30 protein-coding genes (1 of these 30 cut by a window edge) are annotated in these 57,671 nt (G+C 40.8%); 22 read left to right on the top strand and 8 right to left on the bottom strand.

Features of this window, described 5'->3' with window-relative positions; genetic code table 11:
* Positions 1-897 precede the first annotated feature (897 nt).
* The 17 genes from QE417_RS01090 to QE417_RS01170 all read left to right on the top strand — a co-directional run bounded on the left by QE417_RS01090 (position 898) and on the right by QE417_RS01170 (position 32,766).
* Positions 898-3,729, top strand: a complete 2,832-nt coding sequence (locus tag QE417_RS01090; protein WP_311946964.1) for a SusC/RagA family TonB-linked outer membrane protein — start codon at positions 898-900, stop codon at positions 3,727-3,729.
* 6 nt (positions 3,730-3,735) lie between these two features.
* The gene (locus QE417_RS01095) at positions 3,736-5,307 is read left to right on the top strand and encodes a RagB/SusD family nutrient uptake outer membrane protein (RefSeq protein ID WP_311946966.1); all 1,572 of its coding nucleotides are present in this window, start codon (positions 3,736-3,738) and stop codon (positions 5,305-5,307) included.
* A 1-nt stretch (position 5,308) separates the two neighbouring features.
* Entirely contained in the window at positions 5,309-6,520 is a 1,212-nt protein-coding gene (locus tag QE417_RS01100; RefSeq protein ID WP_311946968.1) for a fasciclin domain-containing protein, read from the top strand.
* Positions 6,517-7,611 (top strand): DUF5007 domain-containing protein, encoded by a 1,095-nt coding sequence (locus QE417_RS01105; RefSeq protein WP_311946970.1) that lies wholly within the window; start codon positions 6,517-6,519, stop codon positions 7,609-7,611. Before QE417_RS01100 ends, QE417_RS01105 begins: the two co-directional genes overlap by 4 nt.
* Positions 7,612-7,660: 49 nt before the next feature.
* Positions 7,661-10,810 carry a SusC/RagA family TonB-linked outer membrane protein gene (locus QE417_RS01110; protein ID WP_311946972.1) on the top strand — a complete coding sequence of 1,050 codons (3,150 nt, stop codon included), beginning with the start codon at positions 7,661-7,663 and terminating at the stop codon, positions 10,808-10,810.
* A gap of 10 nt (positions 10,811-10,820) precedes the next feature.
* Complete coding sequence (locus tag QE417_RS01115) at positions 10,821-12,389, top strand: RagB/SusD family nutrient uptake outer membrane protein (RefSeq protein ID WP_311946974.1); 1,569 nt, start codon at positions 10,821-10,823, stop codon at positions 12,387-12,389.
* A 16-nt stretch (positions 12,390-12,405) separates the two neighbouring features.
* On the top strand, positions 12,406-13,113 hold the full coding sequence (locus QE417_RS01120) for a hypothetical protein (RefSeq protein ID WP_311946976.1): 708 nt from the start codon (positions 12,406-12,408) through the stop codon (positions 13,111-13,113).
* 8 nt (positions 13,114-13,121) lie between these two features.
* Complete coding sequence (locus QE417_RS01125; protein WP_311946978.1) at positions 13,122-14,771, top strand: DUF5008 domain-containing protein; 1,650 nt, start codon at positions 13,122-13,124, stop codon at positions 14,769-14,771.
* A 23-nt stretch (positions 14,772-14,794) separates the two neighbouring features.
* The gene (locus tag QE417_RS01130) at positions 14,795-16,633 is read left to right on the top strand and encodes a LamG-like jellyroll fold domain-containing protein (RefSeq protein ID WP_311946980.1); all 1,839 of its coding nucleotides are present in this window, start codon (positions 14,795-14,797) and stop codon (positions 16,631-16,633) included.
* Positions 16,634-16,645: 12 nt separating this feature from the next.
* Complete coding sequence (locus QE417_RS01135) at positions 16,646-18,223, top strand: DUF5013 domain-containing protein (protein WP_311946982.1); 1,578 nt, start codon at positions 16,646-16,648, stop codon at positions 18,221-18,223.
* Positions 18,224-18,324: 101 nt separating this feature from the next.
* Complete coding sequence (locus QE417_RS01140) at positions 18,325-19,938, top strand: glycoside hydrolase family 43 protein (protein WP_311946984.1); 1,614 nt, start codon at positions 18,325-18,327, stop codon at positions 19,936-19,938.
* A gap of 740 nt (positions 19,939-20,678) precedes the next feature.
* Positions 20,679-23,159 (top strand): glycoside hydrolase family 95 protein, encoded by a 2,481-nt coding sequence (locus tag QE417_RS01145; protein WP_311946986.1) that lies wholly within the window; start codon positions 20,679-20,681, stop codon positions 23,157-23,159.
* 247 nt (positions 23,160-23,406) lie between these two features.
* On the top strand, positions 23,407-26,133 hold the full coding sequence (locus tag QE417_RS01150; protein ID WP_311946988.1) for a hypothetical protein: 2,727 nt from the start codon (positions 23,407-23,409) through the stop codon (positions 26,131-26,133).
* A gap of 62 nt (positions 26,134-26,195) precedes the next feature.
* Positions 26,196-28,715: a glycoside hydrolase family 31 protein gene (locus tag QE417_RS01155; RefSeq protein ID WP_311946992.1), complete on the top strand. Its 2,520-nt coding sequence runs from the start codon at positions 26,196-26,198 to the stop codon at positions 28,713-28,715.
* A 173-nt stretch (positions 28,716-28,888) separates the two neighbouring features.
* Positions 28,889-29,344, top strand: coding sequence for a glycoside hydrolase family 97 N-terminal domain-containing protein (locus tag QE417_RS01160; protein WP_311946994.1), 456 nt, complete (start codon positions 28,889-28,891; stop codon positions 29,342-29,344).
* Positions 29,341-30,732, top strand: coding sequence for a glycoside hydrolase family 97 protein (locus QE417_RS01165; protein WP_311946996.1), 1,392 nt, complete (start codon positions 29,341-29,343; stop codon positions 30,730-30,732). Before QE417_RS01160 ends, QE417_RS01165 begins: the two co-directional genes overlap by 4 nt.
* A gap of 39 nt (positions 30,733-30,771) precedes the next feature.
* On the top strand, positions 30,772-32,766 hold the full coding sequence (locus QE417_RS01170; protein ID WP_311946998.1) for an alginate lyase family protein: 1,995 nt from the start codon (positions 30,772-30,774) through the stop codon (positions 32,764-32,766).
* A 521-nt stretch (positions 32,767-33,287) separates the two neighbouring features.
* On the opposite strand, the gene QE417_RS01175 is transcribed toward QE417_RS01170, so the two are convergent.
* From QE417_RS01175 to QE417_RS01195, 5 genes are all read right to left on the bottom strand, one after another.
* Positions 33,288-33,653 (bottom strand): L-rhamnose mutarotase, encoded by a 366-nt coding sequence (locus tag QE417_RS01175; protein WP_311947000.1) that lies wholly within the window; start codon positions 33,651-33,653, stop codon positions 33,288-33,290.
* Between the two features lie 120 nt (positions 33,654-33,773).
* Positions 33,774-35,051, bottom strand: coding sequence for an L-fucose:H+ symporter permease (gene fucP, locus QE417_RS01180; protein WP_311947002.1), 1,278 nt, complete (start codon positions 35,049-35,051; stop codon positions 33,774-33,776).
* Positions 35,052-35,114: 63 nt separating this feature from the next.
* On the bottom strand, positions 35,115-36,758 hold the full coding sequence (locus QE417_RS01185; protein WP_311947004.1) for an alpha-L-fucosidase: 1,644 nt from the start codon (positions 36,756-36,758) through the stop codon (positions 35,115-35,117).
* A gap of 107 nt (positions 36,759-36,865) precedes the next feature.
* On the bottom strand, positions 36,866-38,494 hold the full coding sequence (locus QE417_RS01190) for a RagB/SusD family nutrient uptake outer membrane protein (protein ID WP_311947006.1): 1,629 nt from the start codon (positions 38,492-38,494) through the stop codon (positions 36,866-36,868).
* 32 nt (positions 38,495-38,526) lie between these two features.
* Complete coding sequence (locus tag QE417_RS01195; protein WP_311947008.1) at positions 38,527-41,637, bottom strand: SusC/RagA family TonB-linked outer membrane protein; 3,111 nt, start codon at positions 41,635-41,637, stop codon at positions 38,527-38,529.
* Between the two features lie 453 nt (positions 41,638-42,090).
* Here QE417_RS01195 and QE417_RS01200 point away from each other — a divergent pair, with 453 nt between their 5' ends.
* Positions 42,091-42,975: a helix-turn-helix domain-containing protein gene (locus tag QE417_RS01200; RefSeq protein ID WP_311947010.1), complete on the top strand. Its 885-nt coding sequence runs from the start codon at positions 42,091-42,093 to the stop codon at positions 42,973-42,975.
* A gap of 382 nt (positions 42,976-43,357) precedes the next feature.
* On the opposite strand, the gene QE417_RS01205 is transcribed toward QE417_RS01200, so the two are convergent.
* A complete protein-coding gene (locus QE417_RS01205) occupies positions 43,358-45,412 on the bottom strand; it encodes an alpha-L-arabinofuranosidase C-terminal domain-containing protein (RefSeq protein WP_311947012.1) in 2,055 nt (684 codons plus the stop codon).
* Positions 45,413-46,077: 665 nt separating this feature from the next.
* Between QE417_RS01205 and QE417_RS01210 the strand changes: the two genes are divergently transcribed.
* Both QE417_RS01210 and QE417_RS01215 read left to right on the top strand, forming a co-directional pair.
* Positions 46,078-48,537 (top strand): beta-galactosidase, encoded by a 2,460-nt coding sequence (locus QE417_RS01210; RefSeq protein ID WP_311947014.1) that lies wholly within the window; start codon positions 46,078-46,080, stop codon positions 48,535-48,537.
* A gap of 87 nt (positions 48,538-48,624) precedes the next feature.
* Positions 48,625-50,046 carry a family 43 glycosylhydrolase gene (locus QE417_RS01215; protein ID WP_311947015.1) on the top strand — a complete coding sequence of 474 codons (1,422 nt, stop codon included), beginning with the start codon at positions 48,625-48,627 and terminating at the stop codon, positions 50,044-50,046.
* A 278-nt stretch (positions 50,047-50,324) separates the two neighbouring features.
* Here the strand turns inward: QE417_RS01215 and QE417_RS01220 are convergent, their stop codons facing one another.
* Positions 50,325-51,365, bottom strand: coding sequence for a LacI family DNA-binding transcriptional regulator (locus QE417_RS01220; protein ID WP_311947018.1), 1,041 nt, complete (start codon positions 51,363-51,365; stop codon positions 50,325-50,327).
* 274 nt (positions 51,366-51,639) lie between these two features.
* Positions 51,640-53,283, bottom strand: coding sequence for a hypothetical protein (locus tag QE417_RS01225; protein WP_311947020.1), 1,644 nt, complete (start codon positions 53,281-53,283; stop codon positions 51,640-51,642).
* A gap of 488 nt (positions 53,284-53,771) precedes the next feature.
* Here QE417_RS01225 and QE417_RS01230 point away from each other — a divergent pair, with 488 nt between their 5' ends.
* Both QE417_RS01230 and QE417_RS01235 read left to right on the top strand, forming a co-directional pair.
* Entirely contained in the window at positions 53,772-53,903 is a 132-nt protein-coding gene (locus tag QE417_RS01230; RefSeq protein ID WP_311947022.1) for a hypothetical protein, read from the top strand.
* 493 nt (positions 53,904-54,396) lie between these two features.
* Positions 54,397-57,671, top strand: the 5' portion of a protein-coding gene (locus QE417_RS01235; RefSeq protein ID WP_311947024.1) for a two-component regulator propeller domain-containing protein. Its footprint extends 853 nt past the window's final position; the window shows 3,275 of its 4,128 coding nt (coding positions 1-3,275); the start codon lies at positions 54,397-54,399; its stop codon lies off the right edge, out of view.

Below are 57,671 nucleotides of genomic sequence, written 5' to 3' on the forward strand. Positions count from 1 at the left end.
AGATCTGCATTATCACAACGATGACTAATAAAGATTATGTCTGTATTAAAATTTAATTTAGTAGTAATCCCCTTTATGCTTTTAGAAATACAACTGCCAAGCAGGCTTCTTTTCCTCATAGTATTAATAATAGTCACATAATATTTAGAAATGATTCTTAGTGCCCAGTTGCGGATGAACTACTTTGTAAGCAGCAGGGATAAAGTAACGGTACAACTTAATATGGCGCTAAAAACAGCATTTTTTGATGGTCGTAACTTCTAAAGATAGAATCGCTGGTAGCTAATTTCTATATACTCAAGGTTTTTCCAATCGCTCAAATAAATAATGATATTATTATTTCCATAATTTTTTTTCTATCATATTCAGCATTTGAAAAATCACTTTCTTCAAAATTCTAGACGCCTCTTTATTTATCTATCAAAGCGATTACTTAACAAATAAAAATTTTTTTCTTCAAAGCAGAGTATTAAATATTATTAGACGCGTCCTTGTAATAAATAGATTATAAAGCTATGAAATGAGTTGTTGAGTAATTCTATTCTTCGCGCTTTCAACCGTTTATGTTTAAATCTGAAAATTTAAAAGTTTAAACATTCAAGAAGAATTTGTCTGTTGTCCAGCAAATTAATCGATTTTGAAGATTAGATCAATATAAAGCAATTCATTGAACCGGATGCCGAACAATACTTCGGAAACTAACCAGTACAGACCAGTTACATACTAAAATATTTGTAGAACGAGCAGTTCTAAAGTGTTTCCATTGTCAACGAATAAACTATGCGTGTTATTATTTTTTTGTGTATTTTTTTGTTGAGTTTTTTGAATAATGCTAATGCATTTCAAAAGATTCGGTCTGAATCTCGTTCGAATAAAATGCTATCGCAGGATACTTCGATGGTAGATTCAATTAAAAGGAAGTTAACGAAATCAAAAGGTTTGATGGAGGTTTCCATTCCCATAAAGTCCAACTTTCCATCATATAGTTTACAACAACATCTTAAGGGTAATGTTTCAGGATTATTTTCTACTGAGGGAAGTGGGGAGCCTGGAACTTACCAGTACATGTTCGTTCATGGTACATCCACTCCTTTAATTACGCAGGAAGATATATTGAAGACCCAACCCTTGGTGGTAATTGACGGATTGCCAGTTCTATCTTACGAAAGTCCAGTCGCTTATGACATCCAACGTTCTGATTACAGCTTCAACAGAATTGGTCCTGCCATAAATTTTCTCGCTGGGCTTAATCTAGCTGATATTGAGTCGATAGAGGTTTGGAAAGACTTGTCAAAAACGGCAATATACGGGCCTCGAGGAGCGAATGGTGTAGTTTATATAAAGACCATAGCTGGATCGACAACTTCTAATATGAGCTTCAACTCTTATTTCGGTATCGCCGCAAGACCATCTGTTACAACATTAAATGGCGCTTTTGAAGATAGCTTCAGACAGCGTTTTTATACAAGATATGCTTCCCCTGTACAGTTGCAGTCTTATCCTGGCTTTTTACGTGATTCACTAACGACGAAATACTATGGAAAATCATCTTGGGCCGATGCCTATTATAAAGATGCGCTTATATATAATGCTGACGCGATAATGTCGGGAGGGTCGAAGAGAGCTACGTTCAAATTTAACGTGGGAACACAAAAGAGTGCAGGTAATGCAGATGAGACATCTTTAAATAAATATTATACTTCTATTGATCTCAACATTGTACCTAGGACATGGATAATCGTGAGTGCAAATATAAAAGGTACAAGACTGGACCGTAATCGAAACAGATACAACAGAGACCGGCTGGCCGAAGTCGGGTACTTACCAGATCTTACTGAAGCCCCAGCCCCCAATATTGACAGTTACAATGCTTTCATAAATGAGTTCAATAACGGTTTTGATAAGAATTACAACAATATTGTAAATGGCTTTTTAAATGTGGCTATTAAGTTGCCTTTTGAAATTGATTATAATACCCGGTTTGGGGTTAGTTATAATGAAGGTGGGAGAGATCTATTTTACCCCAGTACATTGCTAGATAATTCTAATTACGCATCCAACTATTTTGGCCTAAGTCAGCGACTGGTTTTTGACAACGTATTTAGCTATAGAGTCAATCACAAATCTAAGCATTCATTTGATTTTGCGGTAGGCAATTCCATTCAATGGGATAATGATAGATACAGTTATTCTTACGCTTATAAAGGTGTGAGTGACTATTTAAAAGTTAATCTTTTAAAGTCTGGAAGCTTTAGTTCAAATGGAGCTTTCAGAGACCAGCTGACATTTAAATACCTTGACCAAACTACTGTAAATCTTTTTTCCTTTTTCTCTTCCACAACTTATAAGTTCAAAGATTATTACAGCGCAAGTTTGTTACTTAGGACTGATGGCGCATCGAATATGCAACCGGTTCACCGATGGTTCATTTCACCGGTTGTGTCGGCATCATGGGATATTAAAAACCATAAGTTGGCCAACTTGTCGACAATTTCGGCTTTAACTCTTAAAGCCAGTGTTGGCCGAATTGGCATTGCTCAGTTGACCGACCGGATCGCTTTGGGAACTCAATACTCTTCAGAATCCGGCTGGGCGAATGATCCGAGAATAGCTTCTTATCTAAATACTGCAACCTTGATGAGGTCTTATCTATACGGATATCTGGGCTATGATATTCCATGGAGTTATAATCAGCAAATAAGTGCTGGCACAAGCTTTGGCTTATTTAAAAACAGATTAATCGGAGAAATAAGTTTTTATTCCACAACTACAAAAAATCAACTTATTAATATTCCGGGTGCTGCTGAGTACGGGTATAAGGGATTGTTTCAACCAGGAATGGATATTAACAATAAAGGCGTCGATTTAATGGTTGGCACGGATGTTTTAAAGTCCAGTACTAAAAAAGGGTTAAAATGGAGCTCTTCTGTAAACATAAATTTCAATCGCAACACTTTAAGGTCTTTACCAAATGGCTTGTCTGAAATTATTATAGGTGATAGAAAATTGCAAGTTGGTCAAGCTGTAGATAAGTTTTGGTTACTGAAAAACAAAGGTATTTATAACTCTGATGAAGAAGTTCCGGTGAATCCGTCAACCGGAAAAAAAGTGGCCTATAAAGGAACTGAAATGAAAGCAGGTGATCCCATTTGGGTTGATACAAATGGTGACTTCAATGTTGACGATAAAGATAAAGTTTTAACAGGCAATATGTTACCTGTAGTTTCAGGAGGTTGGAATAACAGTTTGAAATATAAGAAATGGGACTTACAAACCAGTTTCTACTTTAATGTAGGTAGAAAGATTCTGAATCAAAATATCGCTAATCGCTTCAATTTTATCAACCGTGAAGCAGAGAATAGTATCAATTCGGTTAAAGAGTTCACATTTTGGCAGGAACAGGGAAATACGGCGCTTTACCCTATCTATAATGCATGGAGCCCGGTCGTTCCGTACCGGGAAGAGCAGGATCTTTTTTTGGAAAATGCCTCTTTTTTAAAGCTTCGGAGCATAACCCTCGGTCTCGACCTTACAGATAAGCTGTTAGTGTCAAATAAGGCAACGAGATTTAAGTCTTTTTATGTTTTTGTTTCTGCAAGCAATTTGTTCAAAATAACACCATACTCCGGGCGTGATCCGGAACTGGTGAATACAAATGGTATTGATACTGGTTATGGACTTCCATTGCCGTTGATGCTTACAGGTGGTTTAAAAGTTGATTTTAAATAGTTCAAGATGAAACAATTAAGATATATAATTTTCATTAGCCTATTATTTCCGCTGTTTGGATGTGAGAAGGTTTTAGATGTCGAATCTACGCGTGCTATCGGCGAAGTAAACATGTGGAATAGTTTAGAAGATGCGAGAGCTGCGCTATTCGGTGTATATGCACTTAACCGTGCAGCCATGTCGGATAATAATAGACACATCCTCTATGGTGATGTAAGAATGGCTGATTTTGAGCCTACATCCCGTGTTGATATTAAAGCCATTCATAACAATTTGCTAAATGGGGATTACAAGCTTATCAATGATCTTTCCGATTGGCGCCCATTTTACGCTACGATCAATGCAGCTAATCTCTATCTGGAGAGGATTCACGAAGTGTATGAGAAAGACAAACGATTTGTCGAGCAAACTTATAATTTGGATAGGGCACAAGTAAAGGCGTTGCGAGCCTTCTCCTATTTTTATATGTCAAGGGTATGGGGTGATGTTCCACTCATTTTATCCTCTCATGAAGGTAGTTTTACCAATAAACCCCGAGACTCCCAGGATAAGATCTTTGCATTGATAGAACAAGATCTTCTAGAAGCAGAGCCCAAATTACCTTACGCTTACGACGGTTACGACCCCGAGCAAACAGGGGCTTATTATGGTCAAAATATAGCAACTTACTACGGCTACGGTTATTTGGTTAGTAAACAAGCGGTCTGGACGATCCTTGCACATATGTATGCCTGGAGAGGAGATTATGCGAACGCTGCTATTTATGCGCAAAAGATAGTTGATAAGACAACGCGAGTTTCAGGATCTGGCGCAGCATTAGCCGGAACCTTCCGTAATGTAAATGACGGGCTTACAGTAAACGTTCGTTACATCGGATATATGTGGGCCGCTAATCACCCCGCAGTACTGTTTGCGGTAGCCAGAGGAGAACTGGCGACATCCGGTGTAATTGAAGAATTAACCGCAGCTGATCCCATTGTACCTAACCGAGCGATTCCAGCAATATATGTACCTAAAGACAGTTTGTTCTCTATTTATAACGAGGGCACAGATGCCCGGTTCTCCGTTGATAGTGTAACTAAGCTAGTTAGGTCGGCCGACGGCTTTTTCACAGGATTTGATAAACCCTATCCTGTTTTTAGAAAGATATTTGTGCCATGGTTTAGCTTCCCTAACAAACAAGGTATTAATGTTCCCTCAGATCTAGGCGTTTTCGCCAGTCCGATCGTGTTTAGCAGATTTACTGAGATGGGGTTACTGCTGGCAGAATCAAAAGCGGCATTAAATGATAAAGATGGTGCCATATCAATCTTAAATCAGGTCAGGGTAAATAACGGCGTACCAGCCTATGTAAGTGAGAGAGATAACGGTCCCCTCATCGATGCAATCTTTAAAGAAAGACGACGCGAACTTATTGGTGAGGGTTGGAGATGGTATGATTATGTAAGATTTAAGAAAATCAAAAATAACGATCCCAAGTTTAATCAGCTCATTCAAAGCGGTGGCATCTACTGGCCTGTTTCCCGAAGGTTGATCAGTCAAAATCCGATGTTAACACAATATCCTTATTGGAAATAATATGAAGAAATCGAATTTTATTTTAGTAATGCTTGCCATTTTACCTGGTGTATTGCTATCATCTTGTCAAAAGAGTGAATTAAAAGGTGGCTCATCGGAACGGGGAAAGAGCTTTACTGGTAGTACATACGATTATCTCCAAAGTAAACCAGGAATTTTTGATTCATTGTTATTTGTAATTAACAGGTTGAAATTGACCAATGTGTTAAAATCCGATTCATTAACTCTGTTTGCGGTGACAAACACAAGTTTTAAACTGGCTTCGGATGACTTGAATTCACAAAGGCTGCGTACTGGAAAAAGCCCTATTTACTTGAAGGATTACCGTTTAGATCAATTAGATAGCCTAGCATGCCGCTACATACTTAAAGGGAATTTTTCATCCAAAAGGCTATCTGTTCTTAACGGAATTAATGTTTTTGCCTTTAAATATGGATATGAATTGAATGCTAAAGCAACAGCTTCGTCAGCAATGGGACAAGTTGGCGCAGGGCCTTCATCGATAGTCTATAGCAGTAAAAACAGGACGGAATTTAAAGCTAACTGGTCATCAGCTATTGCATATTCTATTGACATACCTACCAAAAATGGTTTGGTACATATCATTGACGATAAGCATTTTTTTGGATTCGGATATTATAGTAAGCAGCCTTCGACCTCATTTCGTGATTCCCCCTTTAGATTGCCAGAAGCCTTCAATGTTGATTCGGAGCCGTTGGAGGCCGAAGACTATGACAACGGTGGAGCAGGGGTAGCCTATAATGATACTAGAAGCCCTGCTAATGAAATCGATGGGAGATATTGGAATGATGGCGGGCAGTATAGGACCTCAGAAGGCGTTGATATTTGGGTACAACCGGCGGCTTATAATCGTGGCATATACTACAGGCAGGGATACAGAATCGGTGCTATGAGGACCGGGGAATGGACAAATTATTCCATCGATGTACCTGAAGACGGAAACTATGAGATCAAACTTCATTACAGCGTTCAGAATAGCACCGGTAACCCTTCTGCATATTGCGACCTACGACTTGATTGGAAAATTCTTACCAAGCGTGTAGCGCTTCCAATCACGGCAGGTAAAATGGATGAACTGAAAGCCGGCACCTTCTTCTTAACAAAGGGAAATCATTATTTGACTTTTTGTACCATGACTTCCGTACCTGATTTAAGTTTTGACGCTTTTGTATTTAAACGTGTAAACCAATGAACCCAATTAATAGAGCCATGATCTTAAGTAAAACGACAGTCTATTGTATTGCCGCAATTGTTGTTTTTCTTTCCTCCTGTAAAAAGTTATATAATTTACCTGAAGACAAACCTTACCTCAGTCCTGATGCGAATTATACATCTGCACCTATACTTAGACCAATTTTGGGGCGCAATACTATTTTCAGTTATTTCAAATCGGATTATTCCAGCTTCCCTATAAGGTTTGAGATCATTGATTTCACAAATCTTGATCGAACTTCTTCTGACAAATTAGGAATAATGCGTAATACCTATATATGGAAGCGAGCCTATACAGGCCAAGAGACCAGTCTTGACGAAATTAATGGAAAACGAGCTATTGAAGAACGTCCACTTTTTCAAGTCAATTCAGCTGGTGAGTTTATAATGTGGGCGTCTGCCACTGATGCAGATTTCCGGAAATCGCTCCCGGATACAGGTTACCGGTTTAATGTGAAAATCAGCAATGGCGGGGGAGAAAAAATACTGGGACCATTATTTCTGGCACCTTTAGCAACAAGACCTTATGAACCGTCATATCATCTAAACGAGATAACCGCAGCTCCAAGAAAGGAAGTTTCAGGTGCCCTTAAACGGTTAATTCCGGCAACATTGGTGAACATGTTCGGCGCAACCACCGGCAACCCATTGGTCCGCGAAACAGGAGCTGGAACCACGGCACTCAAACAAGATGTATGGGTTTATTTCAAACGTAAAGGAGCAGGAAATACACTTACCATTAAATTTTTTGATAAGGATTCCATCGCAATAAATCCTACAAAGTTTAACGGTACTAAATGGGAGAAGCTTGTCCATGGCTTTAATCCTGTTATTACGCCAACTTCTGTAAAATATGAGGTCGCATATCCAATTCCATTGACAAGTATACCTACCCCTTATACTACATCAGACGGATCTCAGGCATTATTGACTTTTAGTTACAATAGGATCGGTTTTAGTGGTCTTAGGGTTATAGCTACGATGACCTTACCATTTAATATCTATCAACCCGGGGATTGGGAAATCATATTCTTCTTCCATAATGAGAATCCCAAGTTTGAAGACGAATAAGAACATCCGACAAAAGATCAATTATTATTTGGTTTACATTTTACTAAAAATGAAAATATTATTTCCCTTAATGATAATCATTTCACTGTTCACAGCTGAGGGCCTTTCCGCCCAAAGTACCATCAACGTCAGAGGTACGGTTAAAGAGAAAGGAACCGATGCCGGACTGCCCGGAGTAAACATCACATTGGTAGGATCTCCTGATAAAGCGCTAGGTGCAACTCCTGCTGATGGTAGTTTTGCATTTACGGTACCAGTAAAATCAATACTAAGATTTAGTAGAGTAGGCTTTGAAACAAAAGAGGTCGGCGCAGCGCGTATGCTTAACATTGTTCTTAACCCCAGCATAAGTTCTTTAAACGATGTGGTAATCCGTGGATTCGTGGCAAAAACACGAGATTTAAGCTCGGGATCTTCGGTAAAGATTTCAGGTGAAGACTTGCAGCAAGTTCCGGTCGCAAATGCTGAACAATTATTACAAGGCAAAGTTGCTGGTTTAAACGTTCAGGTTAATACCGGGGCACCTGGTTTTCGGGGCAGCGTATTACTAAGGGGGTTATCCAACGTAGATGTTAACGCCTCAACTACAGGGAACGATGCCGACGCCTTTCTTACTCCAACTTCTCCGCTGTATGTTATCGATGGCGTTCCGACTGATGTGGATCCTGCCACAGCCGAAAGTTTCAATTCTTTTGGTGGCGCCAGTCCCTTATCGCTAATCCCTCAGGAAGATATTGCAAATATTGAAGTTCTTAAAGATGCACAAGCAACCTCTTTATATGGATCTCGTGGGGCTTACGGTGTTATCCTTATAACAACACGCCGGGGCATGTCCGCTATACCCAGGTTGCGCTACACGACCAACTTCTTTATAAGCACTCCGCCAAAGCTGCGTGCTACAATTGGAGGGAAGGCCGAGCGTGATCTAAAGTTACAACAGATCTTACAATATGGAAGTTTCAGGGATATAAATACCCTATTAAACTCAAATACAGCTTTGGTTGACAGTTTGAGCCCCTATTATAACAATTCTACCAACTGGCAGGACATTTATTATGGGATGACATACAATCAAACACACAATATTGGCGTAGAAGGAGGCGATAAACGCTTCAATTACAAAACGAATTTTGGCTATTATAAGGAAACCGGTATTCAAGTAAATACCGGAGTAAGTCGGTTTACACTTAACAATAATTTTGAATATAAACCAAGCTCTAAAATTTCTCTTTTCGCTCAGGTTAACGGTAGTATGCTGGACCGAAAGAAGGGAAATGGGGTCGGCTTATTGAACACGGGAGTTGCACGAAGCGCCTCCGCCTCGTCTCTCTTACCCGGACCTTCATTATTTTTGGCATCTAACGACGCTCTTGCTAATCTTAATGTAGATAATAGTAATCCGACAAAGAATCTTAAGACCAACCTCGAGTTTAGCTACTTCCCATTCGCGGGATTTACATTTCGCACAACAGGTAGCTATGACATTTTGAATGCAACTGATTACACCTTCACACCGGCGATCGCCAATAATCAACAAGCAGCGATACAGTACTTTAATGATACCCGTAAAACACTCTATAATAGAAATTTAATTTCGTTCACGAAGAGTTTAAAGGGAGGACATGATTTTACCGTTTTTGGCTTCAACGAAGTTTATTTTAAAACTTATCAGGCAAATGATCTCAAGCAGGTCGGTCTATCGTCAGACCATTACTTAGGACCTCTGGGCTTTATAAGCGCTGCTTCCTCGACAAGGGGTGCGGGATTAAGGGCATATAGCAATTTACGGGCAGTATCGTTTGCCGGCAGTTTCTCATATAATTTTCAAAGGAAGTATGTATTTGACGCGACATACCGAATGGATGCCACATCTTTTAGTGGTGTTGATGATCCTTACACCAGAAGTCCTTCAATCGGTATCCGGTGGAATATGGAAAGAGAAAACATATTTAACAGTTGGAAATGGTTAACCTATAGTTCCTTGCGCTTGACCTGGGGTAAAAACATAACACCTACAGGAAATATATTTAGTGTTTATGGAACTTACAACCCCAACGGAACCTATAATGGACAGTCAAGAATAACTATTGACCCTGCTTTACTCCCCAATAAAAATTTGGGTACGGCTGTTGGTACAACTTACAATATGGGCTACGACATTGGCTTGTTCGATAGCAAGATCCAATTGACATTTGAGTCCTATTACCGTGCCGTGGATCGCCAGGCAAGGACCTTAGCGCTTTCGAATATTATAGGGTTTGAAAATGTTTTAAGTAATGAAGTGTCGATTCGCAACTGGGGTAACGAACTTTCTTTGACCCTTCGCCCTCTTTCCAGAAATAGCAAGGTGAACTGGACCTTTACCGTGAATGGAGCGATGAATAGAGACATGTTGACAAGGTTGCCTGGAGATGTGAAACAAATTGTAATCGGAGGTACGGTGTTGCATGTAGGCCGCAACTCCCTGTCAAATTTTATTTATGAAAATAAAGGTGTCTATTCGACTCAAGCAGATATACCTGTTAATCCTGTAACCGGGCTTCCACTGCGACAGGGGCAAGCAGTTGTAAGTAACCGGACATATGGTGGTGGGTATTTTCAGGCCGGAGATCCAATTTTTGTGGACAGAAATGGGGATTATGTTATAAATGATCAGGATGACCGGACCGTAATCGGAAATTCACAACCCATTTATACAGGTGGGTTTGCAACGACAGTAAGTTATAAGAATTTTTCACTATCAATGAACGGGTCATTCACAATTGACCGCGATCTGATGAACACAGCGATCGCTGATAGATTAGCGATGACAGGGGATCCTTTTGGCCTGCAGGCCGTCTTGCCGTTAAGTGGCTTGAATTTTTGGACAAGACCAGGGGACGTTGCCAAATATTCAAATCCTTATAATTATACACGCTCAATTATAATAAATCCTTTCCGGTCTAATCAAAGCCTGTTTCAAGAAGATGGTTCTTACTTCAAAATAAATGCAGTAACAGTGGGATATACACTTCCAAAACAATTAGCTAGTAAGATTAGGCTTAATAATTTCCGAATCTATGTGACCGGAGATAATCTTGCGACCTTTTCTAGATATAGCGGACCCAATCCGGAAAACGTAACTGCGCTTGGTTTCGATAATTCTGGTGGTTACCCTTTAGCAAGAAGGTATACAGTAGGTATGAATTTAGAACTATAACTTCAGAAAAATGAACTTAAAAAAAGTAGGATTTTGTATGATTGTTTTACTTGGGCTGACGGAGACGGGTTGTAAGAAATTTCTGGAGGTTGAATCGATCGAAAGATTCTCCGGGAATCGCTATTGGAAGTCTCCTAAAGACGTTGAGACCTTTACTATCGATATTTATGCAAGATTGTGGGATAAGTTAAGCAATTCTTGCTTTTGGCCAGCTGCCGGGGAATTCCGACTTGGAGAAATAAGATCGAATACCGCAGCTGCCGGTGTGACAAGCTTTCAATCTAATGATCAGAACCGAAGAGTAGTTTATGATTATTTGGCCAAGAATGATATGAAAGCTGTAGTATATGGTATAGCCGCAAATTCTCCCTGGCTTAGCAACGGTTCTTCTCCAAGGACTTTTAATACAGTGCTGGCTTTTAATTTCTCGGTCAATACCAATTGGACAGATTTTTATAAAGTAATTCAGGAAGCCAATATCATGTATGATCAGGTAAGTAAGGGAATTCCTGGGTTAAGCGATGCAGACAAGCAACGCTATATGGCAGAAGCTGTATTTATCAGATGCCTTACCTATTTTATTATGGTAAGAATTTACGGAGATGTGGCTTATTACACAGATGCCAACCATTCGACGCCTTTGGGTAGAGAAAATTTTATAAGTGTGTTGAATAAATGCATTGCAGAACTTGAACCAGTAAAGAATGATCTTCCCTGGAAATATGATGATCCGGCCTTGAATGGGGTACGTGCGAACCGAGCGGGAGCCATTTCACTTCTAATGAACATGTACATGTGGAATGCTGGATTTGATGAGCCCAATAAGACAAACTGTTACGAGAAAACCGTGGCTTTGGGAAGCGAACTTATTCAGAGTAATCAGCATTCCCTGGTTCCGGCTGAACAAATCAGTAGGATATTTCTAGGAGGAACCGACGAGAGTTTGATCGAGTTAAAGGAAAGTTCGTCCTTTACTTCGGGCTCAAACTTATTCTATAAATCAGCATTTCCCGGTGAACCGGTTGTTTTAACCAAGCATGAAGAAAACGGAACCACTACGCATCTGCATTACAAGAAAGCATATATTGATTTTTTATTCGGTACTGTTAACGATAATAGAGCGGATATGATCCAAAATCGAGATCAGGAGAATGGACGGTTTGCTTTATCCAAATTTGAAGGTGCCGTTTCCGTGCTGGGCTTTCCTGATTGGGCTCTTGTTCTATTCAGATATGCTGATGCATTATTACTTCAAGCTGAAGCTCTTTCCAACTTGGGAAGGGACGGAGAGGCGATTCTTATCGTCAATATGATTAGGAATAGGGCTAATGCTCCTGATGTATCCGGTTTAGGCGGGCAAGAACTTAAAGATGAAATATTCAAGGAACGGGGACGCGAACTCCTTGGCGAAGGTTATCATTTCTTTGATTTGGTACGAACAAGACGAATCCTTGATCCTGCATGGACATCTAATCCATTGTCACCAGATCAGTTTAACAGAGGGGGCTGGACATGGCCGATCGACCCTGCATCTAGAGAACGAAACCCATATATGACATTAAATGATTATTGGTTCTAACAATTTATACTTTCAGATGACCTACTTTAAAAGATTATCGTTTCAAGGACGACTCATAGTTTTATTCTCTTGTTTGCTGTTCACAGCTTGCAAAAAAGATCAATATTATTTTGACGGTGGTAAATCAAATCCTGTTTTTCCGGGAACTACGCTGGAATACCTAAAATCAAACCCGAGAAGCTTTGATACCATTGTGAACATAATCAAAATAGCAGGAATGGAGCGTCAGTTTAACGAGGATACCCTCACCTTTTTTGCTCCACAAGACTATGCAGTTGCCGTATTAATTAAGCAAGTCAATTCCACTTTATTCACTTATGGAAAAGATACGGTGAAGACACTTACTGACATCAACGGGGTAATTTGGCGAAGATATTTGTCAAATTATCTTTTTAAAGGCGCTAATAAGCTCAATGATTATCCACAACTGGACATTGGGTCAAAAGCAATCTTTCCGGGACAGAATTACGTAGCCTATAGCGGCGATGTTTTTAATATAGGAGTACAGTATGCAGATGCCGGCGGCGTGAAATATACAGGTTACCGGCAATTGATTCTCTCCTATATTCCGAATGTTACCCAACCTTTGGATAACTGGATAAGTATTCCGATAACCTCCTCAGATGTGCAGCCAAAGCATGCCGTGGTCCATGTTCTAAGCTCGAATTATCCATTTGGAGCTGACCCACAAAATTTAATACAAGATGTGTTGTTAACTAAGTAATTTGATGTATGTCACATTTAAGAATAAAAAGCTGGTTTATAGCCATTGGCTTTTCATGGCTAACAGTAACTGGCTGCAAGGATGATATTAAAGAATTTGAAAATCCATACTCCGGTGGAAAAGCACCCTTAGGGTTAAAGTTTAATTCCGCAAGTTTCATCGAACCAGCGCAAGGTAGGGCTAATGATACCATAACTGTAAGTATTGTTGGGGCGGAACAATATAAGGACAAACTCCAATTTCAATTTAGTGGCGAGGAAGCGGAAATATTATCAATTAAAGGAGACTTTGTAAAGGTTAAAGTTCCGCCTGGCGGAAGTTCTGGGTCAACCTCCGTGCAAATTGGCGATCAGGTTTTCTTTGGGCCCCAGTTTAAAGTATATGGTAAAGTTTCCGATGACCCATACTTCAAGGCAAAAATAGGTGCTAATAACACGATCTACGATGCCTATAAATTGAAGAATGGGAAATATATTATGGTAGGTGAATTTACAGATTTTAATGAAAAGGGAATAGTCTTGCCTATCAGGAAAATTGCTGAGTCGACTTATGAAGGTGAAATTCAAAGGTCCTTGCAACTAGGCACCGGAGTTGTCAGTGGTTACCTAAGCTCTGTTACCTCAAGCCCTAATGATGCAAATATCTTCGTTGCTGGAAATATGTCCGCCTTCGATCTCAAAGGACCGGTTAAAAACATTACCAGACTTACTTCTTTCGGAGCAATTGACCTGAAGCAGGTCGATACTTACTCATCAAAGAATGGGGGGCCAAGTTACCCGAAGCTTATGGTTCCATCTTTTAATGGTGGAACAGAATCACCTATCAAAAGAATTTTTTATTTCAATAATGGCATTATTGCCGTAGGGGGGTTCAGATTTTACATTTCACATAGATATGATGTTGGAAGGAAAATCACCTACACATCTGGTAATACGACCATAACCACCTATAGAGACAGTCTGGTTAGAGATTCCATTCCTGTCAGGCAAGTTATACGTTTAAAACTGGATGGTAGTCTTGATAACACTTATCATTTTTCTGGAAGCACAACATTGGAAGGCGCTAATGGCAATATCTTAGATGCAGTAATGCAACCAGATGGTAAACTGATACTGGTCGGCGCATTTTCAAAATTTGATAATAAAACTACAGGCGGCATTGTCCGACTGAATACTGATGGAACCGTAGATGATTCCTTTCAAGTTGGAAAGGGTGCTTCCGGTTATATAACAAGCATTAACTGGAACGGTGAGACACAGCGATTTGTACTCACTGGCGTTTTCAGTTCATTCAACAATCGTGCGATCCAAAATTTATTACTTCTAAAAGCTGATGGCTCAATTGATGACACGTTTATTTCGGGAAACTTTGATAGCGGATACCCTTCATTTGCACAACAATTATCAAATGGCCTTATAGTAGTGTCTGGTAATTTCAAGAAGTATAACAATGTACGGCGTGGAGGCTTTACGATCCTAACTTCACAAGGCAATTTAGCGCAGGGATATAACTCATTGGGCGAGTTATCAGGAACGATCACCAGAGTGTTAGAGGAAAGAAATAAGGATAGTAAGCGAAGTATCGTACTGCTCGGCTCGTTTAGAAAATTTGATTCACAAGCAGTTCAAAATATTAAGGGGCTAGTGCTTGAGGATTAGTTAAGTATAAAAGCAATTGAATTATGAAAAGGAATTTTACAACAGCCTTGTTAAGACTGTTTAGTTTTGGCATGTTTCTATTATTAGGAAGCTCCTGTCAAAAAGAGTTTGAAAAAAAGGCACCTGTAGTGGTTAATGATACTGCATTTAATAGTCCAAAAGAAAGAAAAGTTTTGCTTCTTATAGTAGATGGACTAAGAGGAGTCGCTTTAAAAGAAATAGGACCACCGAATATCACGAATTTGTTAAAGAAATCTACATATTCATATTATTCATTAAGTGATGAGGCTTATGATGAAAGTACTTCCTGGGCAGATTTGTTTACTGGTGTTTCGTTAAGTAAGCATGGTGTGACGAATGGGACCTTTAGTCATAATAAATTTGACTTATATCCTCCAGTTTTTCGGCGTATCAAGGAAATTAACCCCAATTTTAGAATCGCAACTTTTTCCTACAGCAATAACTTTACTGATAATCTCACCAACCCTTCATCTGTTGATCTCAAAGCGACTTACGCTAGTGATGCAGAAACTCAGGGTGCCTTGTTGCAGGAATTGACAAATGAAAACGCGGGCTTGGTACTTGCAATGTATAAAAATGTTAATGCTGCCGGTAGCACCGGATCTTACGAATCTTCTGATCAAAAGTATAGAAATGAAATTATTCAATTTGATAATTATGTCGGGCAGGCTATTTCCTCTTTAAAGAATAGAAGAAATTATAATAAAGAAAACTGGTTAGTAATTGTTACTTCCAGTCGTGGGGGCAATGCAAGTGTCGTAAATGATAATACCATTTTTTCCAATCCTAAAATGAACACATTCACTTTGATCTACAATGATAAGTACCAATCAAAATTGATCGACAAACCGTTCACCGGCAACGTGTACGAAGGAAGCTTTGTTCGCTTATATTCGCCCACGGGTGCCGTTGGGGCCAATCAGGAAGCTACCGCCATCAGGGCTGAGTTAAGATTTAGCGATGAACTGAAAAGTTCAACGTTAAATCCTTTGAATTTTAACGGTTCCGATTTTACCATCGAAATAAAGGTCCGCAAAAATTTAAATACGATAGGGACACAGGGTGGCACAGGAAGTAGAAATACCTTTAAATATCAATGGCCAATGTTTTTTGGTAAAAAAACCACAAAAAGATTTGGCAGTACAGGTTGGGGATTTGCTTGGGAAAACGACACTTGGAGATTTTCAATATGGAACTCCAGTAGCAGTTTAGTATTGAATTCAACTGTGGCCACTACGCCGATGGACTTAAATTGGCATTCCCTTGTTGCGTCAATTAAAACGGAGGGGGCGCAAAGGTATCTTAGAACCTATTATGATGGTACGCTAATCGGTAAAGTTGAAGTTACAGCGGCTTTCTTAAATGCAATAGACAACTACAATGCGCCGATAACAATGGGGTATATTCCAGAGGATAACAATGACCCATTTGATGGAAATATCTCGGACGTGAAAATATGGAGAACAGCTCTGCCTGATGATATAATAAAACAGTATGCCAGCGATGTGTTCTTAAGTAGTTCCCATCCATTTTACAATTACCTCGCTGGTTATTGGCCGTGCCGGGATGGAGCAGGGGGGAAGTTCAGAAATGAAGCTATAACCGATGGAAATTTTGACTTTAAGATCTTGAAAGGTGGATCACCATTGGTAAAAGGTACTGAATTAGGAAGTGCTACCGTATGGGAGAAGAGCACCTATGTGGTATGTCCAACTCCTATAGCGAACATATCTACAACAGTGCCTAATTCTAAAGATATTACTCCTCAGATCTTATCCTGGCTTGGGATAGCAGTTAAAGATTCGTGGAACCTGGACGGTAGAGTGTTTTTAAATAATTAAGAACCTAATTTTATGAACATATTACATAGACTGTACGTCAGTATAATAATTGTCGCCGGTGCCCTCCTGGTATTAAATATAGCTTTTTTGTCCTCCTGTCAACGGGAAGATTTTGTAGACAAAGTGAGTTCTACCCCAAGCGTGGTTAAATTCGACTATCCGGCACTGCTAAACGCTGTAAGTATTAATAATATAGCAAAAGCTGACGATAAAATCGTTTTTCCTGTTCAGATTTCACTGGAAAATCCGGCGAACTCTACGTTTACCATTGATCTTAATTCTGAACCTCAGGTTGCAGCTTCTCTGCTGGTTGACAATGCCGCGGTGATCAATATGCCAGAATATTCTATGCCTCAATCAGTTGAGGTGAGGTTTGGTACAAAATATGTGACCTTTGATGTATCAGTTTCCTCAACTACTATAGAACGGAATTATGGTAAAAAATTGGTTTTAGCTATAACCCTTTCAAACCCTTCAAAGTCTCAAAAATTGGATGAAAGTAAAAAAACGGTAGCTTTTTCTATAAATACTAGTGATATAGCTCAAATGGATGATTTACATTTTTTATCATTCACATCAGCGGTAAATAACCCAAGCCAGGTAGTGACTTCTTTGACATCCTCGAATTTAAATACCAATGGTGCAAGTTTTGATAATGGTGGTTTCTCGATCAAAGCTCAAGTTGATCTTGGTGGTAAACCGGCAAGAGGGTTTAAAACGTTAATTGGTTACAACCCCGATACGCTTAAAGCATTGGTCGCTAAAGGGCTGCTTCCTGCGGGCACCGCAATTTTGACGAAGGCTGCCTTGGGGTTGCCGGACGTAATATTGGCGGATTATAAAAGTTCTGTCGTAGTTGAAATGCGAATTAATATGGATAGTATATTTGCGAGGTTCCCCTCAAAGGTTGCAGTTGCATTCACGCTATCTAATCCTGAAAAGTATCAGGTAAATGCGGCAAAAAGCACGCTGGTCTATTTAATTGACCCTTTACGCGTATTTTCCGATATTACAAAAGTACTTAAAAATACTTCACAGCCATTTAAGACGAGCTCCATTGACCCGAATCAAGGCAGGTGGGGTGTCCTTTCGGACTGGCTATTTAATTCACAAGCAAATCTTCACCAATCTTACAGCTTAACAAACGAACTAAATGGTTCATATGGTTCGTTTGATAATAATAATAGTACTCAAATTGCATTCGAATCTGGTTATGCCAATTCCGATTCTGGTAAGCCAGGAGGTTCTCCTACGGCTCCTAATATCACCAACGGGAAGATTTATCAGACAGTAGTATTGCCTCCTGGTACTTATAAATTTGATGCAAACGTCCGCGGCGGTGTAACAACCGATAACACTAAAGGAGCATACAGTGTGGCTGCAATAGGTTCAAACATTCCTGACATCGCCGGGCCAACGACCCCCGCGAATTTTATAGGTAGAGTCGCTATAAATGGGGCAGGAAGTAAATCTTTCAACTTTACACTGAATTCTACCACGACAATTTCTTTGGGGTTTGTTGCTGTGCTTTCGGGTAACCAATCTGTGTTTATTTCGGGAGTTACTCTTACGCGTACTCTAAATCCATAGTTGATTCGCAACTGTTTACAACTTAGAGCGTCGCAAATCATATTAATTAAAGCTAATTAAATCCAGTTGAAACTGATGTGCGTTGAATACTCCTAAATTTTATGAAATCTACACTATATCTATTATTGCAAATCTTTGTACTAGTTATTTTTAGATCAGATGTTTTTTGTCAAGAAGCACACAAATGGGGGGGGCAAAAAGATGGAACGTTTTCCAATCCTGTATTACCCGCCGATTATAGTGATCTTGATGCCATCCGTGTTGGTGATGATTTTTATGCAATATCCTCCACTATGCAGTTTTCTCCAGGGATGGTTATCCTACATTCCAAAGATCTGGTAAATTGGGAAATAGCAGGACATGTGGTCAATGATCTCACCAAGGTCAGTCCTAATTTAGACTGGTCGAGCATGAATAGTTATGGAAGAGGTATCTGGGCAGGGTCGATCCGTTATTATAAAAATAAATTTTGGGTCTATTTTGCTAGTCCGGACGACGGATTTTTCATGAGTTCGGCAACTGATCCTAAAGGTCCTTGGGAACCCCTTCATAAAGTTTGGGATGTGTCAGGGTGGGACGATTGTTGTTCTTTTTGTGATGATGATGGACAACTGTACTTTATAGCCACAAATTTTAAACTCGATCCTAACAACAATAAGAAATACAACATTCATCTGTTTAAGATGTCACAGGATGGTAAGACCCTGTTACCGAACACGGATAGTATTATTCATCAATCTCCGGGTAGTGAGGCAAATAAACTTTATAAGATCAATGGCTTATATTATCATTTTTTTAGTGAAGTAAAAGCAGAAGGACGTGTGATGATGATGGAGAGGTCACAAAATATACATGGTCCGTGGGAAATTAGGCAGTTAAATCATGTGAACAAAACTGTTGATAGAGAGCCAAATCAGGGAGGGCTTATACAATTGAAAGATGGGAAATGGTGGTTTTTTACCCATCATGGCTCTGGTGATTGGGAAGGAAGGGCAGCTAGTTTATTACCTGTAACCTGGATCGATGGTTGGCCAATGATCGGTGAGGTTGGAAAAGATGGTATAGGGAACATGGTATGGTCTGCAAAAGCCCCCATAGCTGTAAATAAAGCTTTGAAGATTCAAACGGATGATGATTTTTCAGCTGTTACTCTTCGTCCACAGTGGGAATGGAACTATCAGCCCAGAAGTGACAAGTGGTCATTATCGGCACGAAAAGGATTTCTTCGACTTATGGCTTTTCGGCCTCTAAAGCCAGATGATACCGTTAGAATATTACTACGGGCTGGTAACACGATTACACAACGTAGCATGAGGACAAAATTTAACATTGCTACGGTGAAAATAGATATTAGTGGAATGTATAATGGTCAATTTGCAGGATTAACACACTTCTCCACAAAATCATACTGTATGATTGGAATTAAACAGGATGGTGAAGATAGAAAGTTAGTATACAGCTCAGATAGTCAAAATTTAATAGGTGTAACGATAACTGGAAGCAATGTTTGGCTCAGGTCAAGCTGGGACTATCAGGGCTTGAACCGTTACTTTTATAGTTTGAATGGAAAGGATTTTCTTCCTTTTGGAAATTCGACCCAATTGACCTGGGGAAGTTACAGAGGTGACAGAGTAGGAATTTTCAATTTTAATAGGTTCGCAACCAAAGGCTATATAGATTTAGATTACTTTGATTACCAATACTCCAAACAATGATCGTTTACATGGTCACACCTGGTGATAAAGTTTCTTGATGCTGTTCCGAAAATGTACTTCAGGTTTGGATTTTAACCCGATTTCGATCACTTATAGTAGCTTAGAATTATTTTCAAGGATGATCTCGCGAATCCAGTTTATAGTCATTGTGACTATACTTGAGTTAGGTCAATTTGACACCATAATTTGACCGATCCAGTACGTTGAAAAAGGAATTGTTTTTTTGACATTTACACCGGTATACGTGGCCAGATTGATCAAGAGGATAGAAATATTATAATAAGTAATTACCAATAAACTAAATGTCAGTAACCTAAAAGAGCTACCCGTTCCTTGAGATGAGGTAAATATGGGATGTCAATTTCATGTTTGATTAAAAGTTCTCAGTTTGAGAATGTTTGTAAATGTGCGCTCCTTAATTAGCAAGGATTACTTCGCAGGCCATTTCCCTCAGGATACGTTTAAGAAACAGTAAATGAGAATACATTTTATTGGAAAATATGTAAATCTGCCAAACTATTCCTTCAGGGTAGCCCCAATTAGGTGTTTAAGTTATACGTGGCACTCCAGGAATCAGTTATGAATCACATGTATCGCGCAGTTCAATTACTCTGAGAAAATATGCGAACGATGAGAGAGCGCTTGTGGCATAAAATTATAGAATTCTTGTATCATTTATCCTGCACTTCAAATTTTAAAGATTATCATTTTAACCCATTTAGAATGTATACTTCTCACACATGCTTCTTTATATTAAATATACTTATCAATCAATGACTCGTTTCTTGTTCTGTTTGACTATTTGTTTCTGTTCATTTTTCCAATGTTTTGGACAAAAAAATGATTTACTATGGTATAATACCCCTGCAAAAAAATGGACCGAGGCTTTACCCGTAGGAAATGGGATGTTAGGCGCCATGATTTACGGCGAGCCGTCAAACGAGTTGCTACAGCTTAATGAAGCAACGTTGTGGAGCGGGGGACCCGTAAAACCAAATGTGAATCCAAAAGCGCCTGAATACTTGAGACAAACCCGGGAATTACTCCTGCAAAATGAGAACTATCAAGAAGCAAATACAGAAGTCAGGAAAATGCAGGGAGTTTATTCGCAATCCTACCTGCCGTTGGCAGATCTGAAATTGAAGCAAAATATCGGAGCCCCTCAGTTTGAGGGCTACGTAAGAGATCTCTCCATCGATAAAAGTCTGGCTTCCGTATACTTTAGGGCCAATGGCGTAAACTATAAACGTGAAATTATAGCCACAGCGCCGGGTAAAGCCATTGTGATTCGGTTAAGTGCAAATAAGCCTGGAATGATCAGTTTTATTGCCAGTGTAAGTAGCCGGCTAAACGGCATAACTAGCGCAGACGGGAGTCATGGGATCATGTTTAATGGAAAAGCGCCATCCCAAGTTGATCCTAATTATGTAAATTATAATGCAAAGCCAATTAGCTATGATGATGATGATTGTCGCGGTATGCGGGTTGCGATGCAGGTTAGAGCTGTATTGAATGGTGGAAGTATCAAATCAGATAGTTCAGGAATAAACGTTGAAAAAGCAGACGAAGTATTGCTATTCATTTGTGCTGCTACCAGTTTTAATGGCTTTGATAAGTGCCCTGTAAGTGAGGGGAAGGATGAAAGAATAATCTGCAATGAGAATCTTGCAGCGGCTATTAAGCGCCCTTGGAATATGCTGTATAGTGAACATCTGGCAGATTATTCTCATTATTTCAATCGGGTAAAATTTGCTTTAGGGGCTGTTGAGGATAGTCCGAATGCAAAGCTTCCTACCGATGAGCGCCTTTTAGCATTTAGCAAAGGTGCAACTGACCCGAAATTTGAAACGCTTTTGTACCAATATGGCAGATATCTTCTTATTAGTTCCTCCCGGCCCGGCGGGCCTCCTGCAAATCTGCAGGGTATTTGGAATAATTTGATGAGAGCACCTTGGAGTTCAAACTACACTATTAATATTAACACCCAAATGAATTATTGGCCCGCTGCAATAAGCAATTTGGAAGAAATGGAATACCCCTTATTTGAGTTTATCAATGATATAGCGGTAACTGGCAAAGAAACAGCCATGGATTTTTATAAAATGAAAGGTTGGGTAGCCCATCATAATAGTGACATATGGGCTTTGAGCAATCCGGTAGGTAATTTAGGAAAGGGCGACCCCAAGTGGGCAAACTGGTATATGGCAGCGCCCTGGCTAAGCCGACATTTATTTGAACATTACCGTTTTAGTCAGGACAAAGACTTTTTAAAAAAGGCATATCCGGTGATGAAAGGAGCAGCAGAGTTTTTAGTTGACTATTTGGTAGAAGATAAGAATGGCTATTTGGTTACGGCTCCATCATTTTCTCCGGAAAACGATTATTTCGATGATAAGGGAAAAAAGGCTAACACTTCGATCGCAACAACTATGGACATGTCTATTGTCCGTGACCATTTCCGAAATTGTATAGAAGCATCAGAAGCTTTAAAGATCGATCCTGAATTCAGAAAACTTCTTCAGGCAAAGTCGGAAAGATTGTATCCTCTTCATATTGGCAAAGAGGGTAATTTACAAGAGTGGTACAAAGATTGGAGAGACGTTGATCCACATCACCGTCACGTAAGTCATCTTTTTGGCTTGCATCCTGGCCGTGAGATATCTCCATTGCTTCATGCCGATTTAGCTGCTGCAAGTAGAAGAACCCTCGAACTACGTGGTGATGCAGGGACTGGTTGGAGCCTTGCATGGAAGATTAACTTTTGGGCACGTTTACTTGATGGTGATCATGCTTATAAATTAGTCCGTGATTTGATGCGTGACCTGAGTGTCTCAAAAGGCGGTGGATTGTATCCAAACCTTTTCGACGCTCATCCTCCATTTCAAATTGATGGAAATTTCGGTGCAACCTCTGGAATAACAGAAATGCTGCTGCAAAGCCATCTTGGTGAATTGCATCTCTTGCCAGCGCTTCCGAAGTCCTGGGCAAGCGGGAATATATCCGGGCTTAAAGCCAGAGGCGCTTTTACTGTTGATATGGAATGGAATGCCGGTAAACTAACATCTGCATTGATCAGATCCGGAAATGGTGGTAGTTGTGTGTTAAGAACGACTGTGCCTATTCATATTGATGGTATTAAGCAAAAAGTTACCAGATCGGGCAGATGGTACCTCACAACGTTTTTAACTAAAAAAAGAGGAATTTATAAAATAAGGGTTTGAGGACGGTAAGAACCGGCCTTGCTCTTATGTACAAGATAGCAGTGTCAAAAATGTCTTACTTCAATTGGATTGATCGTCACTTGTTTAAGAGTTGAGGTCATTGGGGTTTTGACTGGTTTTCATCATATGCGTTATGCACATCTGAATCAGCGCTTGACAAACTTACGCTTGATAGAAGGTCGATGAAGTTTTTCATAAATAAATCATTATTTCAATTTGTTAAGGTGTTTAACTAATTCTATTCAGCGTGAAGTTTGCCAATATTTATCAATCGATCTCTCCAGCAACTTTATTCAGATGGCACGCAGCTTTGGTTGGAATTACTTTTTTTCTTGAACTAAATAACGCGGTTGCACAATCTTCAGGCTCAACACCCCCTGGCATTTTTGAAGAGTGGGTGAAAAAGCGGCCGCGGGAAAAAGTTTATATTAATACGGATAGAAATGTTTATTTTAAAGGTGACACCATCTGGTTCAACGCTTATATCGTTTCAGGAACAGGTAATCAGCTTTCCAGTCTTAGTGGTGCTTTATATGTTGAACTTTTAGTGAATTCAGGCAAAATTTCGGAGCTTAAAATTCCGGTTTTTAATGGCCTTGCTAAGGGGTGTATTGCTACTGACCATACAATAGCCGACGGCGATTACAGCATTCGTGCATATACCCGGCTTATGAGAAATGACCCGGCATCTTTTTTTCAAAAGAATGTATATATTGGTGATTCCAAAGTCACCCATATTAGATCTTCCATTCTAAGCTCCTCTCACATGCAGAATGGAGCACATTCGGTCGACCTGAAGTACACAGATACCAATGGAGAACCGATAGTGACCAAGTCGTTTAAATATGACATAATTGTAGGCCCCGATACATTGAAAAGTGGAACATCGTCCACTGATGGTAACGGAAGCCTTAGTTTAAATTTTAAATCTTCTTCCCATTTACCTTATGCAAATATTAAGGTTGAACTAAATAATGAGAGCCTCAATACAGTTGTTGCCATTGACCGAAATTCAGCTTTGGACCTCCAGATCCTCCCTGAAGGCGGGACACTGGTGGAGGGAATACAATCTCGCATGGCTGTTAAATGCTTAGGGCCCGATGGTTATGGGAGGAATGTCATAGGGGAAATTGTCGATAATCTGGGCGTAAAGGTGGCAGATTTCGATACCAAACATTATGGCATGGGACAATTCTTTTTTGTGCCTGAAAAAGATAAGACCTATACTGCTATTGTAGGCGATAAAAGTGCTTTATCCACAAAAGTTAATTTACCTGCCGCTGCTCCTGATGGAGTTACTTTTTCTGCATACACGAATATTCCGGACACGATAACCGTACGGATCCAATCCTCCCCATCAATTTTTAGCTCAAAATATGTTTGGCATTTGGTGGGTATTGCGGGAAATGAATTGGTTTTAAAAAAAGATTTTACGTTGGCTGGCTCACTCTTATCATTTAAAATACCTGGTAATGGCCTGCCACCCGGCGTGCTCCAATTAACGCTTTTTTCAGATAAATATGAGCCCATTGCTGAACGGCTCGTATTTAATTATCCTATAATAAAAGCTTCGTTGACCATCTCGAACCTGAAAGATGTTTTTTTGCCTCGTCAGAAGATAAATATTAATTTGCATAGTGAGGCTGACGCTCATCCTGTTGTCGGTAGCTATTCTGTTTCTGTAACCAATGAGAAGTTCCTTGGAGTGGCGGAAGATGATGAACATACTTTACAGGGTTCATTACTGTTATGTTCTGATGTTAAAGGAAATGTTGAACATCCTAACTATTATTTTCACAACGTGGATGATAAAAAGAAAGCGCAGCTTGACCTGCTATTGCGGACACAGGGATATCGGAGTTTTAATTGGAAAGACCTTAAAGATGAGAAAAAGCCATCTTTTAGTCCGGAAGGCCTTGGAACGGTTTTCAGTGGGTCAGCAAAAACACTTTTTGGAAAGCCTTATCCCGGAGCGGATATAACTATTTTGTCGATAAAGGCGAAGCTTTTTCAGCAAACAAAAACTGATACCTTGGGCAGATTTTCTTTTCCCCCATTTATATTGGCCGACAGTGTGAAAATTACTTTTAAGGCAAGTGCACCTGACAAGAAACGGAGATTAGCAATAGAAATAGATTCGATTCCGGGATTTCATCCGCTGATCAATGAATCTTATAATTATATGTTTAACAATACTTATCAGACGCACCAGTTAGCGGACATTTTTAATTTCAAAAATGAACAGCAAAAATATGGCGGTGGGATTAAGCGGATAGACCTTAAAGAGGTTGTTGTTAAGTCCAAACAAAACAGGCTACGTTCCAACAATTACAATGGGGCGGGAAGGGCTGATCAGGTGATACTTGGTGCTCAACTTAAACCATGTGCTAATTTGTCAATTTGTTTGGCCGGCATATTAAATGGGGTTGTCTTTAAAACTGTCGATACGGATCTTGGGGTTGTAGTTGCGCCTTTTTTAACACGAGGAGGTCCTCATAGTCGTCCAATGCAGTTGTATTGGAACGGCTTGCAAATTGACCTTCACGACTATCCAACGTACCTCGAACAGAATATCGAAAATCCGCAGGATATAGAGTCGATCGAAATATTGAAAAACGACAACTACACCAGTATTTATGGTGCGCAAAACCGCGGAGTCATCGTGGTCACTACAAGGGGTAACAACCTGTCTGGGAATAAGTTAAATTTAAGCACGCGTTTATTCCAACCAACTGGCTTTAGCAAGGTAAGGGATTTCTACGTACCTAAATATGATATAAGCTCAAAAATTCAGAAACCAGATTTTAGACCTACTGTTTACTGGAACCCATCGGTTATAACTTCTTCTAAAGGAGATGTACCAATTGAATTTTACAACACGGATGATTCCGGGATGTTCAGAATGACAATTGAAGGTATTACACCGGATGGTATAATGTCACGCAACGTATACCGGTACAAAGTTCAACAGTGAAGCATTGTTATTCAATTGATTCCAATTTACACAATATTACACAATCGATTAAATTTTTAGATATGAACGTAAACGCTGCATTTAGATACCCTGCATACGCATTGATTCATTTTTTGATATTTTTTATAGGAGCAGCGGATTTGATCGCTCAGCCCGCCTTTAAGTCAACCCAGATATCCAACGGGTTACTGCTCCGTTCAGGGGATAAGACCCTTAAGGTTGAATATCTAAATCCGGCCATGGTTAGGGTCAGAAGTGTGCCGGGTGGCGAACTCACAAGTAATTCTACAAATGTTTGCCTTCCACAGCCGAAAAATAAAGTCAAACTGCTTTTCACCAGAGGCAGCGATCTAATAAGTGTGAAGTCTACACAACTGGAGGTAAGGGTGAAGTTGGCAACAGGAAGTATATCATATTACAATAACAAGGGTATTGCACTTTTAAAAGAAGATCAGGAAAATCCCCGTTCCTTTGAAAGAATAGAACTCCTTAAGTCCACCTATAACGATGCCATCAGTAAGGTTGATAAGACAGCGAACGGCGATCAGGTGCAGGCCAGTATTACCCGTAAGGAGAAAATGGGATCTGCCTGGCATGCTAAACAGCATTTCACCTGGCAGAGTGGGGAGGGGCTTTTCGGTTTGGGATCCCATCAGGAAGATTTAATGAATTTGAGAGGGAGCCGGCAATACCTTTATGAACATAATCTTAAGAAAAGCATGCCTGTTTTAATGTCAGATAAGGGGTACGGACTTTTATTTGATTCCGGATCGGCTATGATCTTCCGTGATGAACCCGAAATGCATGGTATGGAAATGCTTGCAGTAAATCAGGTCGATTATTATTTTATGTACGGACCTGATTTTGATCAGATCATTCACCAGTTCCGTAGCTTAACCGGTAAAGTAGAAATACCGCCTAAATTCATGTTCGGTTACATACAATCTAAAGAGCGCTATAAAGATGCGCATGATCTGGACAGCGTGTTGAACAGATTTAGAAAAAATGCCATTCCGTTAGATGTGATTGTACAAGACTGGCAATATTGGAAAGGTAATTTATGGGGATATAAGAAATTTGATGAGACCAAATACCCTGAGCCCGAACAAATGATCAGGAACATACATAGTAAAAATGCTCATTTGATGCTGTCCATTTGGCCGCAGGTGGCAGCAGAAGAAGAGAAAGAGATGTCAGCAAATAAGTTTGTTCTTGGACGTAAAATATATGATGCTTTTGATCCCGCAGCGCGAAAAATGTATTGGGACAATTATGTTAACAAGAACTTATTTTCAAAAGGAGTGGATTGTTGGTGGTGTGATTCGTCAGAGCCTGTCGAGTATGACTGGACAAGTAAGGCCAATGATATAGCAAATGATCCTTCTGCGCGTTTTCAGAAAAATGTACAGGTGATGGCTGATTTGCTTGGTGACCTCAGGGTGAATCTTTTTGCTTTACACCATGCAATGGGTATCTATGAGAATCAGAGGTTAACGGGTAGTACTAAGCGCGTAGTGAACCTTACAAGGGCCTCTTATCCCGGGATGCAAAGGTACGGAACGATGGTATGGAATGGAGACACCAAAGCTACCTGGAGCGATTTTAAAAGTTGGATACCAGGCGGACTAAACTATATGGCAACAGGTTCGCCTTACTGGACGATCGATGCCGGGGCTTTTTTTGTTAAACCAAGCAAAACCTGGTTTTCTAATGGCGGATTTCCTAAAGGCACTGCTGACAATGCCTACCGGGAATTTTATGTTCGGAATTTACAGTATGCTTGCTGGTTACCGATTATGAGAAGTCATGGCACCGAATTTGCAAGAGAACCATGGGAGTTCGGCCAACCTGGAGATGTGTTTTATGACGCTATTCTAAAGCAAATAGAGCTCAGATATAAACTTCTGCCATACACCTATTCTATAGCTGCAATGGTTAATAAGCTGGACTACACCATGACGAGATCGCTTTTATTCGATTTTCGTAACGATCAAAGGGTAAAAGATATTAAAGATGAGTTTATGTTTGGCAATGCTTTCTTGATTTGCCCTGTAACAGATCCTCAATATTTTGGAAATGGCCAGGCATCGTTAAGCGATGATAAAGTGAAAAGCAGAACAGTTTATCTTCCTGAAGGAACGTATTGGACCGATTTCTACAGTGGAGAAAAATATAAGGGGGGCTTAAATATAAATTCGATCAGTCCGCTGGATCATATACCTGTATTTGTTAAAGCAGGAGCGATAGTCCCATTGGGTCTCAATCAGCAATTTGTTGGCGAAAAACAAGATGGGCCTCTGGAGATCAGGATCTATCCAGGCAAGGATGGGAAATTTACCATGTATGAAGATGATGGCACTACTTATGGCTATCAAAATGGAAAAAGTTCAAGCTACGATCTGGTATGGGATGATTTTCGTCGTGAGTTATTTATATCCAAACGCAGGGGGGCTTTTGATGAAATGGCCAATGAAAGAAAGATGAATGTCGTGATCGTAGAAAAAGGTAAAGGCATTGGCTTGGCTGAAGTTACCGGTAAGCAGTTGATATATAAGGGGAAAGAGCTCAGAATGTCCTTTTAAATCAATTATTTTCCTGGTCATCTAAGTTTTGCAATAACAAAGATTCTTTGTGATGTTTATTAATAATAGGAAGGTATATAACTAAGTTATAGTAAATGACATATAAATAAAATTTACTAAATCGATTTAGTTTTCTATCATTGTATTGGCTTTAATTGCCACCAATAAAAACTATGAGAAGAATATTACTATTATTTGCGGCATTGATCAGTTTTGACTCAGCGGCCGTAAAAGCGTTTACTCCAATTAATCGATCAGAAAAAAAACATTTTGGTATTTTTTCCCCGGACAAAAAGATCAGGGCCGTGTTTAAAACCGATGGACGCCGGTTGACTTACGAGTTGAGGTTTGAGGGAAAGCAAATTATTCTTCCGTCAGATTTAGGACTTAAGATCAATGGCGAGAATATTGGCCAAAATGTTTCTGTTACCTTAAAAAAAACAAGCTTCCATTCAACTAACATTAAATGGCCTCTTGGAGAAGATGCAATAATTGACAATACCTACAATGAGTTCGAACTCGTTTGTCGATCAAAGAGCTATAACTATAAGGTTATGGTAAGGGTTTATAATGGCAGTTTGGCATTTCGATATGTGGTGCCGCAATACAGGAAAAGCCGGGACAATTGAAGATTCAGCAGGAAGTTACAAGGTTTAACTTAACTGAACCATACAAAATTTACCAGTACCATCATGAAAGCGTGTTCAGCCCTGTTTGGATCGACTCTTTGAGTAATTCCTGCGATCTTCCGGCTACCTTGGAAAACGGAAATTATTGTCTGAGTATTGGTGAAGCTGATAATCGGAATTTTACCAAAGCGGAATTGCAGAGAGGGGGGGATCCCAACAGCTTATCTGTTGCTTTTGTGAGGGATACCCTTGTAAAATATGACGCAGGATTTGAAACCCCATGGCGTACTGTAAGTGTTTGCAAAGATGCTATTGGCTTACATCAATTTAGTTCGCTGTCTATAAAATTGTCGCCCCCTTCCAATATCGATATGTCGAAGATCATTCCCGGAAAGCTTATCCGTTCACAACTGAACACGCAGAGTGGTTTGGATTGCATAGATCTGGCAAAAAAACTTGATTTTAAGTATATTATGTTTGATGCTGGTTGGTATGGCCCTGAACGTGCATTAAGCTCCGATCCAAGGGTAGTTATCCCTGAGATCGATCTGCCAAAGGTAATTGCCTATGGGAAGCAGAACGGTATCGGTGTGATACTTTATATTAATTATATAGGTCTGAAAAACCACTTGGATGAAATTTTACCTGTATATAAGCAGTGGGGGATTGCCGGATTGAAATTTGGCTTTATTGATGGTTTTACTCAAAACGGATTGACCTGGCTGACCGAGGCCATCCGTAAAGTGAATGAGGCGGGTCTGCTTTTGAACATCCACGATAATTATAAACCTACCGGCCTGAGCAGGAGCTTCCCTTATCTATTGACGCAGGAGGGGATAAGGGGAGATGAAAATAGTCCTGATGCATTTCATACCACCACCTTACCCTTCACTCGATTTATTGCCGGTGCAGCCGATTTTACTTTTTGTTATCCTAATCCCAAAAACACTTTCAGTAAAAATTTAAAAGTAAGCAAAGGTCAGCAATTGGCTTTAACTGTGATCTATTTTAGTCCGTTGCAATCCGTTTTTTGGTATGGACAACCTAAAGATTATACTAACTACGACGACATTGAATTTTTTAAATATGTCCCAACAGTTTGGGATGAGACGGTATACCTTGCTGGTGGTATCGGCAAATACATTAGCGTTGCCCGAAGGACCGGTAATACTTGGTTTATCGGCAATGCGGCCGGATTTAATGACTGGAAGCAAACAGTTAAACTTAACTTTTTGAAACGCGGTAAGGATTATATGGCTACGGTCTATGAAGATGGGAATGGAAGCGTTCTTTGGAAAAGAACCATAAAATTGAAGGCGGGGGAAAAATTGCAAATAGATGTTAAAGGCAAAGGTGGTCAGGCAATTATCATAAGGCCCATAAATTAATCGTTCTAAATTATCTTGACAATGATGATGAATCGTAACATGAAAAAGAAGATCGGATTGGTTTCCGTTCTGATGATATCGGTATTTTTTACACATGCACAAAGCTTTATCCATCCAGGTCTCTTACATTCAAAAGATGATCTGTACCGGATGAAAAAGGCGGTAGCTACAAAGGAAGAACCAATTTACTCAGGGTTCAAATTGTTTTCGGAAAATCCTGTCTCTCAAAGTAATTACATAATGAAAGGCCCGATGGCTATGGTTGGACGTAATCCTACAATTGGTCAGTCCGTTTATGATACGGATGCAAATGCAGCTCATCATAATGCAATTATGTGGTCAATAACTGGCGATAAAGCCTATGCCGAAAAGGCTATTGAAATTATTAATGCCTGGTCATCCAACTTAAAGTCTATAACAGGGCGAGATGCCGTTTTAATGGCTGGTTTAGGTCCATTTAAGATGATAAATGCAGCAGAGATAATCCGCTATTCAAATGCGGGATGGAACGAGGCTGACATCATTAAAGCCGAAAAACATTTTAAAGAGGTGATCTACCCTGTATTAAAAAATTATGCGCCGTTTGCAAACGGAAACTGGGATGCCGCCGCCTTAAAAACGGTGCTGTCTATCGCTGTTTTCTGTAATGACCGGTCCATGTTCGAGGACGCTTTAAAGTATTACGTAAATGGCCAGGGTAATGGGCGCTTAGCTAATTATGTGATCAACGATGCTGGACAGATCCAGGAGAGCGGCCGAGATCAGGGGCACACGCAGTTGGGCATTGGTATGCTTGCGGAGTGTTGTGAAATTGCGTGGCATCAAGGTCTCAATTTATATGGCTATGATAATGATCGTCTTTTGAAAGGGTTTGAATACGTGGCTAAATTTAATCTGGGCAACGAAGTGCCTTTCGTGGAAACATTGGATCGCACCGGCAAATACCACCACAAAGCGATAGCACGACAAGATCGGGGGCCCCTCCGTGCTGTATATGAACAGGTTTATAACCATTATGTGAACCGTATGAGCGTTCCGGCGGCATATACGCAACTGGCCGCAGAAAAGTTGAGGCCGGAAGGGCCTGGAAGGCCCGGTGCTGACCACCCGGGTTATGGAACTTTATTTTACAGTAAAAAAGTCGGCGATTCTTTAATTAATAAAAGTGAAGTTCCGGTAGCACCGGCAGGACTGGTAGCCACAGCCCATAGGACAACCATAGGGCTTTCCTGGATCATGCCTGTAGGAGCCCAAAAATACACGATCAAAAGGGCCGAAAAGGCTGGAGGACCATATAAAGTCATCGTAAGTGGTCTCTCTGCATCTAAGTTTGAAGATACCAATGTGAAATTGGGACAATTGCTTCATTACGTGGTAACTGCCTCTAATAGCAAGGGTGAAAGTGTGCCTTCTCGAGAAATTTCAATTTCTGTCGGACTTTTTGGGCGTTGGAAACAAATGGATATTGGAAAGGTCAGAAATTCAGGGAATACCCAGTTTTGTGATCAAACTTATTACATGGATGCTTCTGGAACAGGAATTGATTCATTAAAAGATTCATTTCATTATGTCGCAGTACCATTAAAAGATAAAATGGAAATTTCCCTGAGGTATGTACCGCAGATCAGCTCTCAATTTTCATCTTTTGGAATTGCGGTAAGAGAAACCACTATGGCTAACTCGGCGCAGTTTTCTTTAAGTTTAAATCCCGGAAAAAGTGATCAGATAGAAGCACCTAACTGGCATGTGCGTTTTTCAGAACGAAGCAAGGATGGAGGACCGATCAGGCTGATAAATACTGTAGAAAATTTGCCGGAGTCTACGGTTACATACGGCCGCCTGACCGGGTACTACTGGTTACGTTTAAAACGTGAAGGTAAACTTTTAAGCGCCTTTGTTTCTTCTGACGGCAAGAACTGGAGTAATGCGGGTGTCGCGTCAATTACCTTTAATAATGGTTTCGTTGGTTTTTTTGCAGCTTCCGGGATGCCTAATAACACTATTGTCAAGTTTGATAGTATCGATTTAAAATAGAATTATTGGTAAGTATAAGTTTCTATAATTATAGACCATTTTGCAGCTTTATACAAATGCTTAAACCGTTAAAATGGTAAATTATAAATATTGGATGTCCTTCATAGTATGGCAAAGAATTGAGCAATACTTTGAAAGACATCCTTGTTTACGCTTCAACTTATCAGTAATAACCCTATTGATTGATTTGGAATTACTGATTCAATATCATATGATGAACAGATCAATAAAAATACAAGCCAGACTGATAACTCGAAAGGCGAAAAAACAAGCGGTTGTGTAATAGTGACGTTTGGTTAATTATGATATTGCCTTGAGATTGATCAATTTACGATCAAGTGATCGATAAACGTGCGGCTATGTTGTAGTTAGATCATCTGAAATATTGCTGGGGCAAATTCCTTAGCGCCAGGAGGACATAAAATAGCTGATGATGAGATGTAAATATCTGAAAGTTTTTTCGAGTTCGTTAATCCTAACAGTAATTGATTAGAGTACTCTTTTTGAAGAATATCTTCCCATTAAAAATCAGGCGACTGCAACTGAAATATCTTATTCATTAGTACCCATTTTTCTCCATTGCCAGCCCATGACAAGGGTTTTTGAAATTTTGACATCATATTCTCCCATTGTTGTACTATTGCATTATTAGCATCTTCTTGAGCTTTACGGTTAAAATCAAAATCGTTTGATGCTTCTATAATCATAAAAAGCCGGTTGCCTGTACGGTATATCTCCATCTGTAATACTCCAGAGCTTTGAATACTGGCTTTGACTTCGGGCCAGCCATTTTCTGCCTGATGCCAATATTCATATTGGGCTATCAGCGCAGGATCATCAATCAAGTCAAGTGCAAGACAGTATCGTTTTATTTGGTTATTATTCATTTAGATTTTTATATTATTCCTTTATTTTAGGATTGCAATAAGTTGTGAGAATTATTGTCTTATTAGGGACTGCCATAAACGCTTAAATATCATGAATGATAAAGAGTCTCAAGGGTTTGTCTATAAAATGTGGGAAGCCGCAATAGATTCGGTCTTAGGCTGCCTGATGCGATAGCCGCTGAGGCCGAACAGGGCAATAATAACAAAGCAACACAAAGGCACCCAATAGCCATCTTGAATATTGCCGGTATGATCGCTGATGTAAGCATAAAAGCGGGGGACGATAGCACCGCCGACAATTGACATAATGATCAGGCTGCTGCCATATTCTGTGTCGCTGCCTAACCCTTTGATACCGAGTGCAAAAATCGTTGGGAACATAATGGACATAAAAAAACAGATCCCGATCACGATGTAAACCGTAACAATCCCATGAAAATAAATGGCTCCGAAACATAACAATACGTTAATGACAGCGTACAGTCCGAGCAATTTTTGCGGTGCTATAAACTTCATGAGCGCCGTGCCTATGAAGCGGCCTATTAAAAAACTGAAGCCTGCTGCGCCGAGATAATAAGACGCCGCAGTTTCATTAATATGGGCAGCGGTTGTGGCATAAAGTAGGAAAAGGCTTAATACACATACTTGGCCTCCGACATAGAAGAACTGCGCGGCTACTGCCCAAGACAAATGTTTGTGACGAAGCGCCTGAAAAATATGCCGGCTTTTGGTGGTGGTATTAGCTGCGTGCGTATTAACGACAGGCATTTTGGTAAAAAAGAAAAATACGGCAATAACCAGTAAAACTGTGCCTAATATAAAATATGGCATTTTAACAGAGGAGGCCTCAGTTGCCAAAGCAAACTGTTGCGCAGCAGGACTCATGGCCTTGAGTGCCTCCTCGGTATAACTCTTTGTTAAAATAAACTTAGCGCCAATAATCGGAGCGAGCGTTGTAGCCAGTCCATTAAATGATTGTGCGAAGTTTAAACGGGTTGATGCACCTTCCGGATCGCCGATTACAGTAATGTATGGATTCGCGGCGGTTTCGAGTGTGGTGAGTCCACACGCAATTACAAATAATGCCACCAAAAAAAATGTGTACTGCTGTGTGTTTGCTGCAGGGATAAACAGATAACACCCCGCTGCAAACACGATTAAGCCGGTGATTATCCCCACTTTATAGCCCCCTTTTTTGATAATCATTCCTGCAGGAATAGCCATCAGGAAGTAAGCCATGAAAACGGCTGAATCTACCAATGTGGCCTGAACGGTACTTAAAGTAAATGATCGCTTTAAATGAGGAATGAGTATCGGATCTAAATTGTGGGCAAATCCCCATAAAAAGAATAAACTGGTGAGTAATATTATGGGAAATATGGAATCACGCTTAGTCATGCATTTAACAGTGTTATGGTTAATATATATTTGTTGTGAAGTAGATTATACCGTAATTTTTATTTAGCTGATAGCCCCGTTAATTTTTATTACGAAAGCATCTTTGCCTTGTGGAACGGCTGGCATTTGCACAGCCAGGCCGTTATCGGTTTGTTCAAAACTTAATTTGGTATGCTCGCCGAGCAGCTCAACGCCGGTTACTTTATTTTTGCCGGTAATGCTTTTAATCAAGATCCTGCTTTCTGTAGGCCAACCCATCAAAATAGCATATAAAATGTTACCCTTGGTGGTAAAGCGTATATCTTGTGCACCAAATGGTTTTCCTTTACCTTCATTAAAGCCTTGTGCACTCAATGGCGCTTGAGATTCCATTGCCGGGCCTTCTCCAAAAACAGTCCAAGGCCTTGTACTATAAATGGCTTCGCTGTTGACCTGCATCCAGGCTGCGATGCCTTCTACGACGGCGCGTTCCTTTTCATCAATGGTGCCGTCGCCGCGCACCGGTACATTAAGTAAAAGATTCCCGTTCTTGCTGACCACATCAGCTAATGTATGGATGATCGTTTTTGTTGTCTTATATTGATTACGGTCATAAATACGCTGGTCATAATGCCAGCCTCCTATACAGGTGTCTGTTTGCCATGGCAAAGGCTCAATTTTATTGCTTTGTCCTCGTTCAATGTCCCAAACCATACACTTACGTTGCTGTTCATCTAAAACTTTACCAAAGACTACTGATCGTAACTGTCCGTGATCTTTAATACTTTTATTATATAAATGCGCCGCAATACGCAGACCTGCATCGCTAACCGGCCACAGTGGAAGTACTGTATCATCAAAATATATCAATTCAGGATTATACCGGTCTATCAATTCAATGGTACGTTTGTAAAAATTCTCGCAGTAGGCTTTGGTAGGCTGTGCTACTCCGTTACCCCAGTTCCACTGGCGATGAATCATGCCATTATCCCAACTATTTTCACTTAGCGGATGATTTTGCGCATAAAGTTCCTGAGGGTCCAGGCCATCCCACCATTTACCGGCTCCATCGTTTTTAGTTATTTTGCCATCATAGGGTATTCCCTTATATGGCCCGTTTTTATCTGAACGCTGTGCGGTTTCCATCCAGCTCCAGGCATGCGCAGCATGAACGCTTACGCCAAAAGGTAGATTATTGTTTTGGGCTGCTTTTGCCCATTGGCCGATGATGTCTTTCTTAGGACCTATTTTAGTTGAGTTCCAGGGCTGATGCTTACTTTTATACAGATCGAAATTATCATGGTGATTGGCTAACGCCATAAAATATTGTGCACCCGCTTTTTTGTACAATGACACCAATTCTTCGGGGTTCCAGTTTTCTGCCCGCCATTCATTGATGACGTCTTTGAAGCCAAACTTCGATGGATGTCCGTACTTCTTAATATGATATTTATACTGCTCACTCCCTTCCTGGTACATGCCGCGTGCATACCAGTCTCCATATTCGGCCTGGCATTGTGGCCCCCAATGTGCCCAAATTCCAAATTTTGCATTTTTAAACCATTCAGGCACCTGGTAATTGGCCAGCGATGACCACGTTGGTTCAAAACGGCCGGCATACCCTAACGGATCTAGTGCACTATTCAAAATGCCACGCCCTTGAAGTTTGGATAAACCTAAAGAGGCTGCGCCGGTGGTAAGGGTTTTAAGAACTGTTCTTCTTTGCATATAGCTTAATTATAAGTAATTTAACATTAAAGGCAAATTTTTTCGGGGCGGTAATCTACCAGAGGCTGCCGCCCCCGAAAAACTTAAACTAATTTGGGATAAATCAATTAATACCCCGGATTTTGAGTGAGCTGGGGATTCAGATCACGCTCTGACTGTGGTATGGGCCACAATTCGTTTTTACCTACAACAAAATTCCGTTTTTTGTAGATGTAGTAGCCATCTGCATCAACCTGGAAACCCGGTGTATTATTTAATTTCATGCCGGTAAATTGCTGGCTGTTCTCTGATGCGATGATGCCCCAGCGTAAGCAATCGTAATAGCGTAAACCTTCAAACGGAAACTCTACCCGACGCTCTCTCCTGATGATGGTACGCAGGGCGATTGGATCTAAAGTGGTTACGGCTGGCATATGTACCGCTGCTCTGCCACGCACTTTGTTAATGGTATTGTCAAGCAGTGCCTGGTCAACCCCCGCGCCTGATTCCAGCCTCGATTCCAGGTAGCCCAGCAATACCTCGGCATAACGGATCAAAGGAAAGTTATTACCATCGTTAGATGTGGTGGCCACGTTAGGATCATCCTCCAAAAATTTATAGATGGCATAACCGCTCCATACTCCCGGATACTGATCTAAACGATCCACCAGTGTTGTGCCCGGTTTAGCGGTGTAGGTACGTCCTCTGAAAACCGTACGATCTGATATCATGATGTTAAAGTCCATTCGGGGATCGCGGTTATTGTAAGGGTTATTCTTATCGTACAAAGGCGACTGGGTGATGGGCTTGCCATCGGTACACTCAAACTCCTTCACCAACTCATTAAAAGGTGAGAACTGGTGCCATCCTCCCCAGGTCTCGGGGGTGAGGTACTGTAGCAAGGCATGGCTGTAAGTATCTCTTATGTACTGCATTGACAGCAAAATCTCCGGGCTGTTCTCTCCTGCGAACAAGAACAGCTCTCTGTAACGCGGATCAATGCTATACGCGCCCATGTCAATAATGGATTTATAAGTGGTAGCCGCATCGGCCCATTTCTTTTGAGCCATTTGTAACCTGCCTAATATAGCCAGCGTGCTTGCAGCGGTCATGTGACCTTGCTGTGCAGCAGGTACTGTGTTGGGTAGTGCTGCAGCAGCGGCTTTAAGTTCGGTTTCGCAAAATGCCCATACATCAGCTTTAGGTGTACGGGTTACGCTGTTGGCCTCGGTAGTGGTCAGTAACTTTTGCACCAAAGGAACATCGCCGAAATAAAGTGCCAGGTTAAAATAATCGTAAGCACGAATTGCGCGAACCTCGGCAATCATTACGTTTTTGGCATTGGCATCCATTGTTACCTGCACAATGTTGGTTAAGAAGTTATTGCAACGGGCGATTTGACGATAAGTGCTGCTATAATAAGTTCCGGTAACACCGTTTGCCGTGTTGAGCGAGCCGTTGGTAATGTTATCTGGTAACGATTCCTTTTCAGAACCATTGCCTGCGGCTAGGTCAAGGTTTACCATACCTAACGATGACCAAAAATTGTAATTGGTGAAGCCTGCCCCGGTGTCATATACACCATTGAGTGCAAGGGTAGCATCGTTAGCTGTTTTCCAAAAGGTAGCATCTGAAATAGCCGATAGTGGCTGTTTATCAAGCAGGTCTTTTTTACAGCCTGTTGTGGTTGATAAAAGTACGCTTAAAACAACCGAGGTTTTAAGCAATAAACTTTTTCTATTTAATATCTCTCGCATGGTTAAATCATTTTAAGCTATAATCAAATCAGTTAGAGTTTGACATTAAAGCCAAAGGTGTAAATTGCAGTAATTGGATAGTAGTTGGGCTGATCGCCTGAGCCTTGCATGTTCTCAGGGTCCCAACCGGTGTAGAATTTATCCCACTTGAACAAGTTCTGACCGCCTGCAAATATTCTGAGTTTAGATAAATGAAGTTTTTGGGTAAGCGATGGTGATAACGTGTAACCGATCTGCAGGTTTTTCAATCTTAAGAAAGTTCCCGATCTGTTCCAGAACGAGTTGGTTTGCACGTTGGCGCTTCCCTGTCCTAAGCTGGTAATTCGCGGATATTTGGCATTCGGGTCGGGGTTGGTCGGAGTCCAGGCATTATCGGCCTGCCACTGCTGAATGTTCCCCCCGTTGTAATAGGCAAATGCCATGTACGAGCCCATTTGCTCGGTGTAGCCTCCCAATCCCGAAAACAAGACCGAAAAATCAAAGCCTTTATAGCCTGAGTTTATTTGCAAGCCGTACGAGGTGGTAGGGTTTTTATAGCCGATAATTGTACGGTCATACGTCGCATCTACTTTTCCGTCAGGAACACCGTTAGGGCCGCTGATGTCTTTAAAGCGGATAACACCTGGTTGTCCGGGAGTTGGCTGGGCCGGGTAGCTGGCTACATCACTCGCATCCCTAAAAATACCGTCGGCTACGTAACCGTAAATAGGGTTCATTGGCTGGCCAACAAAAAAGTCGGGAATCACACGCTGGATGTTGCCTGCAATTTCGGTAACCTTTTGTTTGTTGTACGAGAAGTTAGGGCTTACGCTTAACGAGAAGTCACCTTTCTTCATATTGAAGGTTAAGTTGGCTTCGATACCGCGGTTACGCAACGAACCTGCGTTTAATGTTGGCGCACCAAGACCCAATGTGTTTGATACAGGAACGTTGTAAAGTATGTCCTTAGCGGTACGATTGTACACACCAACGGTACCGGTGAGTTTACCTTTCCAGAAGCCAAAATCGAGGCCTAAATCTGTAGTGGTTGTAGTTTCCCATTTAATGTTTGCATTTGATGCATTAGTTACTGCCGCACCGGTTACCAAAGTACCGCCAAAGGTATAACGTGGCGATGTATTGATCACAAACTGGTAGGGATAGTTGCTGATGTTACCATTACCCAACGAGCCATGCGAAGCTCTGATCTTTAACAAGTCGATCCAGTTTAGCTTGTCTTTTATAAAAGATTCTTCGGAAATTACCCAGCCGGCTGATACACCAGGGAAGAAGCCAAAACGATTACCGGGTGCAAAGCGCGATGAGCCGTTGTAGTTAGCATCTAACTCAAGCAGATATTTACCTTTATAATCATAGTTTAAACGGCCTATGTACGATTGCAAAGCATACTCGTTGGCCGAGCCACCGTTTTGCTGATTTGCGGTAGAGCCGAGGTCAAGTTGATAAAGCAGGTTATTTGGAAAACGGTCGCGCGATGCGTTGAAATTATCATCGCGGTGTTCTTCCTGCTGGTAAACCAACAGTAAATTAAAGTTGTGGTCTTTAAAAGAATGGTTGTATTTTAAAATACTGTTTAAAGTAACCTCGTAGCCTTCGGTATAGTTATTACTTAGTCTATTAGGACCTACGTATAAGTTTCGGTCTAATTGCAGATCGGCGGTATAAGTCCTTCCAAAACCATTATAATAATGGTAACCGGCCGTACCGCTTAAACTCAATCCTTTCAGTATATCCCAGGTGAGCATGGTACTACCATAAAAGTTTTTTGCTTTGTAATTGCTGAAACCTTCGCTGTCTAACCAACCTTCGGGTGAATAGTTGTCCTGGTGCCCGTATGTACCGTCTGATTTCCTTCCGGCAATAGTATTAGGCTCACGTACTGCATAACCTATAATTTGTCCTATTCCTCCGTAACTTGCCTGCGGCTGGTTTTCGGTACGGGCAAAGCCGGTAATGCTGGTCTTTAAGGTTAATTTATCAGTTAAACGGCTATCGATGTTAGCCAATATATCATAACGCTTGTTATTGGTTTCGGCAGTAATACCGTTAAGGTTACGGTAGCTGGTTGAGAACAGGTAAGTGTGCCTGCCTTCGCCACCCGAAAAGCTTACATTATGATATTGCTGAAAGCCTGAACCTGAGTTTAGCAGATCTTTTAAGTGGTAAACGTTGGGGTAATTATCAGGGTCGTTACCGGCTGCATATTTAGCCACTACATCAGGTGTAGCGCCCGTGAGCTGTGCGTAAGTTGCCGAGTTTACGAATTGAGGCAGTTCGGTTACTTTTTCCCAGCCAAAATAATTGTTGTAGGCTATTTGGGTAGCACCTGCTTTACCTCGTTTGGTTTGAATTAAGATAACGCCGTTTGCACCGCGGTTACCATAAATAGCGGCCGATGCGGCATCTTTTAAAACGCTTATGCTGCCTATGTTGTCAGGAGCCACGTCGTCAATAGATCCGGCTATGCCATCAATTAAAACCAGCGGCGAACGGCCGGCACCAAATGAGCCGATACCCCTGATGGTAATATTAGCGCCATCAGCACCCGGGCGACTGCTGCCCTGCACTACCTGCACACCCGGCGCAAGGCCCGATAATGCCTGCGATGTTTGGGTGATAGGACGATTATCTAACTGAGCCGAATTTACAGTGGCAACAGAACCTGTAAGGTTAATTTTCTTTTGTGTACCAAAACCCACCACAACCACCTCTTGCAGGTCTTTATTAGCTTCTTTTAGTTGTACATTGATAGTGGTTTGGCCGTTAACAGGCATTTCGCGGGCCGAAAAACCCATGTAGGTAAAAACAAGTATGCTGTTATTATCAGGCACGTTAATGGCATAATTGCCTTGGTTGTCGGTGGCGGCGTTAATATTGGTTCCTTTAACATTGACTGTTACCCCGGGTAAGCCTTGTCCGTTTAAATCGGTTACCTTACCGGTAACCTTAATGGCCTGGGCAAGCTGCACTTCAACAACACGTGATAAGTTTAATGCGGATGGACGGGCAACAATTTCAGGTGTACCGCCTTTTGAGTTGGCATAGGTAGTTCCAGTGGCCACTACCAGTATAAAGGCCGGGCTTAAACCTTGCCTTAAATATTTTTTACGCCAAATATTGAGGTTTAATAAATTTAAGTTCATAAATTGGGTTGATTTATTTGTAAAAAAATAAACATAGAAGCCCTACATCACCCGAAAGGTGACCAAATGCGCAGTAGGAAATTTTGAAAACGGGGAGTGGTGGAAACACTTCTCGTTTTTTTGGTAATGCTCGTTTTATCTCTTCATGCTATTACATTTAGGTTAATCAATAATTGGTTACTTAAGCTTGGGTATGTATCTCTTCTCATATACCCGGTCAATTCATCATATGGTGAAGCTATGCTCAAATTAATTTTTAATAATAGTCTGGGCTTTAATCTTGGCGCTCATCTCGGCGTATGATAGCAGACTTTTATAACTGGTTTTCGCAACAGCATTAGTTTGGAAATAGCCACTGCTTGCATAATCAAAAATAAACCGACTAATACTTGAAAAGTAAATAAAAACAGACTTTTTTTTTCATATAACTGACTATTTTGCTAAATTTAAGCTATGATTAAGCGGATACTACGCCATACTTTTTCGTTATTAAATACTGACCATGTTAAATTGAGCGCCAAATGGAATTATAGAAACGTAATTAGCCCTTATCATCGGATTTATTATATCGACGATGGGTTGGGAGAAATTTCAGATATGGAAAATAAGCTGAAATTGGAACCCGGTTACCTATATATTATTCCAAGTTTTACGTTATGTAACCTCACATGCCAGGATTATTTGAGTCAGTATTTTGTACAGTTTTTTGAAGAATCATCTGACGGGGTTTCACTATTTGCTAATAATCGGTCAGTTTTTAAAGTAAAAGCTCAGGAAATAGACGTAATTAATTTTCAAAGGCTTGTAGTAATTAATCCAGGTCGGGGAATTAACCGGTCAGATAACCCGAAAGTGTATGAAAAAAATATTTATTATCGTGAATATCAGGAATTAAATAACCAACAAAACATTGCAGCCTTCCTGGAAACGCAGGGATTATTACTACAATTGGTATCAAGATTTGCTACACCCACTATATTCAGGCAAAAAGAAGTCAAATATATACCGGTTAAAATTCTCGAATCAATCAGTTTTATCAGTGTTAATTTACATATATCGCTATCGGTTGCATTCCTTGCCAAAAGAGTAAATCTGAATCCGGAATATTTTTCACGATTATTTCAGGAATATACAGGGACCCGCCCTTTATTGTATGTTCAAGAAAAGCGAATAGAACGTGCGCAGTATTTGATTGTTACAAGTCAAACCAGTTACTCCGAAATTGCCGAACAGACAGGGTTTGAAAGTTTATCGCATTTCTCAAGAACTTTTAAAAGTGTTACGGGCATAACACCTAGTGCTTTTAAACGCCAGATATACTCTACAAAAACTGACTAAACCCGATATAAGATGATTCCAGTTGAGTGATTGAGAAAAGCCTTAGCACATAGACGTCTTTACCGATGTTAAGGTAGGAGAGTGATCAAGTCAATAATGATTCGTTCTTCAAATAAGATCGTTGCTAATTATGTGGTTATTTACTTCATTATATTCAAAAGCTATAAATATGTGATCAAGTTTGCCAATGGCTTTGGAGAGTGGGCAATCTGCGACTTAGATCGCCCAAATAAATTCGGATTGATTGTTTATGATAAATTTGCTGGTTGTTTTTAGAAATTCGCTTCCCTGACTGATTGTTAATTAGCACGCAAGTAAATTAACATCTGACATTATTTTATACATTGCCTGAATATAATATTCCGTAATTGCATTGGGCTTGCTAATTTTTATTGAAATTTGATTTTTTACTTAGCGGAAGTACTAATACGTTCGCCGACAGCCCTTTCAATTCGAACGTCTTTCGTTTTCCAAGCTTAATCGTTTTCATTTCTGGTTTTACCGCTTGCGGATTGTCTAAACTGTTAAACGCACTTTTATCCTTATCGGAGAGCTCAATCCAGGTGATCATATCTTTTAACTGGTTTGATCCGGATAGATTTAAATTTACAGTACGGGCATTTAATGAAGTATTGATCAATTTGACAATAATATTTCCTTTGACCGTATCAATACTGCTGGTGGCATAAATACTATCCTGACCGGCAAGGGGTTTGCCTTTTGAAAGGGTAGAAAGTACAACATCACCCTTATTGACGGCAAACATTTGCTGTACGTAATAGTTGGGTGTGGCGACAGAATGAAGATTGTCAAACCAGATCAGGTCTGGTCGCCATTGCCATGCTTCTATAGAAGCCAGCAACGGGGCATAGGACGCCATTTGAACAACATCTGCATTTCGCTCCAGCCCGGTCATAAATGCGGCCTCACATAGTGCTGACCAGATAGTATTATGGCTCTCTGCGTGGGTATCCTTCTGCATGTTGTCCGGAATATGGACAGCATACTCACCGGCAAAAACTTTCGAATCCTTTCGCTCATAGGTATCATACCGGTTTACATTTTTTAGAAACCATTCCGGATCCCGGTAATAATGTTCGTCGATAAGCTCTGCCTTTTCCTCTCTTAATTTTTTGTTTAAAAGATCGAACATCGTGCCGTTAGGGCTCGGTCCTGCGCTGGAAATTAGTTTAACCTCAGGATATTTACTTTTAAGTACGGCTGCAAATAGCTTAAACCGCTCGATGTACTGTTCGCCCCATTGTTCGTTGCCAATACCCAGCAATCTTAAGTTGAAAGGTTTGGGATGACCTAATTGAGCTCTTAAAGCCCCCCATTTGCTGGTTTGTGGTCCATTTGCAAAATCGATCAGATCAAGGGCATCCTGTATATAAGGGTCAAGTTGATCTAATGATACTACTTCTGCGCTGTTGTATTGACATGCCATTCCACAATTCAGGATAGGCAGGGGAGATGCCCCGATATCCTCACAAAACTGAAAATATTCAAAGAAGCCGAGGCCAAATGATTGGTAGTAATCCGGGGCAGATCTTTTAGCGAATTCCACGTTCCAGCGATTCAGCAAAAGTTCCCGCCCATCTGTCGGTCCAATAGTTTTCTTCCACTGATAGCGGTTGAGCAATTCGCGCCCCTCTACTATACAGCCTCCCGGAAACCGCATAAAGCCGGGGTGCAGATCGGCAAGCTTCTGGGCCAGATCGGCTCTTAAACCATTCTCTCTGTTTTTCCACGTCTCCCGTGGGAATAACGAGATCATGTCTACTTCAACTTTTCCCTTGCCTTCAAAAATGACATTGAGCCTGGCCTTGGCCGTTGTTTCCTTGCATTTGAAAATGACAGTATAAGTTTGCCAGTCGCTTGTAAGTTTGTCTATTTTAGCACTACCTACTATTTCATTTTTTGGATCTTCAGCCTCGATACGAATTTTAACACTGTCAGAAAAAGAACATGCAGCAATTGAGAATCGGTATTGCTTATCTTTTTCAAGACCGATCCCACGAAATCCTTCATTACTTAAAACAAATGATCCCGGACCTTCGATCAGATCAATTGCAGCATGTCGGGCATGGCTACTTCCCGCTTTTTGATGGTTTACAATTAACAGTGAGGCTTGTTTCCCACCTGTTTTCAGCTGTTTCCAGCCCATCAGTGGCATCGGAAATTCGAATGATCTGTTCTTTACCAATTCGGCATAAAGTCCTCCGTCCGCAGCGAAGTTTATATCTTCAAAAAAGATACCCCACATCTCCTTGGATACATGCGCAATGGGTTTGTTGGTATCAATATCAATGTTGACCGAATTTTGAGATCTTGCAGATTGAACGAATAGTAATGCAAGACATATTAAGCTTCCGGACAGTTTAATGGAAAATTCCAGTGACGATTTATAGTGCATATTAAGTTCTTTTAAATTCAAAGGTTAAACCCCAATAAAATTTTTTAAGCGTGGCAGCGCTTCCGATCTCCTTGGATGATCAGGGTTTTATACCGACAGAGTATTTTTTTGAACGGAGCAAAATTGCAAAGTTCAGGATCAGGGAGGTGGGCAATGCGACTAATTTACGTTTCAAAAGGTGGTGTTTCATGGGCCATTTAGAGTATATGCTTAAGACACTATATTTAGCTGCTTATACTCAAGGGAACTCAAAGTGTAGCCGCTAATATTTTTGACTTATTATCGTAGCATGTTCCAGGTCAATGGGCAGCATCTACTTAGCTTCTCCTGATCAACATTCAAATGCTTCTGTGTTGATCTTTGCCAAGGGAGCGCTGAAATTCAGAAATTCATCTGCTTAGTAGTTGTTTGTCATTTGGCCGAAGATGTTTTGATGAAAATGTTCAATGTATCGGATGAATCATTCAATTATTAAAATAATTTAAGGTTCAAATTCTGCTTAGTTTTCGATAAGACCCTCCAAATGCCGGATAATGGTTCTATTTGATTTCCAAAGTCGATCAAATGACCGAGCCCTTTTAAGGAAACCTGAAATCACCTTGTATCGTTTAAAATTTATACTGAATTTTTTGAGTATGCTTTTTATTGGAAAGTGTCTATAATTGGTATTTATAATTGTATACTACATGATTAAAAAGCCATTGAATTTTGTGATAATGGGTATGCTGATGATCGTATTCGGCGCGCAGTCTTATGCTCAGAATATATCTGCTCAGAAATATTTTCCTCAGCCCGATAAAATTAGATTTAACGGCTCCTGTCTTTTTATAAATGGGCAGGAAACTTTTGTGTACAGTGCCGCTTTTCATTATTTCAGAACGCCCAAAGAGCTATGGAGAGATCGCTTTGCCAAGATAAAGGCTGCCGGTTTTAATACTGTTGAAACCTATGTTCCCTGGAATCTTTCTGAAATGAATATGCCAAAAGACCTGGATGACCTTTCTCAATTTAATTTTAAAGATCTGATGGAATGGTTGCACATGGCCCAGGATGAATTTGGTTTTTACACCGTATTGCGGCCCGGGGCATTTATATGTGCCGAATTTGCAGGTGGAGGATACCCGCGCTGGCTGGCAAAATTCCGTCCGGATGATGTCGATGGTTTTTGGCTCAGAAGCGCGGATAAACGTTATTTAGATTGGCATGATCACTGGTATAAGGGGTTTTGTAAGGCAATTAGATCAGAACAAATAACCAACAAGCGGCCGGGAAAGAAAGGGGTGATACTGGTTCAGATCGAAAATGAGTATAACGCCCATAAAACCACCAATAAAAGCTATGCACTACAGCGAATGTACGAAAGCGTCCAACGTGGAGGCATTAATGTTCCGGTCTTTACCTGCCTGACTTCCGAGACCCGCGGTAGTAAAGACCCGGCCTTAGCCCAGGTGTTTGATTGTGACAACTATTATGTCGGATTAAGAGATGCTGTCACCTGTGCCCGTCGGATGCAAACCCTGAAACAACAGCAACCAGATGCTCCGGGTTTTGTTACGGAATTGCAGGGAGGCTGGTTCTCGACGGTCGGAAGTACCCTGAGTGAGGACCATTACTCTAATGACCGTCACTTTTATGCGATAGCTATGATGTCCATCGCTGGAGGATCAACGGGAATTTTTCCCTATGTGTTTGTGGGAGGGACTCACTTCGAGGGATGGGGTGCCAGAGGGCAGACGACTACTTATGATTATAATGCTGCTATCAGGGAAAATGGGGCCTTGTCTTCAAAGTATTACGCAGCGAAAAATATTGGTGATTTCATCAGACAATATGGAGGTTTGCTGATCCACTCCAAAGGTGGCGTATGCACGTTTACTAATGCTCCTGAAGAAATTGTCGGTGGTTTTCGAATATCCTCAAATGGCACGCGGTTTATTTTTATTCATAACAATTCGCCTAAAGAAACGCGTTCCGGGACAGCACAGGTAAGACCTGGTCAGGACAACACCGCTAAACCAATGTACAATATCGATCAGGATGAAAAAAAGGTGTTAATAGCCAACCAACCGAATGCTGATCCAGAGCTTAAGACAGCTCCCTTCAAGATCGCCTATGAACTTGCCCCGTTAGAAACCAAAGTCTTGATCATCCCGCCTGGCCTCACTCCGGAAAAGGGAAATTGGTGGTTCTTCCAAAAAACCGATCCAACATCTAAACCAGTTACATCCGTTCGTATTCAGGAAGTGAAAAAAACGGACGAAACCGCGGATGGTCAATGGCGTCCTTTGCCGGTAGGCAAGTCGTTGCCGGAATTAAAAATCAATGATTCCCGTTATGTCAGGTACAGGACAAACTTTGAGCTGACCGATAAAGAGGCTGATCGGTACACCCGTTTGCTGTTTAATACTTTCTCGCGTGATATCATCTCCCTGGAGATCAATGGTAAAATTGCACCGCGGCTTTATCCACAAGAAAAATGGGCAGCTGAAGTGACTCGCCAAAGAGAGCTTTCATTTACTTTTTTAAAAGAGAACGAATTTCACAATCGTTTCGATGTGACAGGTTTGCTAAAACATGGACGTAACGATATATGGATTGTGTATGAGAATATCGGGCATGAACATGGCTATTATCCTATGGAGGAGTTGGCTGGTATCCGTACTGCCGGATTGTCGGTGAGCGATACGGTGATCGATAAAAAACTTAATTGGGAATATGATGCTGATCTGGCCGGTGTAAATAGTGGCTTTACACGTCCTGACTTTGTACCTGATAAAAATTGGACCACGCTTTCATTGGATACAACTACTAAAATTGCGCGTAAAGGTAACGGGCTCCAACCTAAAGGCAAACAAAATGCGCTGCTTACCTGGTATCAGGCCAATTTTAAATTGCCGGAAAAGGTCAGCAAGGAAACCTGGCGCCTTCTGATCAATGCATCCGGCAACGGCTATATCTATATTAATGGACATAACATCGGACGCCACTGGGAAGCCGGGCCGCAACGTGAATACTATATCCCGGAGTGTTGGTTGAAATTTAAGAAAGGGGAGACCAACACCATCGTTTTAGGATTAAGGCAGACAGTCAACGGTGCAGTCATCAAAAGTATGGAAATCCGTACTTATGATAATGAAGGTATTTGATCCGTCTCGGCCAGTTAACTCAAAGCTTCCATAGATACTTACTCCTAACGATCGATCAATAATTATCAAATTTTTAGCGATCACCATATGATGTATAGGTTAAATCGGATGATGGTACCATTATTAGCCGTTGGCACTTTTGCCGTGGCTATACTGAACACCACTTTGCTTAAAGCACAAATTGCTAATCCATTTGGAAATCCGCTTATCCCGGATATGGTCGCGGATGCAAGTATTCAGGTTGTCGATAACACCTTTTATTGTTATGCAACAACTGATGGTTATGATAATGGGTTAAATACTTCCGGCCCACCCGTTTTGTGGAAATCAAAGGATTTTGTACACTGGAGCTTTTCGGGCTACTACTTTCCATCCGCAGTAGGTCAGAAGTACTGGGCACCAAGTAAAGTTATAGCTGCCAATGGTAAATATTATATCTATCCTACCATAAACGGTTTCATGTACGCCGCGGTCGCGTCCTCACCCGACGGCCCTTTTCAACTGGCAATAAAGCCTGATAGTCTTTATAAGCCATTTACGCCATCGACCTTATTAAAGTCACCAGACTCTAAGCCACCATATGGAATTGATGCGGAGGTTTTCATAGATGATGACAAACAAGCCTACCTGTTTTGGCAAAAACGAAAAGCAGCCCGGCTTCATAACGACATGGTGACCGTTGATACAAACATCGTGACGATACCAACACCGAGGACAGGGTATTCAGAAGGACCAATATTTTTTAAGCGTAAAGGGATCTATTATTACCTCTATACCCTTGGAGGAGGAGAAAAATACCAGTACGCCTACATAACGAGCAAGAAGTCTCCGCTTGGCCCGTATGACTTTCCAACTACAAATGATATCATTACCACCACTGATCGCGATCGGGGCATTTATGGGCCTGGACATGGTTCTGTATTTAATTTGCCCGGTACCGATGATTATTACTTCGTGTACCTTGAGTTCGGACGGGGTAGCACCAACCGGCAAACATATGTTAACAAATTGTTATTTGATCGGGATGGAAATATCAAACCAGTGATACTCAATAAAGAGGGGGTCGGCCCGTTATTAAAAGACAAAGTGGCCATCCCCAAAAAAATTTCAAAAGCGACCGCTTCCAGTATCCGGGCAGATCTGAAAGTAAAACCTGAAGGTGATTCGTCACTGCACCGCACAGAGTCGTTTTCGCCCTTCTTTGCTTTAGATGGATCCAATGGTTCCAGATGGATGGCCGAGACCGACGATACCGACTGTTGGCTGCTCGCAGACCTTGGTAGGCCGCAAAGGATCACACGGAGCGAGATCTACTTTGTCAGGCCAACGGCAGGGCATGCCTATGAGCTCGAGTATTCCCTGGACGCGGTTCGGTGGCTCCCAGTCGGCGGACATGGTGATGTACAAATAAGATCGCCGCATAACGACAAACTTAATTTAAAGGCGCGGTATCTTAGGGTGAAGCTGATCAAAGGCATTCCGGGGGTTTGGGAATGGAAAATATATTAAGCCTGGATCGTTTCCAACGGGTATGATTCTGCGGTCGCTACGATAATATTGTGATTTTATTGATCATGATCGTGACGGTGCAAAGTATCGCTTATTTATCTTGGAGAGACATTTGCTGGTGTCAAAAAATGAGGTTTGGATCTAATTGCTCATTATGTCTATCTTAACCGTCATAAGTTTTAAAATTCATTAAGTTGCTTACTAAAAAACATTTATAAAATGAGGCTGATAAAGAACCTTGCTTTTCGCGACTTACTTTAGGATATAATGTGAACTAGCTATTTTGGGATCTTAGCTTTAGAAAGTCGATTCGCGCTGGAATCCCTGATTGTTAACGAGGTCGGTAGTTGAACTATTCGTGGCGATACCTCGGAAGTTGATTCCAGTTGCTCAAATAGAAGTTGTACAGCCTGCTCACAGATCGATTGAATGGGTTGAGCAATGGCGGTTATTGATGGTTTAAAAAAACGAAAAAGATTGGCATCATCAAAGACAACGATACCGATCTGGTCAGGAATGTTCTTTTTTAGATCCAGTATCGTTTCGAGGCCTATTTCAGCAAGGTAATTGGTGGCAAAAAATAACGCGTCAGTTTCTTTGTGTTTGTTGAGGAAATTTTTAAGCTGTATAACCGCTTTATCTTTGGGTTCATGGTATTTAATTTTCAAAACGTTTATATCCATCCCTGCTTCACTGGCAGTGATCTGGTAACCCCGCTCTCTTTCACGCATCTGGGCCTGATCGGAGGATAGTGTCACCATCGCTATGTGTTGGTAACCATTATCTATAAGATGTTGAATCGCCTTAGCCGTTCCCCTGAAATTATCTACAAGTACGCAACTGCCATCATAGTCACTCAAGGGGCGGTCAATAAAAACAACAGGTGTTTTTTCATCTACTAATTCTTTAACGGTAGATTCAATTCCGGGTGCTGGAACGATGATAAAGCCGTCAACCTGGTGGTTTCTGAAAACCTGGATCAATTCTTTAGTGATCTCTGTGTTATTTTCAGTACTGCCATAAACGATGCGATATCCTTTTTTTCCAAGTATTTCTTCAAAGCGCCTGGCTAATGTCGAAAAGAATGCGTCGGATATATCCTCGATCAAAATACCGATCGTTTTACTTTTTCCGGTCCTTAAACCCTGAGCCATCCGATTGGGTTTGTATCCAACCTTCTCAATATGTTTCAATATCTTCCGTTGTAAAGCTTTGCTGATCGCATATTGATCAGCTTTGCCGTTTAATACCCATGATATGGTGGTCTTACTAACATGGAGTTGCTCGGCAATATCTTTAATAGATAATTTTTTTTTCATTCAGTTGAAGTTTGCAGTTTTTCAGGTGATGAATATAAAGCAATTAATTAAGTAACCTTAAATTTATTAGGTAAGTATTCTCTTCGGCATAATTACAAATGCTCCATCTGTTACTTTGCTCTGCAAAATAAGCCATGCCCACCAAATCATCCGGGAAATGTTCTTACCACAGCTTTTTATCGGTAAAGTATATTTTAACCATTAGGCGCTCCATCATACCAACTTTGATCTAATGCCAAGGTGAGCTGATCAAGCATTTCTTGTCCCGGTTAGATCAGAGAATATAAAATGTTTGTTGAATGGGTTCGGCGGTTTTAACCTTATGGCCCTTCGAACTTCCATACTGCCATGCCTCAACAACTACTTTTACCGGGAACTTTGCGTTAGGCGGTATGGGCTGCAAATGAATATAATTGTCTTTAACTATAGCAGGGCCTTCCAAAACAGAAAAATGAACCGTTAAGCCGGATGATGCTAAAGCTTGAGGCTTTACGTGTTTAGATTTCCTGTTTAGATTAGGAATTGGTAGGAACGTAATTGTTTGATCTTCACCAAGAACATTCCTTGGCCGCAGTTGCATTTTAGCTTGCTGCACTGCTGACCGGAAGTAAGCGTCTCCCTTAAATACGGCAGCAAACCAAGCTTCATATCCTCGTTCGGTTTTGTCGAACCCATATTGGGGTTCAACGCGAAATGTGGAGTCATTGATCTTGATCACAGGTCCTGTTATTCTTTCGACCGTCAACCCTGCAGCAATTGGAAAGGAGATCGGAGTTCCTTCCGGCTGGCCTGACCAGGAACCAGGACGCGGGCTGCCGCCGGGTACGCGATCATAAAAGAATGGTTTAACATGAAAGGTTATACCATCTGACATGGGATCAAATGCCAGCCGGATCTGGTTGTGAGTATTTTCCTGTTTTATGATAGTGTCATTTTGCAGGTAACCTATCAGTGGTGTCTTTAAACCGGAAAAACGTCGCTGATATTTTCTTACAGCAGACACGGTTTCTTTGTCGAAAAACCAAAACGCTTCAGCTTTACTTCCTGCATAAGTCTTGACCGGGGCTGCTTTCAGGTTAAGATCTTTATCACCTGACCATTTTTCCATTAACCATCCGGTCACTGTAGGATCAACTTTACTCAGGCTTTCTGAACGCTCATTATAATTTTTCGGTAAACGGAACTTTAAGGCCTTAGCGATGTAAAAAGCTAAAAAATCAATTTTTTCCTGCGTAGCATTAAAGTGACCTTCACCCGGGCATGCAAGCATGCTTAAAGGTAAGTTAGGGTGATCAGCCCGTTGTTTCAATCCTTCGGCTGACCAGATTACAGCTGCTTCATATTCTCCCATTGTCTCCAGGCAAGGAATAAAATCAATATTCTTACTGCCCCATACGTCAGGGGCAAAATTTTTAGCCCTGAAATAAGGCCACTGGCCACTAACTGATATTGCTGCTATTGCTTTCTCGGGACACCATGCAGCCATGTAATAAGGAGAACTTGCGGCCGCTGAATGTCCCAGCCCAATGAAAGGAACGTATTTCAATTCGGTATAACCTGAAGTTGTACCCAGGTCCCTCATGATGTTCCTGTAAATATCACCGGCCCCTTGTTGAAAGTCAAATGACAGGTCAAATCCAGGACTTACCCAAACCTCTGCAATACCGAGCTTGGACATTTCTTCTCTAAATCTTTTATTTTCAAGAATCGACTGCTCCTCCATGTTATTTTGTGCAAAAATGATTGCCCGCACACGTTTGCACTTTTCTGGGATCCAAAGGTATGCTTTTGAGTCTCTGCCATATTTTGTAGCATAGTTAACCGATACAGACCATTGCCATATTGCGCATTTAGCTTCCTGGTGAATAGGAAAGAGCAGGGCTATCCAAATGACGAATCTTATATAATGTGATCTCATTAATGATCGATTTATTACTAAAGGGTTGCTCAAAACAGCTTTCCGGTTACTTAGGCATACGGTTGTATAAATTTAAAGTTCCCGTTATCGAATAACCTTCGTTTATGAATTGGGCATGATTTTCAAATATACTTACTAAATCGATTAAGTGGTGATTTTAGGATATTTTTAACATTAACCATGTCGTTCAAGGTATAAGCTACAAGTGCTCTAAAGTATAAATGAATTGATGTACGCATTTTATATTATGATATAGAAATTGTAAGTTTATATTGCAGTTATACCTCCGCTACTGGAAAACACTCGTTATATAATTGTTCGGTCTGACTATGCTGTCATGAGATAGATTTGATTTATTGAGTATTAAACCGTTTAAATTCTGTCATTTAATTATGTATAGTAAGACGAAGGAAGAGCAATTGCCATTCACGTTTCTGACGCCGGAAATAAGTCCGGAACAGGTTAAAAGAAACTGGAATAAGATTAGCATGGAAATCAATGATAATATCTTGTATGAATTAAGCAAGCAAGAAAATCCCGTCCCAATGGCATCTGTCTTTTCTGAAGATGTACTTCTTGAACAATCGGAAAGTCATTCAGATAAAACCCGTGGTGCTTGAATAAGATCACAACATTAATATTGATGTTGGGACATGGTGTAGGCCCGACATATTGATTTCACAGCTATCTCCACCTGCGTCTATTGCGCAGATGCTAATACAATGATGAAGTGTGACCAGCAGCTTTTTCATTCAATTACTTTTCCATATTTTGAAAAAAAGGCGTCCCTCGCTGTGATCTCGATAAAAAAGTATAGATGCATAGACATTTAAAGCTGAACCATTAGCTTTGTCAGACTTTTTCTATGTGTTACCTACACACTGATTATAAACTGATGCCGAAGGCTTACCTCTTGATGTTATTATAATTGCGGGTATAAAAACTATATATAGTTTTTATATATCAGGTAGTTATTAATTATAACTTATCAACTCAAGCAATAATATTCGATGCATTTTTTAGCGTAGCCAGTCTGGTTTTCACCTTGAAAAGCTTAATTTTTAAACAAGATTGAATCAAGTATTCGAAATGCGTAACCTAAATGGACACCGGATGGGTAGATTATGGAGCGAGAGAACCTGCTCGATTCTGATATCGACAATACGGAACATTGTAAAAATCGCTCTGGCCTTTCTTATCATTTTCTTTCCTAATGATTTGAAAGGTCAGGCTAACAAACTGGCAGTTGAGCAAATTGGCATCCAACATGGCCTGTCCAACAATGAGGTACGCTGCATCTTTAAGGATCATACCGGTTACCTTTGGTTTGGTACGTATGATGGCTTGAACCGTTATGATGGATATACATTTAAAATTTTTCGAAATAATCCTAATCAGCCCCAATCCATTTCAGATAGCTGGATAAATTGTATCGGAGAGGACAATGTTGGGAGAATGTGGGCTGGGACCCGGCATGGCGTGAACGTGCTTGATCCGCGTTCAGAGACGTTTAAGAGTCTGACCGCTTCACAAGCCCGCGATACTACCCAAGTCAAAATTACTACTAACATCAGTGATATAAAGCGCACGCAAGATGATAGGATGCTTGTCGGAACTGATGGGCAGGGACTTGCGATTTTTGATAACAAAAAATCAACTGGCGGCGAATTTTTGCCTCTGCTTTTGGGAAGTCAATTGAATTATGGTTATTCTGTTAGTAAAGTATCAGTTGGTGTCTCGGGAGAAATTTTTGTGATAGTTAAAGGTCAAGGGTTGTATCAGCTTGATAACCGTACGTTAAAGTTTCGGCTCCTTAACGATGAAATTCGCGTAGCAACGAGCATGGTTCAACAAGGGAGAATCATTTGGGTGGGTAATAACGCTGGCCTTCACCGTTATTGCCTTAACGAAAAACGATATGATCTCCATTTAAATGAAAATCACAGTGAACTAAGCAGTAATCGGGTAACGTCAATTCTTCCCGTAAATAAATCCGAATTATGGATCGCTACTGATGGTGGTGGAATAGATATCCTTGATCTGGAAACAGGAAGAATTAAAGTGATGACGAACGGTAGTGACCGTTTTAGTTTGACAAGTAACGCCGTATATTCGTTATACATGGATGATCGTGGGCGAAAATGGATCGCGACGTTAAGGGGGGGGATCAACGTAATTGATGAATCCAAAAATCGTTTTCAGAACCTTGTACATGATCTTTTCAATGCTAATAGCCTTATAAGTGATTTTATTAAGTCCGTTTTTGAGGATTCTAAAGGAAATGTTTGGATCGGTACCGATGGTGGTGGTCTTAGTATCTGGGATCGCCGTTCAGGCAATTTTACCAATTACAGGCATCAACCTCATGCGATCAACGGCTTGAACTCAAATTTTATCACGAGTATTTTAGAAGATAACAAAGGTAGGATCTGGATCGCCACTTATGGCGGTGGTATTGACCGTTATGATATTAATTCCAGATCATTTATTCATTACAACGGATATGACCCGACTGGTTCGGCTAAGGGAGTTGTGATGTGGAGCATATTTCAGGACAGACATAATGGAATTTGGGTAAGCGGCTTGCAGGATGGATTATACAAGTTCAGTGAAAGAAATGATCGTTTTGAGTTATTGAAAACAAAGCCTGCAAATACGCTTTGCTTTGCGGAGGATAGCAGGGGGGGGATTTGGACTGGCACTTTTGACGGCATTTATCAGTTAGGTTCGAAAAATGACATTTTTTATCCGCTCAACGCCACGGTAAGGACCATTCATCCTGAACATGAGAAAGGTTTATGGGTTGGAACGGAAAAGGGCCTGATGTTTTTCGATTCCCGAAGCAAGAAAGTGACAATGCATTTCACTACAGATGATGGTCTCAGTAATAACACAGTTTTGGCTATTGAAGCTGATAAAGGCGGAAATCTTTGGCTGGCCACTTACAACGGGTTAAATAAATTCAATATTAAGAGCCACAAATTTAATGGTTATTATCGCAGTGATGGCTTGCTTAACCGTGAATATAATTATAATGCGTCAGCACATTTACGAGATGGCCACCTGGCTTTTGGAGGCATCAATGGACTAACCCTTTTTCAACCGGAAGCAATTACGCCCGATCGGGCTCGCCCTAATCTGGTCATAACAGATATGGCTATCAATAATAAACATTTTACCGAAAACCTGGATCATATCGAGTTTAATGGTCAGCGGTTTGCGGGCGTTAATATTCCTTTTGACAAGGCTTCGCTTAACGTAAGTTTTGCAGCAATTGAATTTTCTGCGCAGGACAGGATCAAGTATAGATATCAGATGGATGGGTGGGACCGTGGCTGGAATTATACAAAGAACAGCAGGACTGCAACTTATACCCACTTGGACCCTGGCAACTATACGTTGCGTTTAAACTGTACAGATGCCGAAGGAAGATGGGTTAAAGAGGAAATACGGGTACGGGTGAAGGTGACGCCGCCATGGTATTTTAGCTGGACAGCAATGGCTCTCTATTTTTTTGTAGCTTCCGCTGGAGTGTATTGGTACATTGGAAACAGGTTTAAACAAAATAGACTTAAATATGAAATTGGTATAGCAAAAGCGAAAGCGGATTACCAGGAAGCTATGCAGTTAAAGGATAAGGAACAAAATGAACGTCAGTTGGAGTTCTTTACTGGTATCGCCCATGAGTTCAGAACACCCTTATCACTGATCATTAATCCGCTGGCTGACTTCTTAAAAGTTAATTCTTCAACTGAAACAAAGGAACTTGTTACGGTGTTCAGAAACGCGAAACGCCTCTTAAGGTTGGTCGACCAGCTGCTATTGTTTAGAAAAACTGAAACCAAAATTCCAGCGATGGCTATCTCGCATATGGATGTTATCGAATTATGCGAAGATGTACTTGGTTATTTTGAAGAGGTCTCCAAAACCCAAAATCTGAATTTAAGGTTCATCACCTACGATGATCTGCCTCAAGTGTACGGCGACAGGGAGCGTATTGAAATAATTCTTTTTAATCTTGTTTCCAATGCAGTGAAATATACCCCCCCTGGTGGAGCGGTTTCCCTGGAAGTAGAGGAGCAAGAAAGCTATATAGAATTCCGTGTTACCGACACAGGACCTGGTATACCAGAAGATGTCGGAAAACGGATATTTGAAAAGTATTTCCGCCATGTTGAAAATGGAAAGCGGGCAAAAAGCGGCTTCGGTATCGGATTGCACATCGCCCAGCGGTTTGCTCAGGATCATTATGGACAGCTCGACTTTACCAGTCGGGAAAATGGTACAACTTTTCGTCTGATGCTCAAAAAGGGATTTAGCCATTTCGAAGGTGTTGAAGTTTTGCATGCTAAAGGAGTTTCCTCTGGTCTTTTAACCGAACTATCTGA

The organism is Mucilaginibacter terrae, from assembly GCF_031951985.1.
In the GTDB taxonomy this organism is placed as follows: domain Bacteria; phylum Bacteroidota; class Bacteroidia; order Sphingobacteriales; family Sphingobacteriaceae; genus Mucilaginibacter; species Mucilaginibacter terrae_A.

Excerpts from the sequence above, each read along its gene's own strand:
- QE417_RS01130 (WP_311946980.1), top strand. The coding sequence starts at position 14,795 with ATGAAAAGGAATTTTACAACAGCCTTGTTAAGACTGTTTAGTTTTGGC.
- QE417_RS01135 (WP_311946982.1), top strand. The coding sequence starts at position 16,646 with ATGAACATATTACATAGACTGTACGTCAGTATAATAATTGTCGCCGGT.
- QE417_RS01185 (WP_311947004.1), bottom strand. The coding sequence starts at position 36,758 with ATGCAAAGAAGAACAGTTCTTAAAACCCTTACCACCGGCGCAGCCTCT.
- QE417_RS01140 (WP_311946984.1), top strand. The coding sequence starts at position 18,325 with ATGAAATCTACACTATATCTATTATTGCAAATCTTTGTACTAGTTATT.
- QE417_RS01215 (WP_311947015.1), top strand. The coding sequence starts at position 48,625 with ATGATGTATAGGTTAAATCGGATGATGGTACCATTATTAGCCGTTGGC.
- QE417_RS01195 (WP_311947008.1), bottom strand. The coding sequence starts at position 41,637 with ATGAACTTAAATTTATTAAACCTCAATATTTGGCGTAAAAAATATTTA.
- QE417_RS01115 (WP_311946974.1), top strand. The coding sequence starts at position 10,821 with ATGAACTTAAAAAAAGTAGGATTTTGTATGATTGTTTTACTTGGGCTG.
- QE417_RS01160 (WP_311946994.1), top strand. The coding sequence starts at position 28,889 with ATGAGAAGAATATTACTATTATTTGCGGCATTGATCAGTTTTGACTCA.
- QE417_RS01100 (WP_311946968.1), top strand. The coding sequence starts at position 5,309 with ATGAAGAAATCGAATTTTATTTTAGTAATGCTTGCCATTTTACCTGGT.
- QE417_RS01230 (WP_311947022.1), top strand. The coding sequence starts at position 53,772 with ATGGAAATCAATGATAATATCTTGTATGAATTAAGCAAGCAAGAAAAT.
- QE417_RS01120 (WP_311946976.1), top strand. The coding sequence starts at position 12,406 with ATGACCTACTTTAAAAGATTATCGTTTCAAGGACGACTCATAGTTTTA.
- QE417_RS01220 (WP_311947018.1), bottom strand. The coding sequence starts at position 51,365 with ATGAAAAAAAAATTATCTATTAAAGATATTGCCGAGCAACTCCATGTT.
- QE417_RS01095 (WP_311946966.1), top strand. The coding sequence starts at position 3,736 with ATGAAACAATTAAGATATATAATTTTCATTAGCCTATTATTTCCGCTG.
- QE417_RS01170 (WP_311946998.1), top strand. The coding sequence starts at position 30,772 with ATGAAAAAGAAGATCGGATTGGTTTCCGTTCTGATGATATCGGTATTT.
- QE417_RS01145 (WP_311946986.1), top strand. The coding sequence starts at position 20,679 with ATGCTTCTTTATATTAAATATACTTATCAATCAATGACTCGTTTCTTG.
- QE417_RS01225 (WP_311947020.1), bottom strand. The coding sequence starts at position 53,283 with ATGAGATCACATTATATAAGATTCGTCATTTGGATAGCCCTGCTCTTT.
- QE417_RS01190 (WP_311947006.1), bottom strand. The coding sequence starts at position 38,494 with ATGCGAGAGATATTAAATAGAAAAAGTTTATTGCTTAAAACCTCGGTT.
- QE417_RS01175 (WP_311947000.1), bottom strand. The coding sequence starts at position 33,653 with ATGAATAATAACCAAATAAAACGATACTGTCTTGCACTTGACTTGATT.
- QE417_RS01155 (WP_311946992.1), top strand. The coding sequence starts at position 26,196 with ATGAACGTAAACGCTGCATTTAGATACCCTGCATACGCATTGATTCAT.
- QE417_RS01110 (WP_311946972.1), top strand. The coding sequence starts at position 7,661 with ATGAAAATATTATTTCCCTTAATGATAATCATTTCACTGTTCACAGCT.
- QE417_RS01105 (WP_311946970.1), top strand. The coding sequence starts at position 6,517 with ATGAACCCAATTAATAGAGCCATGATCTTAAGTAAAACGACAGTCTAT.
- fucP (WP_311947002.1), bottom strand. The coding sequence starts at position 35,051 with ATGACTAAGCGTGATTCCATATTTCCCATAATATTACTCACCAGTTTA.
- QE417_RS01200 (WP_311947010.1), top strand. The coding sequence starts at position 42,091 with ATGATTAAGCGGATACTACGCCATACTTTTTCGTTATTAAATACTGAC.
- QE417_RS01210 (WP_311947014.1), top strand. The coding sequence starts at position 46,078 with ATGATTAAAAAGCCATTGAATTTTGTGATAATGGGTATGCTGATGATC.
- QE417_RS01090 (WP_311946964.1), top strand. The coding sequence starts at position 898 with ATGGTAGATTCAATTAAAAGGAAGTTAACGAAATCAAAAGGTTTGATG.
- QE417_RS01125 (WP_311946978.1), top strand. The coding sequence starts at position 13,122 with ATGTCACATTTAAGAATAAAAAGCTGGTTTATAGCCATTGGCTTTTCA.